The organism is Nostoc sp. (assembly GCF_036917375.1).
Taxonomy (GTDB): domain Bacteria; phylum Cyanobacteriota; class Cyanobacteriia; order Cyanobacteriales; family Nostocaceae; genus Nostoc.
Map to the genome: position 1 here is coordinate 57,672 of NZ_JBALDN010000060.1, position 53,701 is coordinate 111,372.

Here is a 53,701-nt window from a genome sequence, read left to right on the forward strand (position 1 = left end):
TTGATGGCAGTTTATTTTGCGACTAAAGCTTATATCTTATCTTTTTCTGAAGCGATCGCTAATGAATTAGAAGGTACAGGTGTCACCGTGACAGTTCTTTGCCCAGGCTCAACAGAATCTGGCTTTCATGAAAGAACTGGGATGGCTGACTCGAAGTTGCTCAAGGGTAAGAGAATGATGGATGCACAAACTGTAGCCGAAATTGGTTTTCACGGCTTAATGAAGGGCAAAACTATTGTTATTCCTGGTTTTATGAATAAACTACTTGCAAAAAGCGTCAGATTTGTACCTAGAAAACTGGTGACAAAAATTGTGAGAAATATGCAGGAAGATAAGTAAGCTGGTTGTCATTGGTCATTTGTGATTTTTCCGCAATATCTCTCTTTTTTTACCCACGAGATAAGCTTAGTCAAGATCAATATTGCCAGCATTTTAAATTCCAGCCATAATTTGCTATGGCAACGGCAGCAACATAATCATTAGTAGGTACTAGTTCAAAAAGACTCCAGTCTTCAGTTATCTGTAACTTGGCTGGTTCTGTAGGAGTCAGCGACACTTCAACTTGCTCTAACTGGGATAGTCCGTCTCCAGTTGCTTTTAAATAAGCTTCCTTACAAGTCCAGTAACGGAAAAATACCTCTTGCTGCTGGTTGGGAGATAGCGATCGCAACATTTCATATTCTCTCGGTAAAAAGAACCGTTTGGCAAGAGCTTCCAGATCGGACATCGGGCGAATATATTCTAGGTCTACACCAATTGGGCAAGTACAATTCACCGCACACAAACCCAACCCTTGAGAATGAGACAAGTTAAACGCCAGTCCACTATCGGCAAATTTATCTGCTAATACTGGTTTGCCACGCTGTTGATAATTAAACTCCACTTGTAACGGCTGGATACCCAAGTAGCGCCCTAATATAGTTCGGAGAATACCGCGACCTGCGATGAAACGCTGTCGATGTTCCTGAAAATAGAACCGTTCTGCACGAGCCATTTCGTCACTGGAAAGAGTTGCTGCTAAATTTTGTAGTTGTGTTTCCGGTTGCTCAAGCTCTATGCGCCAGACATGAATATCATCCGGTAGCAAAGTGAAATCCGTCGGTGCAGGCTGCCAAATCTCATTAGAAGCGCTCATTGAGTCAAAAAGCCAAAGGTGTTGTTAGATATTAAGTCTAGTTGTAAACCTAAATACAGGTAGCCGCGATTGCTATTGCTAGCTCATATTGTGATTTCTTACTCTATATGTACGTACCATTTTTATTACTATAGATATACACTCCTCAACTCCACGTTAAATCCCTTGAGAGAGAATACTTTAAAACCCTTGACAGATAATCGGAAGTTTTCTTTTGGCTACAACATTAGCTATTACAGTATTACTCAAAAAACTCAGAGGAATGTTTGCAAGTATTCTGAAGTAGATATATCTTCACTGGTAAATAGTTTTTCTCAGAAAGTGTTAAATCTGGAACAAAAAACCCTTGCCAAAGCTTGTTAAAAACCTATTAGAACTACTTTTTTGTAGAACATAGTGAGGATGAATGATTCTTAATTTGGAGTACTTTGCCTTCTTTATACTGCTACTAGCAGCGCTGCTATTAGCAATTAGGCAAATGAGCGTTGCTTTGGATGAGTTAGATATTGCGCGTTTTACTCTCTGGACGGGTATTGCTTCTGTTATTGCTGGTTTACCAATGATATTGTGGTAGCTTCTGGGTCAATGCCATCCTCTCTATTTTGGGCTTCTAAGCAATACGACTCCATCTGTCGAGCATCTTAGCAACTAGAATATCGTCTGACCTATCACTTTGTTCGTTGTTGCTCTAACCATTGTAAAACCCGATTCCATGCCCACCAAAGATCGGGGTCTTGTACTTGACGCTGGCACTCTTTACTACTCAAATAGCCAACATGACCGCCGTATTGAGTAAGTAACAAATCTATTGCGGGATTGCGATCGCACGCTTCTTCTAATTCCGGTATGATAGCTGGGTCAAAAAGTGGGTCATCGGCAGCATATAAAATCAAAGTCGGTTTTGAGATTTGCGGCAATATTTGTAAAGCACTACTAGCTTGGTAATATGCTTCCACAGAAGGAAAACCAAGTCGCTTAATTACCAGTTCATTGTCAAAACCCCAAATGCTATTCGCCCGTTCAATCGCTTCTGGGTCAAGGCTTCCAGGATGGGCATCATGGATTCGCCACGCCAGTTTTTTTAAATTTTGGGCAATCCCCGCTTCCAAATATCTACCGAAGGGCTTTGTAACTAGATAAGATAGCGATCGCTCCGAATCCAAACTCGGACAAATCACCATACCACCGCCAATATCGCTATCTTCTAGCCCTAAATCTTCATCCTCCCTAATCACCTCGCCAGCAACCTTCACTGCCCAGAGTGCCAACTGTCCTCCTAAAGAATATCCTGTAAACCAAAATTTACCCGGACATCCCATTGCCTTCGCAGCAGCGGCAATGCGAACAAAATCCTCCCCCTCATACAAACCATCAGAGGTGAGAGTGGGCGATAATTCGGCGCTTTTCCCGTGGGCACGCCAATCAAATAACACTACAGCATAGCCTTGAGCGTAGGCTTTACGTCCTAGCACTCTCAAAAACCATTCTGTTTTTAATTCTCCGGTAATGCCATAAGTCCCGATAATCGTGCTGTGAGCATTTTCCGGGATGGCAACCAAGCCAAAAATTGGCACACCTTGGCCACCAATAAAGATTTTTTCGTGATAAGACGGTTCTGGGTCTTTAGTAGTACTTTGCCAGTTACGTTTTCCCCACAAAGCGGTGTATACAGTCATCATCACACCGTTTTGTAAAAACCAAGACGGATTGTAGGGGGGAGTATAACACATCATAGACTATAAGATTTCGTGTAATTGAGTCTTGATTTCACAGTCATTTAATCTTAATATTTATGTAAGATTTAAAAACTTTTTCATCATTGATTCAAAAATCTTTGTATCTATCAAAGGTTGTTAATTATCCTTAATAAGTAGTAATAATTTTTTAAGAATGCCGAGGATTCTTGTCATAGACGATGACCCAGCGATTTCAGAACTAGTTGCCGTCAACTTGGAAATGGCTGGCTACGATGTTAGTCAAGCTGAAGACGGCATCAAAGGTCAAGCGCTGGCTCTCCAGCTACAACCAGACTTGATCATGCTCGATTTAATGTTGCCCAGAGTTGATGGGTTTACCGTTTGTCAACGCCTGCGCCGCGACGATCGCACCTCTGAGATTCCCGTGTTAATGTTGACGGCTTTGAGCCAAACTCAGGACAAGGTGGAAGGCTTTAACGCTGGCGCAGATGACTACCTCACCAAACCTTTTGAAGTTGAAGAACTGCTGGCGCGGGTGCGGGCACTTTTGCGGCGGACTGACCGGATTCCCCAAGCCGCAAAGCACAGTGAGATTCTCAACTATGGCTCATTAACCCTCGTTCCCGAAAGATTTGAGGCAATATGGTTCAATGAGACAGTGAAATTGACTCACTTGGAATTTGAGCTACTTCACTGCTTGCTGCAACGCCACGGTCAAACAGTTTCTCCCAGCGAAATCCTCAGAGAAGTTTGGGGCTACGATCCTGATGATGACATAGAAACGATTCGAGTGCATATTCGCCACTTGCGAACCAAGCTAGAACCCGATCCTCGCCATCCCCGTTATATCAAGACAGTGTATGGTGCTGGATATTGTCTTGAGTTACCTGGTGTACCTCCATCCAATGAAGGGGCTTCGGTAACAGTCGTTGAATGAAATCACGCTAAATTCCCTTATCTAAGCTATCACTTAGGCAAGAACTCTCTATAACTCTTATTCCTTACCGCTTAGTTAAGGTTATTGGTGAGATTTAGTAGTATGTAGAGATGTTGCAATACAACGTCTCTACAAGCGCATCCGTGATTCCTTAATAAAAAGCATTTTTTGTCAATGAGTTAAAATACTCAAATTAAGCTTAGTGAAAATGATAATCGTGTGATGGAGAGGAAGAGGATGTGATTTTCAGTCACACTCCTCTGCCTCTTTTTGATTATCATTATTTTCAAAGTCTTTGATAGCTTAAATATTATATGAAAAAGTTATGAAAAAGTATTGTAACGACAGAATAACTTTGTCAAAAACGTGCTTAATTCTTAGGTAAATTCAATTATGAAACTGAAATAAGTTACAAAATTGGAGTTAAGAATAATGCGGTTTTTTATAAAAGGTTATTTGGTGAGTATGTTGGCTGGAGTTATAAGCTTAGTGGCGAACCAAGCTTTGGCAGTAACGGGACCAGGAGCTACTATGAAGAATTCCTTTCCCAAAGACAATTCATGTTTAAGCACTTCGAGTTATGGGGGAATTATTAATAACTGTAGTTACAGTGTTGAAGTTGTAGGAACCCTGCAACTATCAACAGGTTCTCACCCAACGTCAATCTCTATTTATGGGAATAATAGCTCGTGTCAAACACTTTCGATTAATGGTGTTGGAAACGCAGCCTTCGTTGGTCCTATAATTTACACTACTTCTGGGCCAAAAGTTTGGCAAACCCTGAACCTTGGCGATCTTTATGTCTATGAGGGCACAGGTCCAATCTTTTCGTGTTCGCTCGAAGCTGGTGGGGTTATAGGAAATTTTACAGGACAGTAAGGTTCGTGAAATCACTTGAATTTTTGCCTACATAACATACGCATGATTGAAAGCTGTTGGGCAGTAGCAGTCATCGATGAGAGGTTAACAAGAAATGACAAAAGTGCAATTACCTTAACCTCTCACCGATGCTATAAGCGTAATCGATAGGCAAAATATTTGATCTCAAGGGTATTAGTCTAAAATCATATAATTACTAATTACGAATTACTAATTATTTTAATACCTTGCAATAAACTACAACTGAGCGTGCCAGTCTTGAGCTTGTTAGCGGATAGACTGTAATTCTTCAGGAGATATTTTATCCAAATTTTTTAAAATAAAACTCATCCTTCCTTGAGACTTTAACTTTTGGCGGTGGGCAAGCTGCTAGGGTAATCGGAATCGATACCATGTAGCCAGTCATTGAATTTATTAAATTGTAGTGCGATCGCGCTGTGGTAAAACAGCGCGGTCTTGCTTCTACTTATTCCCGCACAACAAGCCAAACCGAACTAACCCGCGTTCATAACCGCGACGCATCAACCCCAGCGATAACGCCCCTTGAATGGTAGTCCAACCGGCATTGAGTAAGCCCCAAAGTGCTTGGGGAGTAAATGCCGAATCAATGACTACATTCCAAAAGGGGGCGACGGCGGTTGACCAATCGGCGGTGCGAATATTGTTTAATGGAAGTTGACGTGTGATCGCTTCATACTCTGGTAAAGAAATCACATAAGGCAAACAATACACCCGATAAATATCCTGCAAATGCTTTTCCTCATCCGGCGTCAGTGGTAACTTATCAGTCGGTCGATGACACCAAGTCACCATAATTAACTTGCCACCAGGTTTCAACACCCGATAACATTCCTGGAGAAACTTAGTTTTATCTGGCATGTGTTCGCCGCTTTCCAGCGACCAAACCAAATCAAAAGAATTATCAGCAAAGGGCATTTCTTGAGCATTGGCGACCTGAAACTGAGTTCTCAAAGTCAAATTCGCTTCCGTTGCGCGTTCCGTTGCTCTAGCAGCTTGCACAGGACTCAAAGTAATCCCTGTAGCCTTAGCATTAAACTTTTCTGCCAAGTATAAAGAACTACCACCAATCCCACAACCCACATCGAGGATATTTTCTGCTGCTTGTACCCCCGCCCAATTGAGCAGTTCTTCGATTAAATCAATTTGAGCTTGACGGCGGTCTTTTTTCTGGCTGCCATCGACACCGTAGTAGCCGTGGTGCATGTGTTCGCCCCAAATCTGTTCCCACAGACCAGAGGAAGCATCGTAGAACTGCTGAATTTGCTGGTAAAGTGTTGCACTCATGAAAAAAGTAGTATTGAGACGAAGTAAAATTCAAAAAAACATACAGGTAAGGCTACCATGTATGTTTTTAATTAAATAAGGGTATTTTTACTTCCAGAGAAAGTAAGCCGAGATTTATCCTCCTGGGAAAAATTTCTCACTTTTACCTTAATAAACTTTACTGAGTCGAATTTATGTCAATTCTCCCAAATCGGGCTATAGCTTAAAGCATCTAGCAAGCCATTTTAAATCTGACTTTTTGAATTTTGAATTTTGAATTAATTATGACTGTCGCTCGCACAATTTGTTTGGGGTTTCTGGCTGTCATTGCTGTTGGTACTATCCTATTGATGATGCCTTTCTCAACTAGCGATGGTACATGGAATAACCTGATTGTGGCACTATTTACCTCCACATCCGCAGTTTGTGTCACAGGTTTATCAGTAGTCGATCCTGGTACTTATTTTTCCTTTTGGGGCCAGTTATTTATTGCCCTATTAGCTCAGATTGGCGGCTTGGGCTACATGACAACCACTACATTTCTGATTTTGCTCATTGGTCGTAAGTTTGATATGCGGCAAAAAATAGCCATTCAACAAGCTTTAGACCGACCAGGGATGAGCGGTAGCTCCCAAGTTATCCGTTCAATTATTGCCACAACTTTAATTTTTGAAATTACCGGAGTCTTCTTACTTCTACCAGCTTTTGTTCCAGAATATGGGTGGAGTAAAGGACTTTGGTTAGCGATTTTTCATAGTATCAATGCTTGGAACAATGCTGGTTTTAGTTTGTTTAAAGATAACTTAATTGGCTATCAGTCATCCTTCTTAGTAGTCTTCACCATTACCATGTTGATTATTTTTGGGGGAATCGGCTATCAGGTAATTTTGGAAATGTATCTTTGGTTGCGCGATCGCATTTCCCGAAAATCTCTTAAAAAGCAATTGTTATCACTTGATTTCAAAGTTGCAACCAGCACAACCATTATATTATTAGCAATAGGGACAATAGCCTTTTTCTGTATAGAAATTAGAAACCCTAAAACATTTGGTTCTCTAAATTTTCGCGACCAGATATTAGTAGCTTGGTTTCAATCAGTTACTCCCAGAACTGCTGGTTTTAACACCATCGATATTAGCAAAATGACCACTGCTGGTCTATTTATTACAATTGCGCTGATGTTTATTGGTGCAAGTCCAGGCGGTACAGGGGGAGGTTTGAAAACAACAACTTTGAGAGTTCTAACCAGTTGTACAAAAACGATTCTTCGAGGGAAAGAAGAAGTTTTGTTATACGATCGCAAGATAGCAATAACTTTAATTTTAAAAGCTGTAGGTGTGTTAGTAGGATCGGTAGCTGCCGTGATTTTAGCCACGATTTTAATTAGCCTCACAGATCCAGAACTAGATTTTATTCAAATTTTGTTTGAAGTAGTATCAGCCTTCGCTACCGTGGGTCTTTCTACAGGCATTACAGGAACTATCTCTACAGCAGCAAAGCTCATCTTAATCATCACTATGTACGTTGGAAGAGTAGGCGTTTTACTACTGATGTCTGCCGTACTAGGAGATCCCCGCCCTACCAGAATTCACTATCCTGAAGAAAATTTACTCGTGGGATAATTAGGGACAGGGAATAAAAATGAAGGAAAAATAATAACTAATGCCCAAACTGATAAAATATACATTGTCAGGCAATAATAAAATTTTAATTCAAGCGGTATAACCGTTATTTGCCCTAAATACAGGGAGCCATCATAAGGATAAAAAGGGTGAATCTGTCATCATTAAGTTTTTTTCGCAGTTTACGTAAAGATAACCACCAATTTGCTGTAATTGGGTTAGGTCGTTTTGGTAGGTCTGTCTGTTCTACACTGCACAATTTTGGTTATCAAGTGCTGGCAACAGATATTGATGAAAAACGAGTTTCAGAAGCATTAACTGAGGGAATAGTTGGTCATGCTTTGCAACTAGACTCTACAGAACCAGCCGCACTCAAAGAAGCTGGAATTTTTGAATTTGATACTGTAATTGTCGCGATTGGCAACTACGTTCAAGAAAGTATCATAACCACCCTAAATGTGAAAGAGGCTGGTGTACCTCATGTAGTTGCTAAAGCTTCTAGTGAAGTTCACCGTAAACTGTTGCGGCGAGTAGGAGCAGATCACGTTGTTTTTCCTGAGTATGAAGCGGGTTGTGCCCTAGCGCGTACTCTTACCAAACCAGCAATTCTAGATCGGTTTGACCTCGACCCAGATAACAGTATTGTAGAATTGATTGTGCCTGATGAATTTCACGGCAAAACCATCACCGAACTTCAACTTCGTAACCGCTACGGTTTAAATTTGCTAGCAGTAAGCCAGGATGGGAAATTTCAAATTAATCCTGACGCTAACAAGCGTTTAGAGCGTGGTTCAGCAATGGTTGTTATTGGTTGCAATAAAGATATTAATCGTTTGCCGATTTAAAAAAGTTAGGAGTTAGGAATTAAAAGTTAGGAGTTATGCCGTGTGCAACTTTTACTCAGACGTAACCTCAAGTAGAGAATAGACTTATTGCATGAATCAAAATCCCTCACCCTAAATCCCTCTCCCAAGCTTGGGAGAGGGACTTTGAAATTCGCTCCCCTTCTCCCAAAATTGGGAGAAGGGGTTGGGGGATGAGGGCAAATCGCTTTAACTCTGAGTTTTTATTGTCCGGGACTTGTTGAAGTGGATTGTGGTTCAACTGAGACAGGTACATCGCCAGGGTTCGCGGGCATTTCTGGTTGATTTTGCGTTTGTGGCTCAGGTGTTTGTGCTGTAGAATCTGAACTCTGAGAAGGAGTAGCTGTTTGACTGGCTTGAGGTTGCTGTTGCCCACTTTTTTGGGCAATTTGCTGCATTAGCTGCTCAATTTTCTGGGCTTGTTCAATGTTGCCTTGCTCGCGATATTCATTGTGAGCGCGTTTCAAGACTCCACTGGCTTTTTTGAACTCGCCCTGGTTATATAAAGTTACTCCCAAGTTATAGTAAGCTGAGGCATTTTTTGGATTTAGGCGAATAGCTTGCCGATAAACAGAAATAGCCTCAGGAGCTTGACCATGCATTGCTAGCAAATTTGCCATATTGCTGTAGGCTGCGGCATTTTTAGGATCTAGCTTCAAAGCTTGGCGATAATTGGCGATCGCAGGCTCTATTTGACCTTGTTGTTGCAAGGCGATCGCTAAGTTAAGATAAGCATTGGCATTGCTGCCATCTAGATTAATTGCTTTTTGGTAGGCAGCGATCGCTTCCTCTAACTTTCCTTGTTCGTACAGCAACAAACCCAGATTATACAGCGCTGCCACCCTTGTGGAATCTATCACCAAGCTCTGGCGATAAGCCGTAATTGCTGCCTCTTTTTCTCCTTGTCGGTGCAACACTAACCCTAAGTTGTAATAAGCTTCGCTAGAATTGGGATTAACTTTTATCACCTGTGTAAATTCTTGTAAAGCTTCATCCAGGCGATTTTGCTCTATCAATATATTACCCAGATAATTCCGTGCTGCCCCAAGGTTAGGATCTCGCTGCAAAGCTTTTTGAAAAGCATATTCTGCACCTTGTAAGTCTTGGCGGTTATAGCGCGTAACTCCTTGCTGGAAAAAGCTAGCTGCTTCGAGATCCTGAGAAATTGCAGTTTCTGCCAGCAGCTTGCTAACTGGGAAATTAGTAATTGTCGGTGCAGCCAAGAGCAAAAATGCAGAACAGCCACCGAGTGTTACCTGACAAAATAAATTTAACCAATGAGAAAATAGGTATTTTTCAGACATTAATAGCAGACCTGTACTTATTTTTAACCCCTTATAAGTCAGAGTACCCACCACGAAAGAAAAAATTCCCAATTTCCAACTTTTAACTCCTAACTCTTGTACAGACAAGGGTTAATCGCGTCTCTCGCCACTCCCCACTCCCACAGCTGACGGCAAAATTAGCATGGCATCACCGAATGAATAAAAGCGATATCCAAAAGCGATCGCTTCGTTATATATATTCAATAATCGTTGTCTGCCAATTAGCGCACTTACCAACATCAACAAACTAGAACGCGGTAAGTGAAAATTCGTAATCAAACCATCTACCACCCGCCATTGGTAGCCGGGATAAATAAACAAGTCTGTTTTGCCGCAAAATGGTTGTAAATTACCCGATTGAGCCGCCCCTTCTAAAGCCCGTACTGCCGTTGTTCCCACAGCAATAATTCGACCGCCAGCAGCTTTCGTAGCGCGGATTTGCTCTACTGTAGCAGCAGGAACTTCAATCCATTCTTCATGCATCTGATGGGTAGTTACGTCCTCTACTTCCACAGGGCGAAATGTGCCGACACCAACGTGTAGCGTCACAAAAGCTCGATCGATTTGGCGATCGCCCAACTTTTGTAATAATTCTGGGGTAAAGTGTAATCCTGCCGTCGGAGCTGCGATCGCTCCTGGTTCTTTAGCATAAACTGTCTGATACTGCTCATCAGCTGCTTCTGAGGTAGTGATGTACGGTGGTAACGGTACTTCACCAAATACCTCTAACAGTTCCACCAAAGTCTTTCCCTCTGGTACATCAAATTGCAACAAACGCCCCCCGGTAGCTGCATCTGTTTCTAGAACCGTAGCCGTTAGCTGGAGGCTGGGGACTGGAGAAGAAGCAAGGGAGCAGGGAGAAGAATTTTCCCCTCTGCCCCCCGCACCCCGCCCCTCTGCCTCTTTTAAATGCCCAATACCCGCTTCCCTTGGTTCAAAGATAATCTTTGCTCCCCGTTTGAAGCTTTTTCCTGGCTTAACTAAAGCTAACCAACAGTTATGCTGTCGTTCTTCCAACAGTAACACCTGGATTTTCGCACCAGTGGATTTATGACCATAAAGCCGCGCTGGAATGACTCTTGTATTGTTCATAACCAACAAATCACCAGAGCGCAGCAGTGCAGGCAAATCATGGAAAATATGGTGTAGAGGTGCTGTTTCGATGCCTGTAGTCGGAGAATCAACTACCAGTAACCGCGAACTATCTCTAGGAACTGCTGGGTTTTGGGCAATGAGTTCTGGAGGTAGTGTGTAGTCATAGCCAGCTACCGAGCAATCTAATTCCAAATCTTTTCCTTGTGGGCTAGAAGTATCTTTCAAATTGGCTTGTACTAGTTTTTGCTTTATTTAGTATTTATACTCTCTTAAAAAGGCTTAGTTAAGTTTTTTATTCTAAAGGAACTTTAAGGCATCTTTGCTCAGTTTTGCCGCTAGGCTATAAGATTGTTACTATTAAGTAACACGGAAAAATTAACATAAAAATTGGGTAAACCTCCCCATCTAAAAACGGGGGCTTTTACCCTACCGGGAACAGGCACTGATTGACGAATATAGATATGTAGGATTGGCTTTGATCCCAAGCACCAACAAACATGGAATACTTGTACTATCTGGCAAATGCCAGTCTAACCCTGAGGGTCGTTCAACACCTCCACGCTAGACCCCAGACACCAGTTTCGTTCGTCACCGTAATTCATCAAATTGATGGCTGGGTGGTTAGGATCAAACTCAAAGGTCAAGTCTCGCCCCAAGAAGATGGCGACTTTCGGGCTTTTCTAAATGAATTAGGAATTAGCTACGAACCGCCAATGAGGGTGCAAATGGCACTTTGGAGTTTGGAAGCTGGACAGTGCCCTGTGGATGTGATGCGTCGTTATCAGGTAGCGATCGTTTCTCACGGTAGCCCAGAAAGAGACGAAATTGAGGCGTTCCGGCAGCAGTTTGTCCGGGGCTTAGGTTACTGTCCAGAAACTTTAGCGTGAGACTATTTAGTTGTAACGCCACGACAAAATTATTGGTCATTGGTAATTAAGATATTTTATCAATTACCAATTAACCATTATCAATTGAAGAGTCAAAAGCTGCCAGAATATATTCTTGCAGCTTAAACTTATATCCGGGTACTGATGAAGTAGCTAGAGCTTCCTGATTTGCTGTAACCCCAGTCAGATTTTTTGATATCCTTTGACAGTAGACAATAGCAACATCAAATCGACAAGAATAATCTGCCTTCTCAGGATACTGGGCTAAGAATATTCCAGCTGTACGCCAGATTTTTGCTTGCTTTTGTGGAGTGATTGCGCTTCTTCCCCCGACATCCCAACTACCTGAACTGCGGGTTTTGACTTCAACGAATGCCAGTAATGATTGCTGAGTGCTGAATTCTCTTACTGCTCCTCTGCTCCCCTGCTCCCCTGCTTCCTCTGCTTCCTCTGCTTTTCTAGTATATTCGGCGATAATATCAATTTCCCCCCAGCGGCTAGAAAAGCGACGATGGAGAATTATCCAACCAGTAGATTGCAACCATTGGGCTACTAGGTCTTCTCCTAATTGACCACTATTTGGACAATGCATATAAACTTTAGTATTCTCGGTTATTTAATTTAACAGGAAAATAAGAGTTTCTAGTGGTTAGCCGAAATCATACTCCCATGATGTGCTTATTCTTGACTTGCTGGCGTGGCATTCCCAACAGTCAAATTGAAGTAAACATAATTTGGGTAAATATCCATAAAAGAGTGATGTTCGACATATATGCCACCACCGCATTCCAAAAAAGTGATGAACGGCTCATAAGGGTCAGTAAGACCAATCGCCGGGACTGCATCAAATTCCCGTAGACGACACCAAAATAAGTAATTACGTACCCCTAGCACAACATAGACACTGCCACGGAAGATTGATATCCGGTTACTGTTGTATAACTCCTCCAGCCATTGCATTAGGGGAGACGGGAGTTCAATGTCAGGGCGAATCTGGAGAGCAAGATTTTGAAAAATATGCTTCTGTTCGCTTTGTAAAAACTTTGCCCATTGTCTGACCCGCGACAGAAATTCTAACATCAGTTCTGTAAGTCTTTCGTCTTTTTCCCCCATTCCCAGCGTATCCCACTCAATAGCCTGAAGTCGTGCGAAGGCGATGTTCAAATCATCGTGTGAATTTGAATTAGTATTCATAAAAATATTTTTCAAGGATTTTTGCGCTAAAATCTCTGACTCAAGGATAATGAGATGGAGGAGGGTTCGCCATTGGGTAAAAATCTGCATGAATTCTAAGTTAAGCGCCCGAATTTGGGCAACCATAGTCAGCTTATTCCTTTGGGGAATAGTTAGCATCACCGCAACAGTCGGTTTTGCTCCAACAGCTTTGGCACTCGAATATAATAAAGAAATTTTGGTTGAGGCTGATTTTTCAGGACGTGATTTAACAGACTCTAGCTTTACTAAAGCTAATCTTCGCCAGAGCAACTTCAGCCGAGCTAATTTGAACGGTGTCAGTTTCTTTGCAGCAAATTTAGAGTCTGCGAACTTGGAAGGTTCTGATTTGAGAAATGCCACTTTAGACTCAGCTCGTTTAGTCAGAGCAAATTTGACAAATGCACTGTTGGAGGGTGCTTTTGCTGCTAACGCCAGATTTGATGGTGCAATCATTGACGGAGCAGATTTTACCGATACGCTGCTGCGTCCCGATGAGCAAAAAAAATTGTGCAAACTTGCCAAAGGGACTAATCCGATTACAGGACGAGATACGCGTGACACGTTGTTTTGTCCTTAGTATTTTCTAGCTGGGCACTGGGATTGGGCATGGGGCATTCCCCACTTCCCACTCCCTACTTAACCTACCAACCATCTGCACCAATCTTTTGACAAACAATTTGCATTCCTTTGCCTGGTGAAGAATTAGCTACAAAAGGTATTTCTCCTTTTTCTCGATCCTCTTGAAGTAGCTGTCCCTCCGATCCATAAATAGCAATGCGATTCCGAAAAAGCCGCGATTCTTTGCACGAAGCATGGAAGGTAGTCTCAAAAATGCCATCACCATACATTCCGTAAAGCTTGTATGTAGTGCCTTTTATAGTTTCCGTATCCAGAGCTACACTGTTTCCTAATTTGTCATGCCCTACAGTGATATATCTTTGTGCATCTTCAGCGATGGCTGCGCCAACACCTCCGGTGAACGCACTACCATTACTCAATAAAATAGCGATCGCTCCTACTATCCCGCCTAACTTAAAATACATACAGTTTCAAAATATCAGATTTCATATATTTCTACCCGCGATCGAAGTGGTTCTGGCAGGGTAAAAGCACTGAAATCAAGACAAAGCAAGGAGTTATGGCAAGCCGAAAAACTTAGTAATTACAGGCAAAAGCTTACTACAGACTTCAATTAGCTTTTCATTAATAGGCAAATCAGCGATGTCTACGATGGGCTACGCCAACGCACCTTTCAAGAACTTGAGGGCTGTTTTTGCTATCTTCTGCATGGCTCCATCTTTTGGGTTTGGCAGTGAGGCGATCGCAAAGTACAGTTCCGTGTATCACTGTGCCGTCCTAAGCAATGTACCACCAACTGCATAAACGGCATCAAAACCAATTCTTTCTCCTCAAGGTGCTGCATCGGTTTGCTTGGATCGTAATCGAAGACTTGTTTCGACTAAATTATCACCGATTTCGTAATCTCCTGTTTCAACATTAATCGAGATAATTTTGCCAATGTTCTCTTGTGTCTCAACTTTGGCACCGATACTTTTTTGATGGATTTCCTTTCCACATGGGCGACTTCTTGGCTACTGAGTGTAGGGTGGGACATAAATAAATTCCCTGTTTAAGCTGCTAGATTCTTCACTTCATTGTAGAGCAGAAGCTACAGAGGTTAGAGAGTAATGCTTGGTTTTGTAGGAGTTAGGAGAGCGATCGTGTTTTTGGAAGGTTGTGTGGGTTTTACAAAAACGTGGCAGTTCTGATATCTTAGATTGCTACATCAAGTTTATGTGATATAGTATACTGAATTTAGCCGTATATATAAGCAATTCTTATGCAAGAGTCATAACTGGAATACTCAAATTTATCTGACTTATTATCACCCTACAGGAAAAAAGAAAGAAGCATCGGTAGATCATTTCTAAATTGGTTTTTAGAAAATATTTTCGGCATGGATGATACATCTGCTGACGATGCAATTTGCGATGGAAGCCAGGATAAAGGTATAAATGCAATATACGTTGATGAATTAAATGAAGAAATTATAGTTTTTCAATCTAAAACTGTTGAAAGTGCAAACAAGACTATTGGTGATACAAGTTTAAAGGAATTTGCAGGAGCTCTTAACCGCAGAGACGAGAGTAATATTATGATAAATTGTTGTTGCGGCGATCCATAGATCATTATCATCAAAACCGAGATCCTGAATGCGGGTGCTGCGGCGTTTGTTTTTTTCTTTTGGGGCAAATTGACGAAAAATGCGGTTCTTCAGTTGACTGTATATCTCAGCTATTTCTTTGTTGATCAGATAGATATCAATCTCTGTTAGGAATGCTTGAACCACTTGTAAATTCATCTCTCGACGCTCTGATTTTTCCGTCATGTAGAGCAACTCACCATAGCTAATTATGCTAATCCCAAAAGGATCTTGAGCATAGTTTTGAGCAGTTGCGACAACTTGAGGATTGTTGTTAATGAGATAACTACAATGATTGGTATCTAGCAAATACATAAATTATTGGCTTAAAACTTCGCTTTTGAGCGTGTTGCATCAAGAAATGCTAAACACTCCTCTAGGTCGTCTCCATGCCAAGTACCAGCAAATTTAAGCAAATCTTGACCTGTAGAACCTTGTCGGATCGCAGATTGAGAACGAGCGCCACGTTGTTTTATTTCAGCGATCTTAGCAGCAAAATCTTCAGGTGGTTCTGCTAGAGTCTCATCCTTCAGAGGAGAATCGGGCGGAGTATGTGCTTGCTCTAAAGATGCCAGAATCGAAGCTCCAGTAGAAGGTAATTTAGTCACTTCTGATTGAGATGGAACTTTTTTCTGAAAACTAAGAAATGCTATATATTGCTCAACTTGAGTTAGTTGGTCATCTGGAAGTTGAGCAATCTGTTGTTGAAGTTGACGGCGGCGGTCAAGCATAGTCATCGAACACCTTGCAGGAACAACTGAACTTTCATTTTACTCGATTGATACAGTAGGAATGGTTTTGACGATCGCACTATAAAAGTCACAAAGTTTGAACAAAGACCGCTCGCACTCCGCCAATACAATGAGGAACTAGTGTTGTATCTCCAAATTTATCTCACACTCCTAAACCATTCAGTAATCCCCTGAGCGATCGCTTTTGCCATTTTCTTCTGTTCTTCTGGATTCACCACCTGCTCAAATTCATCGGGATTGCTCATAAAACCCAATTCCAACAGCACCGATGGTGCAGCAGTTGGACGTGTTAGCGCCAGATTATCCCAAAACACACCATAAGAAGGTTTGCCGAGTTTTTTGACTACATAGGTCTGTAAAAATATGGCGAGGCTATGGGCTTGGGGTTGATACCAAAAAGCGGCAAATCCCTTGGTTTTTTCAGCATCACCATCATCGGGTAGGGAGTTGTGATGTATGGAAATAGCGATCGCAGGTTCTTCTTGACTGATAATTGCCTGACGTTCTACTAGCGAAACTTCCTTGTCGTCCTCCCGCGTCATCACCACCGTTGCCCCTCGCTTCACCAATTCGTCCCGCAACAACTTGGAAACTACCAAATTGACATCTTTTTCTAAATATCCAGTTGGGCCACTGGCACCAGATTCTTTACCGCCATGCCCTGGATCTAGTACAATCTTGAAATTAGCTAAAGGCTTTCGTCTTGTGTTCCCGATTTTAGGCGGATGACGCAAAGCTAAAACCAGGGTTGTACCGTCGTATCTCAGCTTGTATCCCCACTGTTGAGCTTTTTTGAGGTTAAAGGTGTATTTTACTTGTCCAGGAGCTTCCTGTTGCCAGTCTAGGCGATTAATTAGGGGGTTGTCATCCAGGCGAATTATGTCTGTTTGGGCAGTGGTATTGTAGAGAGTGAGAGCGAGAGTTTGCTCACTTTGTTGTACGCTCACGGGTACGGGAACTTGCAAGGGGAAAACTATCTCTGTCGCATTAGGGAGTTGACGGTATCCGACACTGCGAATTATTGTCTGTGGCGGAACTGCACCAGGTAGAATGCGGGTTTCTTTACTATTAATCCAAGCGCCATAATCTAGGCGCAACCATTCACCTTCCCTACCTGTAACTGTTGCGCGTGTGCCTTTGGGCAGTGGTGTGAGTCGGGAATAATCGGTGCTAGGGCCAGTACGAGCAACGCCTGATTCTACTGTAACCTCAGAAACTGGCAACTGCGATCTTGAGAGGATTTCAATCTTACCAGATCCTGGTTGAGTTATCGTCTTGCCGTCAAGCGTCAGTTGAAATTGAGGTTTTCCTAGATCGGCGGCTGTTGCCACTGTGGTGCAACCTTGATAGTTGCCTACGCTAGACTGGGCATGAGGCTGATTTTGACCTGTCAAAGCTGCCAAATTACTTGGTAGTTGTGCTTGTTGAGGTTGTGGTAAAAGGGCAATAGTTTGGTTAGCCAGGATTACAGAAACATTAGCGTTAGGGGGTGCGATCGCACTAAAACAAATTACTTCTCCTGGTAATCTGGCAATGTCAACTGCGGGAGTTAGGGAATCTTTCGCAAAGGCTACCCCTTGTGGTAGTTCAGGGCTAGCGTTAAGCCGGATCACCTTAATCTTAAGTTCTTGATTCTGGCGACGCACAGTAAAAAGATTCTCCCCCAACTGTAAGGGGAAACTAGGGGAAAAATGACCAGCTTTGCTGCGGGTAATTGGCTTACTATTGATCAAAACCTGACCATCTGGTGGTGCAGTGCCCAGAAAGAAGATTTTTTGGGCACTTGTCTGGTAGTTTGTCTGGGGAAAAACGACTATGAGAGATGGCTCTGCCAATGCTACCGAGGAGGTGAGAATACAGCCTAATATTACTAATCCTAAGAGGTTTTTCACAGCAAATCACAGAAAACTACACCACAACAACTGTGGCACAATGACGGGATGTATTTTTAGAAGTTGTTAGAAATTCAAACTACTATGACTAAGTTTATCTTTGTTACTGGAGGCGTAGTTTCCAGTATTGGTAAGGGCATTGTAGCAGCAAGTCTAGGGCGTTTGCTCAAGTCGCGCGAATATTCGGTGTCGATTCTCAAACTCGACCCCTATATCAATATCGATCCTGGGACGATGAGTCCCTTTCAGCATGGGGAAGTATTCGTTACCCAGGATGGTGCGGAGACAGATTTAGATTTGGGGCATTACGAACGCTTTACCGATACTTCGATGTCGCGCTTAAATTGTGTTACTACTGGCTCGATTTACCAGGCAGTCATTAATAAAGAGCGGCGTGGAGACTACAATGGCGGTACTGTACAGGTAATTCCTCATATTACCAATGAAATAAAAGAGCGGATTCTGCGAGTTGCTAAAAGTACAAACCCTTCTGTAGTAATTACAGAAATTGGGGGTACGGTGGGAGATATTGAATCACTGCCGTTTTTGGAAGCAATTCGCCAGTTCCGTAAAGAGGTGGGACGGCAGAATGTGCTGTATATGCACGTAACACTGGTGCCGTGGATTGCCTCAGCGGGTGAAATGAAAACTAAGCCGACACAGCATTCAGTAAAAGAACTGAGATCCATTGGTATTCAACCAGATATTTTAGTTTGTCGGAGCGATCGCCCTTTACCCAAAGGATTAAAGCAGAAATTATCGGGATTTTGCGATGTGCCGGAAGAATGCGTCATCACCTCCCAAGATGCCAAAAGTATCTACGAAGTACCACTGAATCTAGAACGGGAAGGAATGGCAGAACAAGTGCTGAACTTGCTGCAAATGGAACAACGTAAACCAGATTTGACGCAGTGGCAAACCCTGGTACAACGTTTACATAGTCCCAAGCACGAGGTAGAAATTGCGATCGTTGGTAAATATGTGCAGTTAAGTGATGCCTATTTATCTGTAGTGGAAGCACTAAATCATGCTGCAATCTCCACTTATGGTAAACTGCGCCTACGTTGGATAAATTCAGAAAATTTGGAAACGGAATCAGCGGAAAATTATCTTGAAGGTGTCGATGGCATAGTTGTACCAGGAGGTTTCGGGGTTCGGGGAGTCGATGGCAAAATTGCCGCCATTAAATACGCCCGCGATCGCCAAATTCCCTTCTTGGGTTTATGCCTGGGAATGCAATGTTCCGTGATTGAATGGGCCAGAAACGTAGGGGGATTAACAGGTGCTAATAGTGCTGAATTTGACCCATATACACCCGATCCGGTAATTAATTTATTGCCAGAACAGCAGGAAGTTGTGGATTTAGGGGGTACAATGCGCTTAGGATTATATCCTTGTCGTGTTCTCCCTGATACCTTAGCTTTTAAGCTCTATCAAGAAGATGTGATTTATGAACGGCATCGACATCGCTATGAGTTCAACAATGCTTACCGCGATTTGTTGTTAAAGTCTGGCTATGTAATTAGTGGTACTTCTCCCGATGGACGTTTAGTTGAAATTGTGGAATTAACCAAGCACCCATTCTTTCTTGCTTGCCAATTTCATCCAGAATTTCAATCACGCCCCAGTGCACCTCATCCCTTATTTAAAGGGTTTATTCAAACAGCGATCGCTCTTTCCCTTTCGACATCTAGCACACCAACACCATTGGAGGTGTCATAACAATTCAAAATTCAAAATTCAAAACTTGTACTGAGCGTAGCCGAAGTATTCAAAATTAATTGCAACATTAACTTAAGACTTCAGTAGATTTGGACATCCAGGGTGCATCATTCGTAAATTTCGGACTTGAGGAGATGTTGTGGCGTACTGGGTGAAAATCCTTTACGAGAGGAAAGAATATGTAGTAAATTTTGAACGTGTCCATGCTTTTTGTTATGAACTGAATGGCAGAGTTACTTTTTGGCTACCCGATAGTGCCATTCCCATAATAATTAACCCACAAAATAACCTAGAAGACTATCAAAAAATTCTCGATTATTTAGAATGTGTGACAGGATTAGAATTAGATCATGCCCACTGGGTAAAAATAATTTACGAAAAAAATGAATATGTCATTAATCTCAACTGCATCAGTTCCTTTTGTCATGAACCGAACGGCAGGATAACTTTTTGGTTGCCAGATGGCACTATTCCTATTATCATCAACCCTGTGAGTAATCCTGAATCTTATGAAAAAGTTGTGAAATACGTTCAAAAAGCAACAGGATATTCTTTGTCTTGAAATTCTTGTGTAGCACAATAAGGTAAGAATAAAATAGATCACTGCCATTCATCAAAAATTTGTTTTATCCGCTCAATTGCCGTGTCTGCTGCTTCTTCTGGAGATATGCTATTGACAACTATTTGATTGAGAGCCTTACCCCAAACATTCTCTTCTAAAACTAGGCTGTAAGCAGGGTTTTGAACGATATAAAATGGGCGAGTATCTTTAGTTAGTGTTTGAGTTGCAGTGGAAAGATGAGGATCTGCTGGATTTGTCCAAAAGGGGTCTTTCCAAACAGGCTTCATTACTGGTAGATACCGTCCTCCGGTAGCTTTGAGATAGTTTCCTATGATCTCAGGTTTAATTAAATATGCCAGAAAGTCTTTGGCTACCTTCTGGTTTTTAGACTCGGCAAACAAAACTATTTCATTAATCGAGACTAAGAAACGCATCGGTTTACCATTAGGTTTGTTCGGAAATTCTAGGATACCAAGCTTGTGACGATAGGTGTCAGAATCTTGGCGGACAGCAGCAGGAATCGAAAGCGAGCTGTTAGGCGTCATAACCACGCCACGATTGAGCAAGCTGCGATTATTGTCTGGATTTAACCAGTTTACTGCGTCCGGTGGTACGTAGCCCTGCTGGAAAAATTTCGCATACCACTCTAAGCTTTTAACAATACCTTGATACACCTTGGAATCGTTGAGCAGAAGTTGACCCTTAGAGTCTAAAATTTGGACATTGTATGCCTCTAAAATCTGCTCAAACAAGTAGTAGGTATCTGTAGATCCAGTGGAGAAAGGAAAGCCTAACCCGTAAATATTCTGTTTTTGCTGTGCGCGCAAATCATCCTGTACTTGTTTCCAAAACTCCCAGAAAGCATCCCAATCTTTAGGGATATCGCTTTGATTTCGACCTACTTTCTCTAGTAAGTCTCGCCAGTAGAAGATGTGAATTGTTAATTGATTAATTGGGACTGCATAGTAACTCGGCTTCTTATCAACGTTGTTATATAAACGAACTGCTTCCAACACACCTTCAGAATAAATACTTTTGACTGGCTCAATTACATCAGAGACATCTGCCAATTTACCTTCCCAGGCAAGACGTGGATACAGCTCCCTCTCAGCACTGCTATTTATGACGAGATCGGGCGAATTACCTGCCTGAAGTGCCCTTTGAGTCTTTTGTGGCAATTCATCGTTAGTATAGAAAGTAAGTTTAATTTTGTTGCCGCTTTGTTGTTCCCAGTTCCTAACGATCTTCTGGAGCGCTTCATCCTCTTCCAAAGTGTACCCTTTATCTGACCAAATCTTTAGGACTTTACTGTTAATAGGAGATTCGGTGACTGAAGATTGGCTAGATTTTAAGATGTTAATGCAGGCAAGAATTATCAAGCTGAGTATCAATGCCACTAGTACGTAGCGATGGCTAGCTCTTATTAGCATTACGGTAAAAGTTTGCTTGACTCTTTGCTGATTCTTCAAGCCTTTAGCCATTAGACTGGCTTTGGTTCTGAATAACATACTCATTTTATGATTTTTGCCAGAAAAACATCTTTACTGCATCTTCTGACATTACATAGCGCTTATTCAAGCTTAAATAGTTGCTTTTCACTGAATACGCTTGGGTTAGCGCCAAAAATCTTAAACTGTGTAGGTTGGGTTGAGGAACGAAACCCAACATTTCCTGAGCTTTGTTGGGTTGCGCTTTGCTTAACCCAACCTACATTTTTCTTAACTTAACTGTATTGGCTATTTCATCCGCAATCCTAAATTCTCTGCCTATTCTGTAAAAAAATTGGTCTCTGTAGGAAGTTGCAAACCAAATTTTTCCTCTAATTTGTAAAGACAGATGTCTCTAGCTGGGCTTGTTTGAACCATAATTTAAAATCTTGAATAGTTTTGCCATGCCAACCTTGCTGCACCTACTATTCCTGCAAAATTGCCTAACTCCGCTGGCAATATTTGTAAACCCTCTCGTGATAAAGGCTGCACTCGCTTCTCAATTTCTGCCTTCACACTTGGTAAGAAAAACTCAAAGCTGCCACTGATACCGCCACCAATCACGATCGCTTGCGGTGTGAGTACATAAATCAAACTCGTCAAACCAATTCCCAAATTAACTCCATATTCTTGCCAAAAAGTCAATGCTGCGGCATCTCCTTGTTGGGCAAGAAAACCCAATTCGATGGGTTCTTTGAGAGTGCGGCGGCGAATTGCAGTAGCACAGGCATATTGTTCCAAAGAGCCTCGATTGCCACTATTACAAATTGGGCCATCAGGATTTAAGGAAATTAAACCCAATTCTCCGGCGGCTCCTTGATGTCCAATAAATAGTTTGCCATCAAGGATAATTGCGCCACCAACCCCAGTACCTAAAGTTAGCAGAATCAGATTTTGAAAGTGGCGACCGGCTCCCAGCCAAGCTTCTCCCAAAAGAGCGCAATTAGCATCATTAGCGATCGCAGTTGGTTTGCCTGTTTTAGCTTCTAACCAGTCTGCTAAAGGCACATCGATCCATCCAGGTAAGTTAATAGCGATTTTGGCAATGCGTCCTGCGGCATCGGATGGGCCAGGAGTACCAACACCAATCGCAACAGCTTGATTATCTGGATCGATTTGAGCGATCGCATCTACCAGCACCGCTAACACAGCTTCCGGCGTTGTTGGTTGAGGAGATACCACACTCAAAGATTGCAGACAAGTACCGTCATCTGCAAAACGCCCCAGCTTAATTGCTGTTCCCCCGACATCAATGCCAATTACTTGAGAACTCACCACTTTAAAATCCTCACACCAAACCACAGCCACCTAGCAAACCTTTGCGTACCCTTTGCGCTTACCTCTGCGCTCCTCTGCGTTTCAATTTCACCCCTTAATTCCCCATTATTTTCCGCAAATCTGCACATAGCGTATTGGCGCGAAAAAATTCTCAATTTTTTATTCTATTAAGTGCAAGTTGTTTTCATCACCGATTTTAAAATGCGGGGCTTTCAACTCCGCTCTCTGTAAATTAGCAACAGTTGTGGTACGAAAACTCGATTGTTCCTGCCAAGCTGTAATTGGCGCACCTCTTAGGATACCAGCAAGAGCAACGGAAAGGATAAACCCGCCAGTAGCGGCAGCAATTAACGTTAGATTATCTTTCATACAAATCTCTGTATTGTTTATTTGTCATTTGTCATTTGTTTAAAATTAATGACCAATGACTAATGACTATTGTCGGATTCTATTTTCTCTCCGTAATCGGGGATTGACAAATTCATTTAACCCCTCACCAAGTAGTGATAACCCTACCACCATGAATGTCATCGTTAAACCAGGGAAAAGGGTAGTCCACCAAATACCAGTAGGTAGAGCTTCTAGGGCTTGTTTTAAATCATGCCCCCATTCTGCCACTTCTTCGGGAAGTCCTAGTCCCAAAAAACCCAAACCGCCCAACACCAAAATCGCATCAGCGGCGTTGAGTGTGAAAAGAACTGGTACGCTTTGAATGACGTTGAAAAACAGATAACGAGAAAGCACAACCCAAGTAGAAGCGCCCATTGCTTGAGCAGCTTCGATGAACACTTCAGTTTTCACGCTCACGGTGTGGTTGCGAACAACGCGGTAATACTGGGGGATGTAGGCAATGCTAATAGCGATCGCTGCATTTAATATCCCACGCCCCACCACAAAGGCCAGTGTCACAGACAGAAGTAGCCCCGGTAGAGTGTAGATGCTATCCATAATAAATAGCAACACCTTATCCAATTTACCGCCGAGATACCCACTGAGCATCCCCAAAGGCACACCGATAATCATACTCAGCGCTGTTGCCAAAATTACCACCTGCAAAGCAGCTTGAGCGCCGAACAACGTCCGGGAGAAGACATCATAGCCCAGACGACTAGTACCAAACCAATGTTTAGCTGAGGGTGGCTCGTGAATTGGATTAGAGAGAAAATCTTTGGGGTTTTGCAGCCATCCCCAAGCCTGCAATACGGGAGCGAAAAATGCCAGGAAAATGAAAAATAGGGTAATGGCTAACCCGATGAGCATGAGTTTTTGGGAAAGATTGAGACTTTTGCCAAACTGTAAAAATGTTGGTAGCCGCCGTTTTGTAATGGCCATAAAGCGATCGCCTGGAGCAAAGCTTGATACGCTGACCATTTTACATATTAGATAGGGGATTGCGTAAACATCCTGAATAAAAGTCCGATTACCTGACGCTGGATACAGAGCTAGACTGAGTTAGAAGTGAAATTATGCCTAATTTTTGCCAAAGTTTTCAACTACGATTCAGAGTATTACTATATTCGCCATCGTCTCAATCAACGAATCAGTCATCTTGATGATACAGCCTTTGATTTTTTTGACACACTTTCAGTATTTTAACTGTGGTCTTAGCTGTTAATAGTTAATTAATATGTACCACAATATTTTTTATTATCTTAGTCATTGTGAAACCTCTTCTACAGACTTACTTAGAACAAGAAATCTGGATACTAGTGAGAGATAAGTGGTATTTCGCCACAATTATCGGAGTTTGGGATGATTTGTTGTGGTTTAAACATAGAACTTACAACAAAGATACAGAGGAAGATACTTTCTGGGAAATGGTTGTGAAAATTAGTGAGGTAATTGCTATTGATAAAATTAAGTCTGTTATTAGTAGAAAACCAGATATGCTTATTTCACGGATACTAGAAAATGAGCAAGATACAAGCGATCGTCATCAAGATAATTAATAATATTAATTAGCTCAATTTAGGAGATAGACTCATTCTTTGCACCTGTTTCAAGATGCAAAAAATGAGCAGTAAAGTTGTCGGCTATGACGCAATACAGTTCAGGATGACAACAAAAACCTGATGTAGAGACGCGATAAATCGCGTCTTCAAATACCAATTATCTACACCAATAACCTATAACCCAAGCGTATTGGGCTATAGGTTATTAGGTATTGGGAACTGCCCAATACCTACTGTCTCAAAGATTACTTTCAATCAACTGGCGGTATTCGCTCTTTTGCTTCACGCCTTTGACTTCTTTGACCAGTTCCTTATTTTTGAACAATTGAACTGTTGGCGTTCCTGTCACACCAGCATTTTCAGCAATATCTCGGTCTTTGTCGATGTCAATTTCTACAAAGTGAATTTTGCTGTCAAATTCATCCACCACTTTATTTAAAATTGGCTTCAGGGTATGACAAGGGCCACAACCAGGAGAGACGTATTTAACAAGGAGTAAGCGATCGCTTTCATGGAACAATTTCCGTAAAGCATAACCACCCTGATGGCGCGTCCCATCTAAATTAAATCCAGCTTCTTCCTCAGCTTCAGTCTTTTTGGCTGGCTGATGTTCTAATTCATTATCTTTTGTTTCAGGCTGTTGATGGAATTCTTGAATCAAGCCAGTAGATGACAACCAACGTTCTGCCAACATTGCCGCCATACAGCCAGTACCCGCAGCCGTAATTGCTTGCCGAAACTCATGATCTTGTACGTCGCCAGCAGCAAAAACGCCTTCTACACTGGTTTCTACAGAACCAGGCTTAGTGACAACGTAACCTACTTCATCCAGTTCTAATTGTCCTTTAAATAGAGAGGTGTTGGGAGTATGACCAACGGCGTAAAATAAACCCTTAGCGTGCAGTTGGCTCTCTTCACCAGTTTTAGTATTGCGGACTTTCACCCCTTCCATGTGACCATTACCGAAGATATCCACGGCTTCTGTGTTCCAATGCACTTGGATTTTTGGGTTACTCAAAACGCGGTCTTGCATAGCTTTAGAAGCCCGCATTTTATCGGTGCGTACCAACATATTTACCTTAGAACCGTATTTGGTGAGGTAAATTGACTCTTCCGCCGCCGAGTCGCCAGCACCAATCACAGCCAATTCTGCGCCGTGGAAAATTGGTGTTGCACCGTCGCAAATTGCACAAGCGGAAATACCCCGACTCCAAAATTCGTGTTCGTTGGGTAAACCCAAACGCTTTGCTGTTGCACCCGTAGCAATGACGATGCTGTTGGTTTTAATTTCCCTTTCTTGCGATCGCACTGTAAATGGACGCTGACTCAAATCAACTGAGATAACATCTTCAGTATATAGTTCAGCCCCCCAGCGCTCCGCCTGCGCCTTCATCTGATCCATCAGTTCCGGCCCGGTAATTCCTTGAGGAAACCCCGGAAAGTTCTCAACTTCCGTCGTTGTCATTAGTTGTCCGCCAGGTAATCCCCCGGCTTGGAAACCTTCAAATACCACGGGTTTCAGGTTAGCACGTCCGGCATAGATAGCAGCTGTGTACCCTGCTGGGCCAGAACCGATAATTACTAAGTTTTCTACAGTTGGGTTAGTCATGCAAATATATGAACTCATAACGACTACGCTTAATATAGCATAACAAACTGTGATTGGCTATGCCAGATGGTAAGCGATCGCAAGTTAGAAAAATCGGGAATACAGAGACAGCACTCATAAGACCTCTTGCAAAAGTGCTTTTTGCACTCTTGGGGAAAAGGGTAAAGGTTAAAGGGGAAGGGGACAATACAGAACTTTTTCCCCTTCCCCCTGCCCCTTATCCCCAGAGGGGGCCCCACCTTCCCCTTTTCCCGACTTATGCAAGAAGTCTATAGGTTGCCGCTTAATGTGCGAGGAGTATTTATGATAGCTATAAGAATATTTCCTGTCGTGTTATGTCTTTTACTATTACAGACTTAGAGCAGCTACAAACCGAGCATCCAGAATGGCAGATGGAACTGGTAGAGGGGAAAATCGTAGTTATGGGGCCATCAGATTACGAGTCAGAGGAAATTGGCGCTCGTCTAATTACCTTCTTGAATAACTGGGTAATGTCGCGCAAGCTAGGACGTATAACTGGTTCTAGCGCAGGATTTATCCTACCGAATATAGAAGAGGACGACTCGGAAAAAAGAAACTTGCGTGCCCCTGATGTGTCGTTTGTTCGGGCCGATCGGCTGAAGAAGACCAAGCGCGACTTTGTAGAGTTGGTTCCAGACTTGATGGTTGAGATTAAATCTAAAAGTGACAGAATCAAACCGCTTGAAGAGAAGATTCAGCTATTCTTGCAACTTGGGTCTACAGTCGGTATATTGATTGACCCTGACAAATTAACAGTAACGGTTTATCGAATAAACCAAACTCCAGTGGTATTGGAGAACGGTAACACCCTGATATTGCCAGACTTACTGCCAGGTTGGGAACTGGCAATATCAGAACTGTGGCCACCTGAGTTTGAATAAGGCGCTTCCACAATCGAAGTTGAGAATCTCAGCCTTGGTCAACAGCAGGGATTTAGTGATGTTTGTGTCATTTTGGATGCCAGGATTCTGGATTGTGTAATTGTATCTCCCCAAACTTTTTTTCTGGAAGTGATAGGAAAGCGATCGCAGCTGGGTAAGTTACATCTAGAACACCCAAGCACTTCCTACCCCAGGAAAACACTTATGAAAACCGAATTAAAAGCCAAGTTTCTCCAACACATCCTCAACAAAAAGAATGAAAATGAGGGTTTTACACTTATTGAATTACTAGTAGTAATTATCATCATTGGTATTTTGTCTGCGATCGCTCTACCTTCTTTCTTGAACCAAGCTAACAAAGCCAAGCAGTCAGAAGCTAAAACCTATATAGGTTCCATGAACCGCGCACAACAAGCATTTTACTTAGAAAAAAACGCATTTGCGGCTCAAGCTGATATTGGTAACTTAGGACTTGGTATTGCAACACAAACCACAAATTATAAATACTCAATTAGTGGTGGTGGTGCTAATAGTACCTTAGTAACCAACCAAGGAGCAACAGTGGTTGCTACCGCGCCTCTCAAAAGTTATATCGGCGGCGCGGGTGTGGTAACTCAAACTGGTACTGGTGAAGCTACTACTATAGCTACTTTGTGTGAAGCTGATAAAGCAAGAGTTAACAGTGGTTCAGATGTAACGGACATCAGTAACGCGGTTACTTGCCCCACCGGGTTTACCAGCTTATCTAAATAGACATGTGAGTTAGTAGATAAAAATTACTCATCGGCAACACTTGATATAAAACTTAAGTTGCCATCACGACTTTTATTAAGCTAAATTACGTGTTTTCCCAAGTGGGTAGATTTTTCTATCCACTTTATTTCAGTTTTGCAACTTATTTATAATCAGACCGCTCATATTTTTTCTTAGAGAATCAAAATGATTACAGACATATATAATTGGCAAGATCAGGCTGAACAATACTTTCTTCAAGAGAACTATTTGCAAGCAGCAAATTTATACGAGCAAGCAATAGCAATAGAACCAAATACTATCTCCTATTATTGGCATTTAGGACTATTATTACTGTTGCAAGGGCAAGAAGCAGAGGCTCAAATGACTTGGATGCTGCCAATGACAGAGGCAGATGAAGAACAGTTACAAGTTTGGACAAATGAACTATTTCAAGTTTTACAAATAGAAGCTGAAAGGCGTGAAACGTTTGCAGAATATTCTCTGGCTTGGTTAATTCGCCATCATATACGGGAAATTAATCCTAGTTGTATAAATAATTTGCTTCAAATACTTATACTTTCTATAAAATTGAAAAAATTTGAAGAAATTGATAATTTGAATGATTGGGGATTAATTGAAAGCTTAAACGCAAAAGAAAAAAATATAGAAATCAATGCTACATTATTAATCCAATTTTTAAAAGATTTTTTAAATACTGTTCCATTACATCCAATTAATCTAAATTTAGTAGAAGCTAGTCTTCCTTATTTCTCTGATACTCATCAATGCTTCTCTATACTACTTCCTGCTGCTATGCAAATTGGTCATACTTTGTGGCAGCCTTTACTAGCAGCATCTCTGCTAGAATTGCATTTACGATTAGAGCCAAATAATGTAGAGATATTGCGGCACTTAGCGACTTTTTATCAAGACGCTCGTAATTATTCTCAAGGGATAGAGACAGCTAGATTATGTTATTCCTTATCAGAAAGCTTGGCTGATAAAATTTTTGCACTCCATTTGCTGTTAAGGGGTCTAATGACAGCCGGGGGATATTGGCAAGAAATATGTACAAATTGTCAAGAATTGGAAACTGTGTTTCAACAGTTTATTAAAGCTGAACGAATTCCTTTAGAAGAAGGAAGAATCTTACGGTTGCTTACACCATCTTTTGCGATACCTCATATTAAAGATGCTCCTGCTGATTTTCGAGCTATACATAATCAGGTAGCTGAGATTTTTAATTTTTATATTAAAGCTTTTGGCCAATCACAAGGAAAAAATTATTGTCATAAAATTATCAATAACCGAGATTTATCTTCCCCTACTAAGAAGTTAAAAATTGGGTATGTATCTTACGCTTTAAGGAATCATTCTGTTGGTTGGCTAGCTCGATGGTTATTTCAACATCACGATCGAGATAAATTTGATATTCATACTTATTTTGTGAACTATCAATTAGTCAATGACTATCTCCAAGAGTGGTATTTAAATCAGTCAGAAAAACCCCGTCAATTAGGTATGAATGGTCTAGAGATTGCTGACCAGATATATCAAGATGAAATTGATATTTTAATTGATCTTGATAGCATCACTCTAGATATTACTAGTGAAGTGATGGCACTCAAGCCAGCACCCATTCAAGTTACTTGGCTGGGGTGGGATGCATCAGGCATTCCAGCAATTGATTATTTTATTGCAGATCCTTATGTACTACCAAATGATGCACAAGATTACTATACAGAAAAAATCTGGCGATTACCTCAAACTTACATAGCGGTAGATGGTTTTGAAGTTGGTGTACCAACTCTCCGCCGCGAGGACTTGGATATTCCTATGGATGCCGTTGTATATCTCAGCGCCCAAAGAGGATATAAACGCCATCCAGAAACGACAAAATGGCAAATGCAAATTATCAAACAAGTACCTAACAGTTACTTTTTGATTAAGGGACTTGCTGAGGAAGAAACAATTAAACGCTTCTTTTACAAAATTGCCGAAGAAGAAGGTGTAGATTGTTCTCGGCTAAGGTTTTTACCAATAGTCTATTCAGAGTCAGTTCATCGTGCTAATTTAGGCATTGCTGATATTGTATTAGATACTTTTCCCTACAATGGAGCGACAACAACCTTAGAAACATTGTGGATGGGTATCCCTTTAGTGACAAGAGTTGGCGAACAATTTGCAGCGCGTAACAGCTACACTATGATGATGAATGCGGGTATCACGGAAGGTATTGCCTGGACAGATGAAGAGTATATAAAATGGGGTGTGCGTTTGGGGAAAGATGAGGCTTTACGTCAGCAAGTCGCTCTGAAGCTGAAAGCATCGCGGCAAACAGCCCCATTGTGGAATGGCAAACAGTTTACCCGTGAGATGGAAAAGGCTTACGAGCAGATGTGGCAAAGGTATATTGAGAAAAAATAAGCTCGTAGTGAGGGTTTTAACCCTCAAATTAAATAAGCTAAACCACATCTAGTTTGCATATCTAAAATTTATACAACTCTTGTAGGGTAGGCATCTTGCCAGCCGTAATTATGCAATTTAAATGTGGAACAGCTTATCAATAAGGGCTAGAACTTTGTCAAGCTAGTTTTGAGGGTTTGTAGTAGGCACTTCAGTGCTTAGAAAATAAGGACTAAAGTCCTTACTACGAACATTAAAAATTATCCCAATCTTTGCCGTAATCTTGAACTGGATACTGAGTCCAACAATCACGCAGCCATTGCCGTCCACAAGCTTGTAAATACCAGTGAACACTACTTTCAACCCAGTCGTAAGGAGATTTGACTAAACCGTGTTTAACTGGGTTGTAATGAATATAGTTAACAGTTGTATAGTAATGTCTTTCCGAACGAATGGCGCGATCACTCCAACGATACCAAATTTTTCTCTTAGTTACATTGTCTTCTATATTCCACTGGCGAGAAACCGCACCATGTATTCTGCGAAACAAGTCACCTAATACATCAAAATTTTCCACATCAACCAGTAAATGATAGTGATTAGGCAAAACAACCCAAGCACATATTCTTAAGTTTGTAGTAAGCGCTTCAGCGCTCCTATCTGCATTTGCATTCACACCAAACCTATCAAAAATCATATCTAGCAGTTGCTGACGACGAGATTCAGTGTGTATATAATACTGATGCTCATAACAAGCTGCTGTTAATAAATAAAATTGCTTATCTTGTACAGGATGTGGTGGAGAGTGGGGTGGATAACCCTGGCTTAAGCGATATTTAACTAGTTCAGCTTTTTGTTCTGTTGTGAGTTTGCGATATTCATACATATATTTTTAAGCACTGAAGTGCTTACTACAAACAATTCAAAAGTTCGTAGTGGGGACTTTAGTCCTCCTCTGAAATGAGAAATTTAAGCACTGAAGTGCTTACTACAAACTTATTTATAAAAGGCTTCTTAACATGCACTCAAGCTATCTATATCGCAGAATGAGAGATTTTCTGCTTTCGCTTGTGCGATCGCAGATTGATTATCTGTTGCTAAAGCAATTCGAGTATTAATTCTAGGCAAAAGAGTTTTCCATTGTGTATCACTCATCTTACTAAGCAGAGAAATTTCTGGCCCCTCAGTTATATCGACATCATCTTCCATGAGCAAATTCATGGTCAAAGACGATAAAAGCATATCGGCTTCTTCTTCAGAAATATTTTGAGTATCTATTAGGAGAGTTAAGTTACTTTTATCTGGGTGAGTAGTGAGAGTAGAAATGACACTTGCTAAATCCTGATACAGTAGGTCTTCTGGCTGTAACCAATCTGGAAAAATAATTAGGTTAATATCTCCTAAGCGGAGATTTTGACTAAGAGTATCTGCAAGATATTTACTAAATAGTTCTTGGAAGAGACTGCCTATTTTAGCTGAGTAAGAGCGACTATCTAGAAAACTAGGATTAGCTTGCATTTTTTCCTTGATTTCGGCGCTCTTTTGTTGGCGTAATTTAGGGTTATTGCCGAGTGCAACTGCTAACTGTATATAAGACTCTTCACTATCTGCAACTAAACCAGGTACATCAAGTGCTTGCACCATTGCGGCCCCCATTGCAGAGCGAAAACTAGTTCCCCGTCTAGCAATTACTGGTAAATTAACCTGTAGTGGTTCTATCAAAGAAGTTGTTCCAGCAAATGGAAAAGAATCTAGATAAACATCGGCAATTTTGAAGTATTCTTTAACTTCTTGGCGGTTTGGCACTGGCTGCGGATCTAAGACTATCACTTGGTCTGTTGGTATTCCATGCTTTGAAAATACTTTATTTAAGTAATTTACAAAAGCTTTCTTAGGATAACTATTTGACCAATTTGGCCCAAATGGCAGAATCACTAAAACGGAGTTTGGAACTTTAGAAATTATTTTTGTCCAAGTATTAATTAGTTCCAGGATGATTTTAAAGAAGTTAGCACCAGAGATAAAAATAACTGTTTCTTCAGATATACCCAAACTTTCTCGATTGACTTTGACAGTTATATTTTCTTCTTCATTACCATAACTAAAGCAATGAGCAGACCCTTCAAGTTTCACCAATTTTTCTTGATATTGCTGTTGTGCCGTTGCTGATGGATCGGTTAGCGTACCAGAAATGTAATAATCTATATGCCGCATTCCTGTTGTTACCACAGATCCGCCACTTGTGACTTGTATTCTAGCTAATCGATGCATTGATAAGAAGCAGATTTGATTGGTTACTGCCGTCACATTGGTAGCAATAAATAATATATCTAGATCATCAGCACGAATAATATTTACCTGTTCTTCTAAATTTTGTGGTAGTAGTTTAAAGGAGTTTGCACAGTGTTGGCAATATTGCTCTAATTGATGACCAGTTTGATTAAGAGAGTACAAAACTACTTCAAAATCTCTACTGATATACTCATAAATAGGAAGATAAGCAAATGTTTCAGAGCCAGGTAGAAAATGTGCTGCTAGGACACCCAAACGAATTTTTTTTCTGGTTATAGGCCTATCAGTAAACTCGTAATCTACCTCATAACCCTTAAGCTTTAATAAAAACTCTATAATCTCTCCACGTTTAACATAGATATCTTTAAGATTATGCTCGTTAAAATATAGGGGAATGAAATTAGCAATGGGTGCAAAAGTATTAATTATTTCATGCCATGACTGAGAATCAGAATCTTTGAATATCGATGTGTGTAAGTAATCAATCCATCCCTTTATATAATAATAATAATTATCGACATCACCTAGTTCTTGAAAGTTAACTGGGGTAGAAAATAGGAATTGTAAATAGTCTTTAAGAAACCAACGGGGTATGCGAGAGAGATCATGCTGTAATGGTAACTGGTCAGCACGGCAATACAGCATAGCTGCTAGTAAATTCTGAATTGCTTTCGGCTGCTCAAAACCTTGAGATACACTCTTAACGATATCATTAGCAAAAATCTGTTCTTCACCAGCCAGACTTTCATATTTGATGCTGCTATTCAGTAACATATTATGTGTTTTACCTAGCAGACCCACATACATATCTTTTATCTGCTCATCTGAGACATTTAGCCATTCTTCTGCTATTTGTTTTCGCAAATGATGGAACTCTGTATTTTGTTCACTTAAAGCTGCATATTGATAAAGAGCTTGTTGTCTGGTTACTTGAGGATATCTTGTATCAGTATAAATTGTCTGAAACAGTTTTTGGTAATCTAATAAAATAGCATCTTTTAAAGCAGTATTTCGACGAGTTTGTTGTTGTGGATGTATCCTAAAGTGGGATAAAACTTTGTCAACAAAACCGATTTTGTATTGGCTCATAATTCTGAGCCACATTTCTAAATCTACAAGTTGGCAAAACTCAGAGTTAAATAACCCTACTTTATCAAAAACATCTTTTCTAATAAGTACTGTGCTTGGCTCTCCAATTTTATTAATTGGATTGTCAAGTATATTGGAATCTTGCAAAAGTTGCTGTCCTGATTGAATTGGCTTTAATTCTGACCAAGCTTTGTGTACATTTTTAGCTTCGTGATGCATTAAAAAGTTTGAATCATAGACAGTATCGCCAGTATTAGTGAAAAGTCTTCTCGGCGAAAAAACCAAACCTATTTCTTCATCTTGTTCAGCCAAATTAACCATTTCTTCAATAGCAGTTGGCTCTAATAAGTCATCTTGAAATAAAAACTTTATATACTTGCCTTTAGCTTGAGAAATACAAAAATTCCAATTTTGAGCTAGTCCATACTGAGTATGATCGAGAATTGAAAAATCAAAGGATAATTTTTGGTTAAATGATTTAGAAATCTCAACTGTTCTGTCAGTAGAATTATCATCAGATAAGATAATTTCTATATTTTGATAGGTTTGGCATAATACACTATTAATGGCTTCTGCAATAAATCTTTCGCCATTATAAGTAGGAATACAAATACTAACAAGAGGCTGAGGAAATTCTTTTTGATGTATTTTTATATCTCTAGTCTTATGTTGTATTTTATCATTTTGTATTTGAATATTGAAGTTTATTTTTCTAATTAAGTGAGGACTAAAGCAAGGATCATATTCAAGAATTTTACCCCACTTTTCTGTCATAAAATTAGTGGCTACTTCTTCAAACTGCAAACCTTCTTTTTTGCTAATATCAACTTCCCAATTGCTTGATTTTTGGTAAATAAGCTTGACATTGGGAAGATAAATATTTTTATAGCCTTTTGCTATCAGTTTTAAACACAAATCCACATCGTTGTAGACAAGAGGTAATGTTTCATCAAATCCATCAACGCTTTCAAACACGTCTCTTCGACATATTAAACAATCTTGTGTGACGGCTGAGACGTTCTTAATCAATGCTATATTAGTTACAGTTTCAGGTTCATCTATTCTAGTAAGGCCTTTATAAATATTATTAGCAATTTTGCCTAAACCCAGTGCTAATCCTACGTGTTGAATAGAGTTGTTAGAATTAATTAAAAATCCACTAACGGCGCCAATAGACTCTCTTTGTACTTGCTCAACCATTAGATTGAGCCAATCCCCTTGAATAACCTGAATGTCACTACTCAGAAAAAATAAATAATCACCTTGCGCTTTTGTAACAGCATAATTATTCAGCTTTGAGTAACTAAAGGGAATCTTATGAGAGTAATATTTAAATCGATTAGGCTGTTGAGTTTGCCACTTGTCAATAATTTTTTCTGAGTCACATTTTACACTACCATTATCTATGACAATTACTTCATAGTTCGGATATAATGTCTCTGCAAAAATTGATTCTAGACATTGGTTAAATATGTAGCCAAAATCTCTTGTAATGATGATAATACTAACTAGTTTATAACAGTCTATTTCATAACGAACATGGTAATGTCCAGGAAGGTTAGAGTCTAGTAAAATTGTGCCTTTTTCGCCTCTTCTAGAAAGCGCATCTGTCAAAGCCTTAAATGCTGCTTCATAGGCATAAGATTTTGCAGTTGTAGAAGCAGATGTAGAACCAGAGTGAAGACGCCAATGATATAGTATTTTAGGTATGTGAAATATTTTATCTGTTTTCTCTGTCAATCTCAAAACCAAATCGTAATCTTGGCTTCCTTCATAACCAACTCTAAAACCACCAATTTCATTAACAAGCGATCGCCGATAAACGCCGAGATGACTAGTGTACATTCGAGACAAAAATGAATCAGGACACCAATCTGATTTATAAGTAGGGTAAATAAATTGGTTGTTGTCATCAACTTTATCTTCATCTGAATAGATCATATCTGCATCTGGATGCTGATTGAGCAGCAGTGCTACTTCGTATAAGGCATCTGATGTTAATAAATCATCGTGATCGAAAAGTGCTATAAACTCTCCTGTTGCTATTTCTATAGCTGAGTTAGAGGAACGAGAAATATGACCATTTTCATTTCTAAAGATAACTTTGATACGAGAATCTGTTTGAGAATACTCTTCTAATATTTTTCTAATATGAGGTTCGGTAGAAGCATCATCAGCAATACATAACTGCCAGTATGGGTAAATCTGACTTAAGACAGACTCAATAGCAGCTTTTAAATATCTTTCAGGAGTATTATAAACCGGAAATATGATACTAAAAATAGGTTTAGAATTAAGAGAATAAAGTTTAGTAGCTAAAAAATCAAAATTTCTTTTCATTTCGTAATTCATCTCTCTTAATGTAATATTTGCATTTTCTAACTGTTTTTCTTTTAATAAAAAATTGGTTTCAGTTATACTGAGTGTTTTTTTATTAAGAAAATCTATTTTGTTTGTCAGTTGATATAAATCGCTAAAAGTAAAATTATATTCTGATATTGAGCAAGAAAGAATATTTTTATCTTGCAATAAATGAAATAAGTTTTCACAACCAATAATCTGAACTGAGCTAGAATTATGTTGTAAATATAAAAATGCTTTTTCTAATTTATACTCGATTTCATCATTAAAATTAGGTTTTCTGATTTTATCCGGGAAAGCGGCTTTAAAAAGCTCTTTTGGAATATCATCGAACATCTTCCTATATACTTGTTGATATTCAAAATCAGTGCGGATAAAATTAGATGGATTACTCAAGTTTTCTCCTAGAGTTCTAATCCTATATTTAATTAGCTGGTCAGGTATAATATGTATTTCATACTTTTTAATTAATTTAAGCCATATTTCAAAATCTTGTAGCTGAATAGCGGCTACGTTAAATAGTCCAGCTTCTAAAAGTAATTCTTTATATATCAAACCGGTTACAGCATTAATATAGTTACCATAAAAAAAGAAATGTCTTAGTATTTCAGACCTAGTTCTATTAGGATGATTAAATAAGTTTTCTGCGAAATGACTATCAGTTATTATCTGGCTATTTTCATCAATAAAATCTACCCATGAAAAAATAACCTTCTTTTGAGATTTAACTAAATAGTTATATTGTGTTTCTAGTCTATGAGGATAACAAATATCATCTCCAGACATCAAAGCGATATACTTTCCTCTAGAATCTGATATAGCTCGATTGATTGCATTACTTGTACCTTGATTTTCTTGATAAATATAAGTTATGCGCTCATCTTGAAATTTTCTTATTATTTCATCGGTTTTATCATTAGAACCATCATTAACAATAATTAATTCAAAATTTTTATATGTTTGATTTAGAACACTTTCTACTGCTTCACCTATATATTTTTCATGGTTATAGGTAGTCATAGTTACGCTAATTAAAGGATTAGATGATGTCATATTTGAATACCTCTAGTAAAATCTCAACAACTCTCTGAATTTCTGTTTTACGCAGGTGAGGACTAATTGGTAGGCTAAGTATTTGGCTAGATAAAATTTGTGTAATTGGATAACTATTTATTTGCCAATTCGTTCCTAATTCTTCTGCATAGGCATCTGATAAATGAGGCGGAATAGGATAGTGAATTAAAGTACTAACTTCAACAGTATCTAAATAACGTTTTAATTTATCTCTTTGAGGATAACTAACTACAAAAAGATGCCATACCGATTCAGCAAATTCTGCTACATAGGGTAGTTTCAACTCTGTAACTTCTTGTAATGTTTTTAAATAGTATTTAGCGATTTTTTGGCGCCGTTCATTCCATTCATCTAGCTTATTGAGCTTAACTCTTAAGAAAGCAGCTTGTAGCTCATCCAAGCGAGAATTGAATCCTTTGACTTCGTTGTAATACTTGGTTCGAGAGCCATAATTATGTAGTAAACGAATTTTCTCAGCTAATTGGTCATCATTAGTAGTTACTGCTCCCCCATCGCCAAAAGCTCCTAAATTTTTACCAGGATAGAAACTAAAGCCTGCTGCATCTGCTAAACCACCAACACGACGACCTTTATAACGTGCGCCATGAGCTTGAGCAGCATCTTCAATTACTTTAATATTATGTCTATTAGCAATTTCACTGATACAATCCATATCTGCTGGCTGACCATAGAGATGAACTGCTATTATTGCCTTTGTTTTGGAAGTAATAGCTGCTTCTATTTTGTTAGGGTCAATATTATAAGTATTTATATCTGGTTCAACTGGTACTGGTATTGCCCCTGAATAAGAAACTGCTAACCAAGTAGCAATGTAAGTATTAGCTGGAACAATTACTTCATCGCCTGCACCTATTTCCATAGCTCGTAAAATTAAATGCAAGCTTTCTAATCCGTTACCTACCCCAACGCAATATTTAGTTTCACAGTAAAATGCAAACTCTTCTTCAAAAGCTTCTACTTCCTGACCAAGAATATACCAGCCAGACTCCATAACGCGCTGATAGGCTAAATCCAACTCTTCTTTTAATTCCAGATAAGGAGCTTTTAAATCCAGAAAAGATACTTTCATCTGTTCACCTGTACAGCCTTGAAAAAATCTTGGTAATCGCGGTAGTAATCAGACTCTTCGTATAATTCTGAAGCTAGAGCCATACAAACCGAACCAGAAGAAAAGTTATCAATTTCACGCCACATTAAAGGAGATATGTAAAGACCATAGTAAGAACGATTCAAATGATAGCGTTGTTTTTGAAACCCGTCGTCTATAATCACATCAAAACTACCTGACATCGCTATTAAAAATTGTTGGCATTTCTTCAGTGAATGACCTGCACGATTAGAACCTCCTGGAACATCGTATAAATAGAAAACCCTTTTTATTTCAAAAGGAACATGCTTATTGCCTTCAATAAAAGTTAGATTTCCACGAGGATCTAAAATTTTTTCAAGATTAATAATTTGGCAACCTTGGCAACCTTTTATACTCATAAAATACCTTTTTTGTTTGTACAATATTTGATAGCTAATATTAAATAGATAAAATTTAATTTTAAGCCATGAAGCAAAATAGCTTTTATTTTTAACATGGTATTCAAATATCAAGAAAGCTAACCAGCTTGCTCGTTATTGCTGATATCTTTAATAACTCGTGCTGGATTACCTGCGACCATTTTATTAGCAAGAACATCTTTACTTACAACGGATGCGGCGGCAATAACAGATTTTTCACCAATAGTTACTCCTGGCAAGATATTTGCCCCTGCACCGATAGCTACTCCATCATTAATCTTTGGCCCAATAATACGAGCTTCGTCGTAACCTAATTTACCTATAGCCCTATCATTTGTAGTGCTAACTAGCACACTAATAAATACATCATTACCAATCTCACAATTACCTGTAATATGGGTAAGATCCATGATTTTAGTATGATTGCCAATATTAGTGTTGTAATTAATAGTTACATTTCTACTGATAAGACAAAAATTGCCGATTGTAACCTTTTCTCTAATTGAAGTGTTCTCACAAATTAAGGTATTGTTACCAATGCAAATATCATAATAGATTACTGTATTTGGCCCAATTACACAGTTATCACCAATAAGTACCTTTTCTTCATAGTCTATTTTTCTAGAAACTGCACCAGTTCCTTTAGGTCGTTTGCCTAAATAAGCACCTGGAAAAATTTCTACATTGTCACCAATTATTACTCCCGCTTCTATAACAACATGAGGATGGATAATCACATTGTTACCTAAAATAACTCCAGCAGAAATAACTGAGTAGTGTCCTATCGCTACATTATTTCCAATTTCATTTGTTTCAATTACTGCCGTTTTTTGTAGCATAATCAACCTTTAATGTTCAGTCGATAGTTGAAATGATTTAATCTTAATATTAGCAAAACGAACCAATTCACTACTTAGCGATCGCTATTTCCCTGTTGCTTCTTAATCTTCTCTAATACAACTTTGTAATCTTGCCGCTCAGGGTGTAACTTCACCAATTTCTCCAAAGGTTCCATCGCACCTTTTGTATCCTTCAATTGCAACCGCAGCACAGACAGTTTCTCTAAAGCAAGTTGGTTTTCGGGTTCCCGTTGTAAAACCAACTCGTAGCCCCGCGCCTGTTGCTGTAATCCTGACTCAGGAGAAGCAGACGCAGTTGCTGGCTTTGGTTGAGTAGCCTGTTGAATTGCCGGAATTACTGCAAATACCGTAGAACCAAAAAACGAGAACATCGACACTATCGTGACAATCTTTTGTCGACGCTGAATCTGCTTTTTGCGGGTAATTAGGTATTCTTCGTCTGAACCAGCCATACCTCACATACTTGCTGCGGTAAACACTTAAGTATCAGCAAGCCTCCCGTTCTGAGGATACCCATCTGCTCAACAGAAACTAACATCCGCGCTAAAAATTTTTTACACAAACTTTAAATGCTGACTCTGAAGACGAGAGAACCTTATGGTAAGCCTATGCTGTACTGCCAATTTTGCCATGCGTAGTTTACCGCCGTAGCCATCGCTCCTATACCTCAAAGCAAAACCCTACCCTGTGCCCTAACAGGTCTTATTCTCTAAGGAAAACATAAAAATTATATAAAGATTTGCAATTATTTCGCCTAAAGCCAGATGTTTGCGATAATCTAAATAACATTTAAATCAACAGAAAGAGTAGACGTTTCTACTCAATTGCAAATTTCCCTGTCAGTCAAAAACTTTCAAACTAACTCGTATCCTATAGCTACTGCAACAAGCAAGCATATTTTTCCTAATTTAAACAAACAGAATTTTCCTAGTAGTCCTCAGTCACACTATTTAGGGGAACTTCCTTGAGGACTAATTATTCTGCTCGGCGTCCACAATAGATATCTTACGAAAGGTAGTGTTGCATTGTTGCGGAAAAAAGGTAGACGTAAAGAAGAAAAACAAAAGGGGCAAAAGTTAAAGGAAAAAGGGTAAACATAAACATCCTTTACTCCTTCTCCTAAGACTTTTGTCTGAGTTCTGCTAAAAGTTTAAGGACTGCTTGGTAAAATTGGGATTTTCTGGTGGTAATTACCGTACAAAACCGAATTTACCAGTAACTTAGTAGAGTTTGTTATGGTATAGTTAAAAAGTTAAGACTAGCTTTACCAAATTAAACCACTCTACGGGCCGGCAACAATTGCAGAATGGGAAGCAGTTTTAATTAAGCATTTACCCACAAAATCAGAATTCAATCGAGGTTATGACTCAGCAAGTGATTCACCCAATGGTGAAATTGCAGCGCAACGTGCAATCACTCATAGAATCGAATATTATCAAGCCAAGCGATAGCATCTGGAAAATCGCTCTGCTCTATGGTAATGAATGGCAGCACTGGAAACAAGAACTGCTTGACTTTGGCTTTAGTATGCAAGACCCAGTTAGTGAATTGCTAGCTGTAGAAACTTGGGATGAGGAATAGAGAATAGGGAATAGGAAATTTTTAATATTCACCACTCCCTAGACGCGATTAATCGCGTCTCTACACACTCCCGATTCTCTAAGCTTTACAGGCAGCTAAAGCCGCAGCCAATTCCTTTGCATTTTGGTAGCGATCGCGTGGCAATGGTTCCGTAACCCGATCGATAACATCTCTTAATTGGGAACTAATGGTTGGAACTTTTGCCACATCAAACCTGAAGTTTCGCCCTCGTTGGCGGTAATACTTGAACGGGTTTTCGCCTGTGAGCAGGAAAATCAGCGTTGGCCCAATCGCATATAAATCAGATTGAGTCAAAGGTTGTCCTCGTTCTTGTTCAGGAGCGCAGTAACCTTCTGCACCAATTCGAGTACCGGGCGCTGTGCCAATTTCTTTAACTGCGCCAAAATCTAGCACCACTATACGATTTCCTGAACTTCGCACCATTAAATTGGCGGGTTTGATATCGCGGTGAATCAGTGGAGGCTCTTGGCTATGAAGATAGTCCAAAATATCACAGGTTTGGATCATCCAAGCGATCGCTTGGTTTGGTGTTACTGGGCCAGTGGTATAGACACGTTTCTCCAAATCTTGTCCGTGGATTAGTTCCATTGCCAAGTATTTTTTTCCGCCTTCTACAAAGAAGTCATAATACTTGGGAATTCCAGGATGGTTAAGGGATTTGAGAGTGTGCGCCTCTCGCTCAAATAACTCTTGAGCTTTGACAATTTTTAGCATATCAGCATTCATTTGCTTCAACACCAGCAGTTGTGGCACACCCGCAATCAGACCAGCCTCATCCCAAGCCAGATAGGTAGTGCCCATACCTCCTTGTCCGAGAGTTCGCAACACCTGATAATGGCGAATTCTCTGTTGGACTGAGAGAGGTTGACCGCAGTGGATGCAAAACAGATTGTTTGGAGAATTACCTTCGTGCGTGCAAGTAGAAGATAAATTTGCCAGATTTCCTGCTGAGTAAAGTGTTTCAGCGGCGTTTTCTTCTGTCCCTTGTATTTGTTGCTGCGATCGCACACCAGTTTCCAGTACTGTTACCTCCTGAATTTGGAATTGCAGTATTGGGCCTCCCTGTGCCAATTGCAAAAGGGAATTATCTGGTAACGGACTTTGAAGTACAAGGATACCGTTGAGAAAAGTCCCATTTGTACCCTGACTAATCAGCTGCCAAGCATCGCCATTACTAGCATTACTGATTTTTCTCAGTTCTAGATGATGCCGCGAAACTAAACTATCAGTTAAAACAACGTGATTATCTGCCGCTCGACCAATCCGAATTATGGAGGAGTTCTCAAACCTCCACTGCTGGAGGGGCGTTTTCTGTTGCGGTTCTAACAGGGTCAGACTAACCACGATACAACCTACAAGGTAAATGGATTAGGGAATGGGGCATTGGGTATGGAGAAGAGGACAAGGGGACAAGGAGAATTGGGGACAAGGGGAAAGACTTGTTGTAAGTTCTAACTTTTGTCACTTTGTCACCTTGTCCGCCTTGTCTCCTTGTCTCCTCCTGCCCCTCCGCTCCCCCGCTCCCCTGCTTCTTCCCCATGCCCATTTATGATTAACTTTCTAGATTTGGGCGTACTTTTGCCCGAATAAGTATACCAGTAATATTGTCGTGACCGTTGTATTGATTTGCCAAATCAATTAAATCTGTAACACCCCGTTCTAAGTTAGCAGCAGAACTAAGTAAGGGTTCTAGGTGAGTCTGCCAATGGGTTTCTAGTAAATCATTGTCTGATAGACCGTCCGATGCCAACAGCAGAAGAGTGTCTTCGTTGATGTCGAAAAAGCCTACGTCGGGATTAATCGAGTTTTCGTCACGAGGCCCCAGGGCTTGGGTAAGTTGGTAGGCATCTGGGCGGGCGTAAGCTATGCTTGCTTCCACTCCTCGGTTAATTTCCCGTTGCCCAACTTCGTGATCTACTGTGACTTGTTCTAGTCCCTGCTTACGCGTCAGGCGATAGAGACGGCTATCTCCCACATGAGCAACTGCTGCTTGAGTATCTTGAATTAAAAGCATTACTAAAGTTGTACCCATACGCCCAACTCCAGAACGGGCATCTTGTTGATTGAGCTTGTAAATCGCCTCATTAGCTAAATACACTGCTTCACGAATACTATCTTCTGTTGGCAGCTGGTTGCCAATCCAGTGTTCTTGAAAGTATTCCCGTAGGGTGTTGACTGCTAACTCGCTGGCTATCTCGCCGCCAGCGTGTCCACCCATACCATCACAAAGAATATACAAACCATGCCCTTCTAAGACCCGACTTTTGGGTAACTCCAGTTTTTGAATTTTGGTTTCAATGCCAAAGTAGTCTTCGTTATGATGACGTTGACGCCCCACATCTGTGCGTCCTGCATCTTCTAAGCTACTTAACTGCATCGCCAGCACCACAGTTGGCATATCATCAGTTTTGCTAATGATATCTTCTAACTCATCTGATTGCGGGATAGTGGACACAGCAGTATTTTTCTCCTTTATTGGGGGCAAAGTTGCGGTTCCTAGTGCTTCCAGTTCAATAGAAATTTCCTCCAAACGCGATCGCAATTGGGCGATCGTCTGAATCTTACCTACCTCTAAATCCCCCAACATCTGGACTACAGAGCCAAATTGAGTTCTTTGAGACTGTCTAAATAGTGCTTGCCAAACTCTTCCCAAAGCTTGGATCGTTAACGGCTCCTCTGGAATGGCAGATATTTGGCGAGGGGCATCTTCTGACGACTCCGTGGCGGGCTGAGAATTCGATGATTCCACATACAACCTTTGTAGTGCCAACGTTTGGTCTTCATCCAATCGCAAATTCGACAAATCTAAAAGGCTTTGACGACAATTTACTGGTTCCAATACTGCCCAAAGTTGGGTCATTTCATAACACCAGTGTAAAATTTTTAACGAACTGGTTGTTTCTTCTTGCCACAGGTCGAGTAAATACTGCCAATCCGAGCGGTTTTCGATTATTAATACCTGTATATCACCTTGCTGCCATGCGTCATGAATCGGCGGTATCCCCCGCTCACCTTGGGATTGTAAGTCAATATAAAGTTTAGCAAGGTGAGGAATTTCACTCGCTTCCACTGATGGCGTTAGCAAATCTGATTCCTGACTTTCTAGGATTGCCTTAATCGGTGATATTTGATACGGCTGGCAGTCTAGAACTCTCACACCCACATCAGTAATAATGGCAGTTTCCGTTTGAGCAGGTAGCGCATCTAATAATTGATAGCGCTCTTGGGAGTCTAAATAGGAGCCTAATGTAATTTGAGAACTAAGAGATAGAGGAGATGAAGAAGGTATTGCTTGTTCATCTCCCTCGCCTCCCACATCTCCGACATCCCCTTCTCCTCTCAAAGCTTCCCCAGTCGTTTCTTTAGCAATAATTGCCCAAAACACTGTTCCACATTCTGTGTCACAGTTATGACATCGTAGTGCATTCACAGGTACATCATCGGTACTGCATTCGGGACAGACCTTGTGAGTCAGGGACGTGCCACAGTTTTGACAGAATTTATTGCTATTGGGGTTTTCAAATTTACACTGAGGGCAAATCAGCATAGTGGAAGTTCCTTTATTCCCATTCGTTCCAAGGTGCTTCTAGCCACTAACATCCAAGGTGCCACAATTGGCTGTCCCTGACTACAGTAGATTGTAGTTTATCAATGAATTTTGGTGGCAGTATTAATTGTGACGCATATTAGATAAATATTTCATATATTGGCAGCTAATTCCTTAGAAATGAGGAATGGGGAAGAAGCAGGGGAGCAGGAGGAGACAAGGCGGACAAGGTGACAAGGTGACAAAAGTTAGAACTTACAACAAGTCTTTCCCCTTGTCCCCAATTCTCCTTGCCCCCTTGTCCTCTTCTCCATACCCAATACCCAATTGTCAAGAGTCTGGCAATTGTGGAGGTTCAGCGTTAAACCATTTTTGATAAATTTGCTTGTAAGTGCCATTGGATAACAAAGTCGCTATACCTTTGTTAATTGCATCCAGATGGGGGGAATCCTTGGGCATAGCAATTCCGTAGTATTCTTTAGTGAGAAGGTCGGCAACAACTCTGATACCTTGGAGTTTGCCATTTTTAATCGCATACAAAGTAGCGAAAGCATCGCTAACAACAGCATCAACGTTGCCATTGAGCAAGTCTTGGAAAAATTCTGGCCCAGAATTAAAAGTACTAATTTTGGCGTTGGGGATGGTTTTGGCAAAATCTGCCCCAGTGGAACCAATTTGGACAGCAATTTTTTTACCTTTGAGACTATTGAAGTCTTTAATATTTTGATTGTCTTCGCGGACAGCGATCGCAATTCCGCCTTTAAAATAAGGTCGTGAAAAAGCAATTGTTTTCAGGCGTTCGGCGGTAATCGTGATTCCGCTAATTGCTGCATCAACTCTTTTAGCTTGCAAAGTCGAGATCGTGCCATCAAAGGGCAAATTTTCAAACTGGACTGCAAAACCTGCTACTTTAGCAATCGCATTCATCAAATCAATATCAAAACCTTCTAAGTTACCGTCAGCCTTTTGAAATTCAAAAGGGACAAAGGTGGGGTCTGTAGCTACCTTGAGAGATTTAGCATCTGGCTGAGTAGTGGGATATAAACTCTGACAGGCAATAATCAGTAATAGGCAGCCTAAGCTTAGAATTAACTGCTGCCACTTGAAGTTTATTAATTTCACTATAGTAATTTTGTTCTAGCGATCGATATTTACGATACTTGTCATGATGTTATAAGAAAGAATACATACGTGTGACTTTTTGTTAATTGCCTTTGTGTGTGTTCTATATTCTGACTCCCAATTTTTAATCGCTTATGGCTTCTACCACTTCTGCTTACCAAATTGCTGATTTGTTCGCCGAAAGAGCTAGAAATTTGACACCACCAACCTATGGTATAGAGTTAACCAAAATCATCACCGTCAGCTTTGCCTATGGTTTGGCTGACCCAATTCTCTTTCCTCATGCTGATTTGTCTGCTGCAAGTGCTGCTGTACTGGCAGAAGAAGCTCCGCTCGCTCTCAATTATGGGCCACCTTCAGCCCAACTTTATGAACAAATAATCCTCCGCTTGCAGGCTCAAGGAATCCCTGCCGATCGCGATCGCGTAATTATTGGCTACGGTTCCGGTCAGATTTTGGGCTTGCTACCAGATGTGTTTCTCGAACCTGGTGATGTGGTAATTGTCGAAGGGCCAACCTTTTTGGGAGTAGTTAGTAGATTTGTCCAGGCTGGCGCCCGCCTGATTACCATTCCTGTAGATGAGATGGGAATGGATGTAGATGCGTTAGAAGAAACTTTAAGCGACTTGAAAAAACGGGGGATTCGACCCAGGTTTATTTACACTATCCCTACTTTTCATAATCCCACAGGCACTACTATGCCGCTATTTCGCCGCCAAAAACTGGTAGCGTTAGCGGCTGAGTATGGGGTGTTGGTGGTAGAAGACGATGCCTATAGCGACTTGCGCTTCCAAGGCGAAGTTGTGCCATCCTTAGCAAGCCTTGACAAGGAGGGGTGGGTCTTATACGTGAATACCTTCTCGAAAATCATTGCACCTGGTATCAGGCTCGGCTGGGCTTGTGGCGATCCAGCAATTATTGAGCGGTTGGCAATGTTCAAAAGTGAAGGGCCTGTGGGGCCGTTTGTCAGCCATGTGGTTGGTCGCTACTGTGCTACAGGCAAACTAGATTATCACATTCAGGAGCTAATCGCCTGCTACAAACATAAGTGTAATTTGTTGTTAGAAGCGATCGCTCAAGAGTTTCCCAATGATGTAGTTGCTTTGCGACCAGGTGGTGGCTTTTTTGTATGGTGTAAATTGCCGCCAGATATCAGCGCCAAGGCACTCCTAACTGCTGCCAATGAACATGGCATCAGCTTTCTCCCAGGAACTCGCTGCTACGCCAATGGACAGGGAGATGATGCCATCAGGTTAGCTTTTAGCTTTCAACCAACTAAAAAGATTGTCGAGGGAATCGCTACCTTGGGAGCAGTGCTACGTGGATGGCGGTAATTCTTTAGGAGGCAGGAGGCAGGGGGCAGGGGGGAAACAAATTATACCAATTCTTCAAAATGAGGCAACAGATGTAAATCAGGAAAGTCTTGCTGCATCTAAGTTTCTTAATTGCGAATTGCGAATTGGTATTATGCCTTTATTTGACCCTGGATGATTTGGAGCTACTGAACTCTCTTACCCTGCGGGAAACTGACGCAACAGTGGGGATTTTAAACGCTTTCCACTGATTGGTCGCGGCAGGAGACGGCAAAGGCGATCTGTCTCCTGCCTTCCTCGATAAATTTTGTCAACTTTAAAAAATTTGTTCTAAGCGCTGGAAATCACGCTGGACTTCATACCAAAGACTTTTATTATGAGGGTCTGTTTTCAAAGCTTTTTTGAGATAAATTCTGGCTTTGAGTAGTTGTTTTTCCGAAATTAGCGCCCGTCCCCAAATTTGATAAGCGATCGCTAGCCATTGACGAACTTCTGCATCTGTTGACAACCGATCTGCTAAAGCTTCCGCCAAGGCGATCGCTTGCGGAAATCGTTTTTCTTGCAAAAATCGCTGCAATTGCTCATAAGTCTTCCACTTCAGCCGTTCTTCTATTTCCAACAGATTCGGCGGCTTTGGTTTCTCTGATTGTTGGCTTGTCACCGTTGTTACTGGTGTTTTCTGCCTATGCGTTGCCTTAGCGTCATCACGCCCACCAGATGTTGATACCTGAGTTGAATGTGCCACAGTTTCCTCTGGGAGTACCACTGTCATCAGGAGTTTGTACGCTTCAGTCAACGCAATAAACTTATCTTTGGCTTTGTTGTCATCTGGGTTGATATCGGGATGATATTGCTGCGCCAGTCGTCGGTAAGACGCTTTGATGTCAGCAAAAGAAGCTCCCGATCTTAAACCTAGTAAACGGTAGCAATCTCCAAGATCCATCTTGAGCTATCAGCTATCGAATATTTAGCTATTGGCTATTATCTGTCAGTATCAGCTTCAAGCCCGGACTATTAATGATAAAGGCTAATTTTCTATTTTAAAGTTCAATGTTGACAGTTTGTTTAAACAAGGGGAGTGGGGAGCTAGGAGTTAGGAGTTAGAATTCTTCCCCTGCTCCCCCTGCTCCCCTGCCCCTCGGTCACTGAGCGTAGCCGAAGTGCTGCCCCTGCCTTCCTACCCTACTCCCCAGTTATTACCGAGGTTCGTTCTTCAATCACACGGTCAATTAAACCGTATTGTTTTGCCTCTTCGGCAGACATGAAAAAGTCACGATCCATATCTTTTTCAATTTTTTCTATGGTCTGACCTGTTTTATCAGCATAAATGCCATTGAGCTGGTGACGAATTCGCAGAATCTCTCTAGCTTCAATTTCGATATCGGTTGCTTGTCCACGGGTTCCACCTGAAGGCTGGTGAATCATAATCCGTGAGTGAGGCAATGCTAACCGTTTGCCTTTGGTGCCAGCTGCCAGCAGGAAAGACCCCATTGAAGCAGCTAATCCCACGCAAATAGTCACTACATCCGATTTGATATGTTGCATGGTGTCAAAAATAGCCATGCCAGATGTAACCATCCCACCTGGGGAATTGATGTATAAATAAATGTCTTTACCTGGATCGTCTGAGTCCAGATACAGCATTACAGCAATAATTTGATTGGCAATTTCATCATCAATATCTCGCCCCAAGAATATAATCCGTTCCCGGTAAAGGCGATCGTAGATGCTAATCCAATCTGTATATTGTCCTCCGGGCATCCGGTAAGGAACTTTAGGAACGCCTATAGGCATAATTTACTCCGTTTTTAATAATTTGGGGCAGTGGGAGAGTTAGGAATAACTGATAACTCCTAACTTAAATAACTCAACACTCAGCACTCAGCACTCAGCACTCACTAAAGGACACTGGCAGGAAGTGGGGGATTGGCGAGTTCTTCTTTCTCAAAAACTCGGTCAATTAAGCCGTATTCCTTGGCTTCGTAGGGTGTTAAATATAACAACCGATCCATGTCTTTAGTAATTTTTTCTGGAGCCTGTCCAGTGGTGCGATGTAAAATATCAACTAAGGCCCCTTTATTTATCAAAACTTCCCTGGCGCGAATTTGAATATCCGTTGCTTGACCTTGGGCGTAGCTCTTGGGCTGATGCAGGATAATCGAGGAGTGAGGCAAACTAGCGCGGCAACCTTTTGTACCAGCACTGAGAAGCATCGCTGACATACCCATCGCGGAACCGACGCAGATGGTGTGGATAGGAGGCTTGATATATTTCATGGTGTCATAGATGGCGAAGGCTTCGGTTTCAAAGCCAATGGGTTCGCCACTGTAACCGGAAGTGCCGGTGGAGTTGATATAGATTTTAATCGGTTTTTCGGGGTCGTCAGACTGCAAAAACAGCAATTGGGCCACGATTAATTCCGTAACAGCAGGCACCAGTGGCATCCCAAGATAGACGATTCGTTCCTTCAATAAAAGGGAAGGTAAATCTGGCGGCGGTGTCCGGTAAAAGTTATCGCCGTAATATGGGGCTTGAACAGCCTTGATTGGGGAAATGTCCATAGCAACTGATCGCCTGAAACTATGCCGTTAACTGTAATACATCCTAGCGCGATGCCAGCCTTCCTTAAGGTGCGGATTTCTCCCTAATACTGAAGGTGGCTTCGCATCTGCCAATGCTTGGCTTCTAAGATATTCTGATTATATTAGTGTATTTATGTTGGATAAGTTTTCCGTAGAGCTAAAGTAGTGCTTTGAAGTTATTTTTTTATATGTATATCCTGAATAGGGACTCTGAGTTATGAAGGTTAATTTGCAGCCTGCCTTGAATGATGGTAATTTGGACGCAAATCAACTGAACAGTCAACGTCAGTTGGGAATTTCGATTTCGGCGATCGCAGAAAATCAAGACCGCCATGTACCTCTGAATTTATGCTTAATTCTCGATCATAGTGGTTCGATGAATGGGCGATCGCTAGAAACGGTGAAAAAAGCAGCGAATCGTCTGGTGGATAGACTCAACCCTGGCGATCGCCTTAGTGTGGTAGTTTTCGATCACCGGGCCAAAGTCTTAGTATCCAATCAAAGTGTCGAAAATCCAGAGAAAATCAAACAGCAAATCAATCGCCTAGCCGCCGATGGTGGAACTGCGATTGATGAAGGGCTGCGCTTGGGGATTGAAGAGTTGGCGAAGGGCAAAAAAGATACTGTTTCCCAAGCTTTTTTGTTAACCGACGGGGAAAATGAACACGGTGATAACAATCGCTGTTTGAAGTTCGCCCAATTGGCTGCTAGCTATAATTTAACTTTAAATACTTTGGGATTTGGTGACAACTGGAACCAAGATGTTTTAGAAAAAATTGCCGATGCTGGCTTAGGTACTTTATCTTATATTCAAAAACCCGAACAGGCTGTGGAAGAGTTTAATCGCCTGTTCAGCCGGATTCAAACAGTGGGATTGACTAATGCTTATCTGTTATTCTCCCTGATGCCCAATGTCCGGCTAGCAGAACTCAAACCCATTGCCCAAGTTTCCCCAGACACAATCGAGTTACCACTGCAACAAGAAGCTGATGGACGTTTCGCTGTGCGGTTGGGAGATTTAATGAAAGATGCAGAACGGGTAATCTTAGCTAATATTTATTTGGGACAATTGCCAACAGGTGAACAAGCGATCGCTAATGTGCAAGTCCGCTACGACGATCCAGCCGCCAACAAAGTAGGTTTAGTTACACCAAATATCCCAGTTTATGCCCATGTAGTGAAAAATTACCAAGCAGATCCGAATCCCCAGGTGCAACAGTCTATTTTGGCATTAGCGAAGTATCGCCAAACCCAGCTAGCCGAAACGAAATTACAACAGGGCGATCGCTCTGGTGCGGCGACAATGTTACAAACGGCTGCGAAAACTGCCTTGCAAATGGGAGATACTAGTGCAGCGACAGTGTTGCAAACTTCTGCCACCCAGCTACAATCTGGTGGAGATTTATCTGAAAGCGATCGCAAGAAAACCAGAATTGTCTCCAAAACAGTTTTGCAAGATACCCCTCCGCAATGAAAGTTAAATTGCTCTCGGCGTTAAATGACAATAATGTTGATGTGGCTCAAACAAGTAGCCAACGTCAATTGGCAATTACAATTTTTGCGCTCGCTGGTGAGTCCGATCGAAATCTCCCCCTTAATCTCTGCTTGATTTTGGATAAAAGTGGTTCCATGCATGGACACCCAATTAAAACGGTGATTCAGGCGGTGGAAGGATTAATCGATCGGTTGAAAGTAGGCGATCGCATTTCAGTTGTGGCTTTTTCCGGCACTGCGGAAGTCATTATCCCTAACCAAGCGATCGAAGACCCCGAAAGCATCAAATCTCAAATTAAAAGCAAACTCACTGCTAGCGGTGGCACTGCGATCGCTGATGGTTTGGAATTGGGAATTACAGAACTGATGAAGGGCACAAGAGGCGCTGTTTCTCAGGCATTTCTGCTGACGGATGGACATGGTGAAAGCGGTTTGCGAATTTGGAAATGGGATATTGGGCGAGATGACAATAAGCGCTGTCTAAAACTGGCGCAAAAGGCTGCCAAGCTGAACCTAACTATCAACACTTTCGGATTTGGCAATAGCTGGAATCAGGATTTGTTGGAAAAAATTGCTGATGTTGGTGGTGGGACTTTAGCTTATATTGAACGCCCTGAACAAGCTGTGGAGCAATTTAGCCGGCTGTTTGGACGGATTCAATCGATTGGGCTAACTAATGCCTACTTACTGTTATCTCTAGTGCCCAATGTCCGATTAGCAGAACTTAAACCCATTGCCCAAGTTGCCCCAGACACAATCGAGTTACCAGTGGAACCCGAAGCTGATGGTAGCTTTGCTATCCGTTTGGGAGATTTGATGCAGGATGTAGAACGGGTAGTTTTGGCGAACATTTATCTGGGACAATTGCCAGAAGGGAAACAAGCGATCGCTCATCTACAAATTCGCTATGATGACCCCTTGCTTAACGAAAAAGGCTTACTTTCGCCCTTGATGCCAGTGTATGCAGATGTAGTGCGGGCGTATCAACCGACATCTAATCCCCAGGTGCAGCAGTCTATTTTAGCATTAGCGAAGTATCGCCAAACCCAGTTAGCTGAGGCGAAATTGCAACAAGGCGATCGCACTGGTGCAGCAACGATGTTGCAAACAGCTGCCAAAACCGCATTACAAATTGGAGATAAAGGTGCAGCGACAGTGTTGCAAACTTCCGCCACTCGCCTGCAAGCTGGAGAAGAACTTTCCGAAGCAGACCTCAAGAAAACTAGAATTGTATCAAAGACTGTTTTACAAGAATAGTAAAAATTGATTTTGTTTGGAGGTGTAGAATGTCAACAATAAACTCTGTTATTGATAAGATTGCAATCCTTGCAGAACAGAGTGGTTATATAGGCTGTCTTGAATATTTTGGAGTTGTTTGTGGCGGTTATAATCCAGATTATCCTCCAAGATTAAGTTTTGAACAGATCCAGGAACTTACTCATAATTATCCGTTTCATTTACCATTAGAACTTTGCGAATTATACCAAAGGGGTAATAGTTGTTTGCCTATTGGTGTCAACCCCAACAAAAATTGGGATTCCTTCGACAGTTATTTCCAATTTCAATTTCCATTGAGGGACGACGTTTTTTTCCCATTAGGAGAAGCAATTAATCTATATCGCTCTATAGCCTCTTGGTTAAAGAAGGACGAACATAAATTACAGCTATCAAGAAACACAAATAATAACCAGCAAAAAGTTCTAGCTTCTCTCCTGAATAGCAATAATTTTTCTTCACGCTTGTTTCCCATTTTTAGCACGGAGAATGGCTTATACGTTGTAGTTGGTAATGAAAAACAACAGGAAACATCACCAATACTCTTTTTATGGGAAGATTTAGTAATTTCTATGGAATGGCCAAGCCTTACTTGCATGATGCTAGGAATGGCAGAAGTCATGGAAAGAAAGATGCAGTCACCAAAGCCTAATGGGTATGAAATCGAAGCTATTTGGCACAAGTATGCTGCCGCAGAGAGTGGTAATCCCTGATCAAGCAACAGTTTCATAGCTGTTAGGTAGTTCAATGATGCGATCGTCCAAGTAGGACGATGCAAAAATTAACGCTTGCTGAATATCTTCATCTTCTAATTCGGGAAACTCCTGGCGCAGTTCTTCTCGATTAGGGTAGGTAGCTAATAACTCAATCACCCGACGAACGGTAAGGCGAAGATTACGAATAGAGGGTTGTCCATTCATGCGATTCGGATTGCTGGTGATGCGATCTAATTTCATGCCATTGCTTATTTTAGTTTCTTACTTGCGCCCAATTTTATAAGCAAATTCTTAACATTATTTAGTTATTATAGCAGGGTTAGCGCGTCTCAAACCCTATTGACAGATGGATTCTAGCTCCTGTGTTGAGTTTGGGAGAGCCGCCGCCAACACAGAAACCATGTA

Annotated in this window: 49 protein-coding genes and 1 pseudogene (1 of these 50 running past the window's edge); 20 read left to right on the forward strand and 30 right to left on the reverse strand. The window is 41.0% G+C overall.

Annotated elements, in window-relative coordinates:
• Positions 1-339, forward strand: the final stretch of a protein-coding gene (locus V7K45_RS16250; protein WP_335005134.1) for an SDR family NAD(P)-dependent oxidoreductase. It extends 465 nt beyond the left edge of the window; 339 of the gene's 804 nt are visible here — the last part of the coding sequence; its start codon lies off the left edge, out of view; the stop codon is at positions 337-339.
• A 76-nt stretch (positions 340-415) separates the two neighbouring features.
• Here V7K45_RS16250 and hetI read toward each other — a convergent pair whose 3' ends face one another.
• Complete coding sequence (gene hetI, locus V7K45_RS16255; protein ID WP_335005136.1) at positions 416-1,135, reverse strand: 4'-phosphopantetheinyl transferase HetI; 720 nt, start codon at positions 1,133-1,135, stop codon at positions 416-418.
• Positions 1,136-1,541: 406 nt separating this feature from the next.
• On the opposite strand from hetI, the gene V7K45_RS16260 reads away from it, so the two are divergent.
• A complete protein-coding gene (locus V7K45_RS16260) occupies positions 1,542-1,709 on the forward strand; it encodes a hypothetical protein (RefSeq protein WP_190893192.1) in 168 nt (55 codons plus the stop codon).
• Positions 1,710-1,803: 94 nt separating this feature from the next.
• Here V7K45_RS16260 and V7K45_RS16265 read toward each other — a convergent pair whose 3' ends face one another.
• A complete protein-coding gene (locus tag V7K45_RS16265) occupies positions 1,804-2,868 on the reverse strand; it encodes a YheT family hydrolase (RefSeq protein WP_335005138.1) in 1,065 nt (354 codons plus the stop codon).
• A gap of 157 nt (positions 2,869-3,025) precedes the next feature.
• Here V7K45_RS16265 and V7K45_RS16270 point away from each other — a divergent pair, with 157 nt between their 5' ends.
• Positions 3,026-3,769: a response regulator transcription factor gene (locus tag V7K45_RS16270; protein WP_335005140.1), complete on the forward strand. Its 744-nt coding sequence runs from the start codon at positions 3,026-3,028 to the stop codon at positions 3,767-3,769.
• Positions 3,770-4,201: 432 nt separating this feature from the next.
• Entirely contained in the window at positions 4,202-4,648 is a 447-nt protein-coding gene (locus tag V7K45_RS16275; protein ID WP_335005142.1) for a hypothetical protein, read from the forward strand.
• Positions 4,649-5,110: 462 nt separating this feature from the next.
• On the opposite strand, the gene V7K45_RS16280 is transcribed toward V7K45_RS16275, so the two are convergent.
• Complete coding sequence (locus V7K45_RS16280) at positions 5,111-5,953, reverse strand: methyltransferase domain-containing protein (protein WP_335005144.1); 843 nt, start codon at positions 5,951-5,953, stop codon at positions 5,111-5,113.
• A gap of 263 nt (positions 5,954-6,216) precedes the next feature.
• Here V7K45_RS16280 and V7K45_RS16285 point away from each other — a divergent pair, with 263 nt between their 5' ends.
• Both V7K45_RS16285 and V7K45_RS16290 read left to right on the forward strand, forming a co-directional pair.
• Complete coding sequence (locus V7K45_RS16285; protein ID WP_335005146.1) at positions 6,217-7,554, forward strand: TrkH family potassium uptake protein; 1,338 nt, start codon at positions 6,217-6,219, stop codon at positions 7,552-7,554.
• 149 nt (positions 7,555-7,703) lie between these two features.
• Positions 7,704-8,399, forward strand: a complete 696-nt coding sequence (locus V7K45_RS16290) for a potassium channel family protein (RefSeq protein WP_335005148.1) — start codon at positions 7,704-7,706, stop codon at positions 8,397-8,399.
• Positions 8,400-8,620: 221 nt separating this feature from the next.
• Here the strand turns inward: V7K45_RS16290 and V7K45_RS16295 are convergent, their stop codons facing one another.
• Both V7K45_RS16295 and queA read right to left on the reverse strand, forming a co-directional pair.
• Positions 8,621-9,721 carry a tetratricopeptide repeat protein gene (locus tag V7K45_RS16295; protein WP_335005150.1) on the reverse strand — a complete coding sequence of 367 codons (1,101 nt, stop codon included), beginning with the start codon at positions 9,719-9,721 and terminating at the stop codon, positions 8,621-8,623.
• 111 nt (positions 9,722-9,832) lie between these two features.
• On the reverse strand, positions 9,833-11,089 hold the full coding sequence (queA, locus tag V7K45_RS16300; RefSeq protein WP_335005223.1) for a tRNA preQ1(34) S-adenosylmethionine ribosyltransferase-isomerase QueA: 1,257 nt from the start codon (positions 11,087-11,089) through the stop codon (positions 9,833-9,835).
• 245 nt (positions 11,090-11,334) lie between these two features.
• Here queA and V7K45_RS16305 point away from each other — a divergent pair, with 245 nt between their 5' ends.
• Positions 11,335-11,724 (forward strand): hypothetical protein, encoded by a 390-nt coding sequence (locus V7K45_RS16305; RefSeq protein ID WP_012412259.1) that lies wholly within the window; start codon positions 11,335-11,337, stop codon positions 11,722-11,724.
• Positions 11,725-11,794: 70 nt separating this feature from the next.
• Here the strand turns inward: V7K45_RS16305 and V7K45_RS16310 are convergent, their stop codons facing one another.
• Both V7K45_RS16310 and V7K45_RS16315 read right to left on the reverse strand, forming a co-directional pair.
• Positions 11,795-12,316: a YraN family protein gene (locus V7K45_RS16310; RefSeq protein ID WP_335005152.1), complete on the reverse strand. Its 522-nt coding sequence runs from the start codon at positions 12,314-12,316 to the stop codon at positions 11,795-11,797.
• An 86-nt stretch (positions 12,317-12,402) separates the two neighbouring features.
• Positions 12,403-12,918 (reverse strand): hypothetical protein, encoded by a 516-nt coding sequence (locus V7K45_RS16315; protein WP_335005154.1) that lies wholly within the window; start codon positions 12,916-12,918, stop codon positions 12,403-12,405.
• Positions 12,919-13,006: 88 nt separating this feature from the next.
• On the opposite strand from V7K45_RS16315, the gene V7K45_RS16320 reads away from it, so the two are divergent.
• The gene (locus V7K45_RS16320; RefSeq protein ID WP_335005156.1) at positions 13,007-13,516 is read left to right on the forward strand and encodes a pentapeptide repeat-containing protein; all 510 of its coding nucleotides are present in this window, start codon (positions 13,007-13,009) and stop codon (positions 13,514-13,516) included.
• A gap of 64 nt (positions 13,517-13,580) precedes the next feature.
• Here V7K45_RS16320 and V7K45_RS16325 read toward each other — a convergent pair whose 3' ends face one another.
• A complete protein-coding gene (locus tag V7K45_RS16325; RefSeq protein WP_335005158.1) occupies positions 13,581-13,982 on the reverse strand; it encodes a hypothetical protein in 402 nt (133 codons plus the stop codon).
• 178 nt (positions 13,983-14,160) lie between these two features.
• Between V7K45_RS16325 and V7K45_RS16330 the strand changes: the two genes are divergently transcribed.
• Positions 14,161-14,322, forward strand: a complete 162-nt coding sequence (locus tag V7K45_RS16330; RefSeq protein ID WP_335005226.1) for a hypothetical protein — start codon at positions 14,161-14,163, stop codon at positions 14,320-14,322.
• Here the strand turns inward: V7K45_RS16330 and V7K45_RS16335 are convergent.
• The 4 genes and pseudogenes from V7K45_RS16335 to V7K45_RS16350 form a co-directional block, all read right to left on the reverse strand.
• Positions 14,283-14,554: pseudogene (locus tag V7K45_RS16335) on the reverse strand (hypothetical protein). The gene V7K45_RS16330 and the pseudogene V7K45_RS16335 sit on opposite strands and share 40 nt — an antisense overlap.
• 492 nt (positions 14,555-15,046) lie before the next feature.
• The gene (locus tag V7K45_RS16340) at positions 15,047-15,457 is read right to left on the reverse strand and encodes a type II toxin-antitoxin system VapC family toxin (RefSeq protein ID WP_335005160.1); all 411 of its coding nucleotides are present in this window, start codon (positions 15,455-15,457) and stop codon (positions 15,047-15,049) included.
• Positions 15,458-15,468: 11 nt separating this feature from the next.
• On the reverse strand, positions 15,469-15,879 hold the full coding sequence (locus V7K45_RS16345; protein WP_335005162.1) for a hypothetical protein: 411 nt from the start codon (positions 15,877-15,879) through the stop codon (positions 15,469-15,471).
• Between the two features lie 152 nt (positions 15,880-16,031).
• Positions 16,032-17,786, reverse strand: a complete 1,755-nt coding sequence (locus tag V7K45_RS16350) for an N-acetylmuramoyl-L-alanine amidase (protein ID WP_335005164.1) — start codon at positions 17,784-17,786, stop codon at positions 16,032-16,034.
• Between the two features lie 84 nt (positions 17,787-17,870).
• Here V7K45_RS16350 and V7K45_RS16355 point away from each other — a divergent pair, with 84 nt between their 5' ends.
• Positions 17,871-19,508 carry a CTP synthase gene (locus V7K45_RS16355; RefSeq protein WP_335005166.1) on the forward strand — a complete coding sequence of 546 codons (1,638 nt, stop codon included), beginning with the start codon at positions 17,871-17,873 and terminating at the stop codon, positions 19,506-19,508.
• A 139-nt stretch (positions 19,509-19,647) separates the two neighbouring features.
• Positions 19,648-20,070 carry a hypothetical protein gene (locus V7K45_RS16360; protein ID WP_335005168.1) on the forward strand — a complete coding sequence of 141 codons (423 nt, stop codon included), beginning with the start codon at positions 19,648-19,650 and terminating at the stop codon, positions 20,068-20,070.
• 38 nt (positions 20,071-20,108) lie between these two features.
• Here V7K45_RS16360 and V7K45_RS16365 read toward each other — a convergent pair whose 3' ends face one another.
• The 4 genes from V7K45_RS16365 to V7K45_RS16380 all read right to left on the reverse strand — a co-directional run bounded on the left by V7K45_RS16365 (position 20,109) and on the right by V7K45_RS16380 (position 24,167).
• Complete coding sequence (locus V7K45_RS16365; protein WP_335005170.1) at positions 20,109-21,584, reverse strand: sugar ABC transporter substrate-binding protein; 1,476 nt, start codon at positions 21,582-21,584, stop codon at positions 20,109-20,111.
• 354 nt (positions 21,585-21,938) lie between these two features.
• On the reverse strand, positions 21,939-22,832 hold the full coding sequence (locus V7K45_RS16370) for an ROK family protein (RefSeq protein WP_335005172.1): 894 nt from the start codon (positions 22,830-22,832) through the stop codon (positions 21,939-21,941).
• 162 nt (positions 22,833-22,994) lie between these two features.
• A complete protein-coding gene (locus tag V7K45_RS16375; RefSeq protein ID WP_335005174.1) occupies positions 22,995-23,204 on the reverse strand; it encodes a hypothetical protein in 210 nt (69 codons plus the stop codon).
• A gap of 66 nt (positions 23,205-23,270) precedes the next feature.
• Entirely contained in the window at positions 23,271-24,167 is an 897-nt protein-coding gene (locus V7K45_RS16380; RefSeq protein ID WP_292726601.1) for an ABC transporter permease, read from the reverse strand.
• A gap of 329 nt (positions 24,168-24,496) precedes the next feature.
• Here V7K45_RS16380 and V7K45_RS16385 point away from each other — a divergent pair, with 329 nt between their 5' ends.
• Positions 24,497-24,784, forward strand: coding sequence for a hypothetical protein (locus tag V7K45_RS16385; RefSeq protein ID WP_335005176.1), 288 nt, complete (start codon positions 24,497-24,499; stop codon positions 24,782-24,784).
• Positions 24,785-25,025: 241 nt separating this feature from the next.
• Here the strand turns inward: V7K45_RS16385 and trxB are convergent, their stop codons facing one another.
• Entirely contained in the window at positions 25,026-26,396 is a 1,371-nt protein-coding gene (gene trxB, locus V7K45_RS16390) for a thioredoxin-disulfide reductase (protein ID WP_335005178.1), read from the reverse strand.
• 335 nt (positions 26,397-26,731) lie between these two features.
• On the opposite strand from trxB, the gene V7K45_RS16395 reads away from it, so the two are divergent.
• From V7K45_RS16395 to V7K45_RS16405, 3 genes are all read left to right on the forward strand, one after another.
• Positions 26,732-27,298 carry a Uma2 family endonuclease gene (locus V7K45_RS16395; protein ID WP_335005180.1) on the forward strand — a complete coding sequence of 189 codons (567 nt, stop codon included), beginning with the start codon at positions 26,732-26,734 and terminating at the stop codon, positions 27,296-27,298.
• A 204-nt stretch (positions 27,299-27,502) separates the two neighbouring features.
• Positions 27,503-28,051 (forward strand): type IV pilin-like G/H family protein, encoded by a 549-nt coding sequence (locus V7K45_RS16400; RefSeq protein ID WP_335005182.1) that lies wholly within the window; start codon positions 27,503-27,505, stop codon positions 28,049-28,051.
• 186 nt (positions 28,052-28,237) lie between these two features.
• A complete protein-coding gene (locus tag V7K45_RS16405; RefSeq protein ID WP_335005184.1) occupies positions 28,238-30,460 on the forward strand; it encodes an O-linked N-acetylglucosamine transferase, SPINDLY family protein in 2,223 nt (740 codons plus the stop codon).
• 232 nt (positions 30,461-30,692) lie between these two features.
• Here the strand turns inward: V7K45_RS16405 and V7K45_RS16410 are convergent, their stop codons facing one another.
• From V7K45_RS16410 to V7K45_RS16435, 6 genes are all read right to left on the reverse strand, one after another.
• Positions 30,693-31,325, reverse strand: coding sequence for a transposase (locus V7K45_RS16410; RefSeq protein ID WP_335005186.1), 633 nt, complete (start codon positions 31,323-31,325; stop codon positions 30,693-30,695).
• A gap of 128 nt (positions 31,326-31,453) precedes the next feature.
• Positions 31,454-37,234 carry a glycosyltransferase gene (locus V7K45_RS16415; RefSeq protein ID WP_335005188.1) on the reverse strand — a complete coding sequence of 1,927 codons (5,781 nt, stop codon included), beginning with the start codon at positions 37,232-37,234 and terminating at the stop codon, positions 31,454-31,456.
• Positions 37,221-38,345, reverse strand: coding sequence for a DegT/DnrJ/EryC1/StrS family aminotransferase (locus V7K45_RS16420; protein ID WP_335005190.1), 1,125 nt, complete (start codon positions 38,343-38,345; stop codon positions 37,221-37,223). Before V7K45_RS16420 ends, V7K45_RS16415 begins: the two co-directional genes overlap by 14 nt.
• The gene (locus V7K45_RS16425) at positions 38,342-38,764 is read right to left on the reverse strand and encodes a sugar 3,4-ketoisomerase (protein ID WP_335005192.1); all 423 of its coding nucleotides are present in this window, start codon (positions 38,762-38,764) and stop codon (positions 38,342-38,344) included. Before V7K45_RS16425 ends, V7K45_RS16420 begins: the two co-directional genes overlap by 4 nt.
• 119 nt (positions 38,765-38,883) lie before the next feature.
• Positions 38,884-39,624, reverse strand: coding sequence for an N-acetyltransferase (locus V7K45_RS16430; protein WP_335005194.1), 741 nt, complete (start codon positions 39,622-39,624; stop codon positions 38,884-38,886).
• A 74-nt stretch (positions 39,625-39,698) separates the two neighbouring features.
• Positions 39,699-40,097 carry a tetratricopeptide repeat protein gene (locus V7K45_RS16435; protein ID WP_335005196.1) on the reverse strand — a complete coding sequence of 133 codons (399 nt, stop codon included), beginning with the start codon at positions 40,095-40,097 and terminating at the stop codon, positions 39,699-39,701.
• Between the two features lie 910 nt (positions 40,098-41,007).
• Between V7K45_RS16435 and V7K45_RS16440 the strand changes: the two genes are divergently transcribed.
• Complete coding sequence (locus V7K45_RS16440; RefSeq protein ID WP_012407469.1) at positions 41,008-41,226, forward strand: DUF4327 family protein; 219 nt, start codon at positions 41,008-41,010, stop codon at positions 41,224-41,226.
• A 78-nt stretch (positions 41,227-41,304) separates the two neighbouring features.
• Here V7K45_RS16440 and V7K45_RS16445 read toward each other — a convergent pair whose 3' ends face one another.
• The 3 genes from V7K45_RS16445 to V7K45_RS16455 form a co-directional block, all read right to left on the reverse strand.
• Entirely contained in the window at positions 41,305-42,591 is a 1,287-nt protein-coding gene (locus tag V7K45_RS16445; RefSeq protein WP_335005200.1) for a protein kinase domain-containing protein, read from the reverse strand.
• Between the two features lie 208 nt (positions 42,592-42,799).
• Positions 42,800-44,794 carry a serine/threonine phosphatase gene (locus tag V7K45_RS16450; RefSeq protein WP_335005202.1) on the reverse strand — a complete coding sequence of 665 codons (1,995 nt, stop codon included), beginning with the start codon at positions 44,792-44,794 and terminating at the stop codon, positions 42,800-42,802.
• 330 nt (positions 44,795-45,124) lie between these two features.
• Positions 45,125-45,916: a basic amino acid ABC transporter substrate-binding protein gene (locus tag V7K45_RS16455; RefSeq protein WP_335005204.1), complete on the reverse strand. Its 792-nt coding sequence runs from the start codon at positions 45,914-45,916 to the stop codon at positions 45,125-45,127.
• 134 nt (positions 45,917-46,050) lie between these two features.
• Between V7K45_RS16455 and V7K45_RS16460 the strand changes: the two genes are divergently transcribed.
• Positions 46,051-47,250: an aminotransferase-like domain-containing protein gene (locus V7K45_RS16460; RefSeq protein WP_335005206.1), complete on the forward strand. Its 1,200-nt coding sequence runs from the start codon at positions 46,051-46,053 to the stop codon at positions 47,248-47,250.
• 295 nt (positions 47,251-47,545) lie between these two features.
• Here V7K45_RS16460 and V7K45_RS16465 read toward each other — a convergent pair whose 3' ends face one another.
• The 3 genes from V7K45_RS16465 to V7K45_RS16475 form a co-directional block, all read right to left on the reverse strand.
• The gene (locus tag V7K45_RS16465) at positions 47,546-48,172 is read right to left on the reverse strand and encodes a J domain-containing protein (RefSeq protein WP_335005208.1); all 627 of its coding nucleotides are present in this window, start codon (positions 48,170-48,172) and stop codon (positions 47,546-47,548) included.
• Between the two features lie 239 nt (positions 48,173-48,411).
• The gene (locus tag V7K45_RS16470) at positions 48,412-49,023 is read right to left on the reverse strand and encodes an ATP-dependent Clp protease proteolytic subunit (protein ID WP_109008536.1); all 612 of its coding nucleotides are present in this window, start codon (positions 49,021-49,023) and stop codon (positions 48,412-48,414) included.
• 104 nt (positions 49,024-49,127) lie between these two features.
• The gene (locus V7K45_RS16475) at positions 49,128-49,790 is read right to left on the reverse strand and encodes an ATP-dependent Clp protease proteolytic subunit (protein ID WP_335005211.1); all 663 of its coding nucleotides are present in this window, start codon (positions 49,788-49,790) and stop codon (positions 49,128-49,130) included.
• A 238-nt stretch (positions 49,791-50,028) separates the two neighbouring features.
• Between V7K45_RS16475 and V7K45_RS16480 the strand changes: the two genes are divergently transcribed.
• The 3 genes from V7K45_RS16480 to V7K45_RS16490 are packed head-to-tail and all read left to right on the forward strand — an operon-like array spanning position 50,029 to position 53,293.
• Complete coding sequence (locus V7K45_RS16480; RefSeq protein WP_335005213.1) at positions 50,029-51,285, forward strand: vWA domain-containing protein; 1,257 nt, start codon at positions 50,029-50,031, stop codon at positions 51,283-51,285.
• Positions 51,282-52,562: a vWA domain-containing protein gene (locus V7K45_RS16485; RefSeq protein WP_335005215.1), complete on the forward strand. Its 1,281-nt coding sequence runs from the start codon at positions 51,282-51,284 to the stop codon at positions 52,560-52,562. Before V7K45_RS16480 ends, V7K45_RS16485 begins: the two co-directional genes overlap by 4 nt.
• Before the next feature lie 29 nt (positions 52,563-52,591).
• Positions 52,592-53,293, forward strand: a complete 702-nt coding sequence (locus V7K45_RS16490; RefSeq protein WP_335005217.1) for a hypothetical protein — start codon at positions 52,592-52,594, stop codon at positions 53,291-53,293.
• On the opposite strand, the gene V7K45_RS16495 is transcribed toward V7K45_RS16490, so the two are convergent.
• Positions 53,294-53,536, reverse strand: coding sequence for a DUF433 domain-containing protein (locus V7K45_RS16495; RefSeq protein ID WP_323202612.1), 243 nt, complete (start codon positions 53,534-53,536; stop codon positions 53,294-53,296). It lies immediately after the preceding gene.
• Between the last annotated feature and the right edge of the window lie 165 nt (positions 53,537-53,701).

Bases quoted from the DNA above. Each gene is read 5' to 3' on its own strand.
- hetI (WP_335005136.1), bottom strand. From the start codon at position 1,135: ATGAGCGCTTCTAATGAGATTTGGCAGCCTGCACCGACGGATTTCACT.
- V7K45_RS16260 (WP_190893192.1), top strand. From the start codon at position 1,542: ATGATTCTTAATTTGGAGTACTTTGCCTTCTTTATACTGCTACTAGCA.
- V7K45_RS16265 (WP_335005138.1), bottom strand. From the start codon at position 2,868: ATGATGTGTTATACTCCCCCCTACAATCCGTCTTGGTTTTTACAAAAC.
- V7K45_RS16270 (WP_335005140.1), top strand. From the start codon at position 3,026: ATGCCGAGGATTCTTGTCATAGACGATGACCCAGCGATTTCAGAACTA.
- V7K45_RS16275 (WP_335005142.1), top strand. From the start codon at position 4,202: ATGCGGTTTTTTATAAAAGGTTATTTGGTGAGTATGTTGGCTGGAGTT.
- V7K45_RS16280 (WP_335005144.1), bottom strand. From the start codon at position 5,953: ATGAGTGCAACACTTTACCAGCAAATTCAGCAGTTCTACGATGCTTCC.
- V7K45_RS16285 (WP_335005146.1), top strand. From the start codon at position 6,217: ATGACTGTCGCTCGCACAATTTGTTTGGGGTTTCTGGCTGTCATTGCT.
- V7K45_RS16295 (WP_335005150.1), bottom strand. From the start codon at position 9,721: ATGTCTGAAAAATACCTATTTTCTCATTGGTTAAATTTATTTTGTCAG.
- V7K45_RS16305 (WP_012412259.1), top strand. From the start codon at position 11,335: ATGGAATACTTGTACTATCTGGCAAATGCCAGTCTAACCCTGAGGGTC.
- V7K45_RS16310 (WP_335005152.1), bottom strand. From the start codon at position 12,316: ATGCATTGTCCAAATAGTGGTCAATTAGGAGAAGACCTAGTAGCCCAA.
- V7K45_RS16315 (WP_335005154.1), bottom strand. From the start codon at position 12,918: ATGAATACTAATTCAAATTCACACGATGATTTGAACATCGCCTTCGCA.
- V7K45_RS16320 (WP_335005156.1), top strand. From the start codon at position 13,007: ATGAATTCTAAGTTAAGCGCCCGAATTTGGGCAACCATAGTCAGCTTA.
- V7K45_RS16325 (WP_335005158.1), bottom strand. From the start codon at position 13,982: ATGTATTTTAAGTTAGGCGGGATAGTAGGAGCGATCGCTATTTTATTG.
- V7K45_RS16330 (WP_335005226.1), top strand. From the start codon at position 14,161: ATGTCTACGATGGGCTACGCCAACGCACCTTTCAAGAACTTGAGGGCT.
- V7K45_RS16340 (WP_335005160.1), bottom strand. From the start codon at position 15,457: ATGTATTTGCTAGATACCAATCATTGTAGTTATCTCATTAACAACAAT.
- V7K45_RS16345 (WP_335005162.1), bottom strand. From the start codon at position 15,879: ATGACTATGCTTGACCGCCGCCGTCAACTTCAACAACAGATTGCTCAA.
- V7K45_RS16355 (WP_335005166.1), top strand. From the start codon at position 17,871: ATGACTAAGTTTATCTTTGTTACTGGAGGCGTAGTTTCCAGTATTGGT.
- V7K45_RS16365 (WP_335005170.1), bottom strand. From the start codon at position 21,584: ATGAGTATGTTATTCAGAACCAAAGCCAGTCTAATGGCTAAAGGCTTG.
- V7K45_RS16375 (WP_335005174.1), bottom strand. From the start codon at position 23,204: ATGAAAGATAATCTAACGTTAATTGCTGCCGCTACTGGCGGGTTTATC.
- V7K45_RS16380 (WP_292726601.1), bottom strand. From the start codon at position 24,167: ATGGCCATTACAAAACGGCGGCTACCAACATTTTTACAGTTTGGCAAA.
- trxB (WP_335005178.1), bottom strand. From the start codon at position 26,396: ATGACTAACCCAACTGTAGAAAACTTAGTAATTATCGGTTCTGGCCCA.
- V7K45_RS16395 (WP_335005180.1), top strand. From the start codon at position 26,732: ATGTCTTTTACTATTACAGACTTAGAGCAGCTACAAACCGAGCATCCA.
- V7K45_RS16400 (WP_335005182.1), top strand. From the start codon at position 27,503: ATGAAAACCGAATTAAAAGCCAAGTTTCTCCAACACATCCTCAACAAA.
- V7K45_RS16405 (WP_335005184.1), top strand. From the start codon at position 28,238: ATGATTACAGACATATATAATTGGCAAGATCAGGCTGAACAATACTTT.
- V7K45_RS16410 (WP_335005186.1), bottom strand. From the start codon at position 31,325: ATGTATGAATATCGCAAACTCACAACAGAACAAAAAGCTGAACTAGTT.
- V7K45_RS16415 (WP_335005188.1), bottom strand. From the start codon at position 37,234: ATGACATCATCTAATCCTTTAATTAGCGTAACTATGACTACCTATAAC.
- V7K45_RS16420 (WP_335005190.1), bottom strand. From the start codon at position 38,345: ATGAAAGTATCTTTTCTGGATTTAAAAGCTCCTTATCTGGAATTAAAA.
- V7K45_RS16425 (WP_335005192.1), bottom strand. From the start codon at position 38,764: ATGAGTATAAAAGGTTGCCAAGGTTGCCAAATTATTAATCTTGAAAAA.
- V7K45_RS16430 (WP_335005194.1), bottom strand. From the start codon at position 39,624: ATGCTACAAAAAACGGCAGTAATTGAAACAAATGAAATTGGAAATAAT.
- V7K45_RS16435 (WP_335005196.1), bottom strand. From the start codon at position 40,097: ATGGCTGGTTCAGACGAAGAATACCTAATTACCCGCAAAAAGCAGATT.
- V7K45_RS16440 (WP_012407469.1), top strand. From the start codon at position 41,008: ATGACTCAGCAAGTGATTCACCCAATGGTGAAATTGCAGCGCAACGTG.
- V7K45_RS16450 (WP_335005202.1), bottom strand. From the start codon at position 44,794: ATGCTGATTTGCCCTCAGTGTAAATTTGAAAACCCCAATAGCAATAAA.
- V7K45_RS16460 (WP_335005206.1), top strand. From the start codon at position 46,051: ATGGCTTCTACCACTTCTGCTTACCAAATTGCTGATTTGTTCGCCGAA.
- V7K45_RS16465 (WP_335005208.1), bottom strand. From the start codon at position 48,172: ATGGATCTTGGAGATTGCTACCGTTTACTAGGTTTAAGATCGGGAGCT.
- V7K45_RS16470 (WP_109008536.1), bottom strand. From the start codon at position 49,023: ATGCCTATAGGCGTTCCTAAAGTTCCTTACCGGATGCCCGGAGGACAA.
- V7K45_RS16475 (WP_335005211.1), bottom strand. From the start codon at position 49,790: ATGGACATTTCCCCAATCAAGGCTGTTCAAGCCCCATATTACGGCGAT.
- V7K45_RS16480 (WP_335005213.1), top strand. From the start codon at position 50,029: ATGAAGGTTAATTTGCAGCCTGCCTTGAATGATGGTAATTTGGACGCA.
- V7K45_RS16485 (WP_335005215.1), top strand. From the start codon at position 51,282: ATGAAAGTTAAATTGCTCTCGGCGTTAAATGACAATAATGTTGATGTG.
- V7K45_RS16490 (WP_335005217.1), top strand. From the start codon at position 52,592: ATGTCAACAATAAACTCTGTTATTGATAAGATTGCAATCCTTGCAGAA.
- V7K45_RS16495 (WP_323202612.1), bottom strand. From the start codon at position 53,536: ATGAAATTAGATCGCATCACCAGCAATCCGAATCGCATGAATGGACAA.